Below are 57671 nucleotides of genomic sequence, written 5' to 3' on the forward strand. Positions count from 1 at the left end.
CACCTGGCGCGACACCGAGACCGAGCGCGGGTTCTCCATGGCCCTGGACCGGCTCGGCGACCCCGCCGACGGGGACTGCCTGCTCGTCGAGGCCTTCGACGCGCAGGGCGAGCTGATCGCCCTGCTCTCCTTCGTCCCGTGGGGCAAGGACGGCATCTCCCTGGACCTGATGCGACGCGACCGCACCGCCCCCAACGGGGTCATGGAGTTCATGGTCGCCGAGCTGTGCGCCGCCGCGCCCGGCCTGGGCGTGCGCCGCATCTCCCTGAACTTCGCCGTCTTCCGCTCCGCCTTCGAGGAGGGCGGGCGGATCGGCGCCGGGCCGGTGCTCAAGCTGTGGCGCAAGCTGCTGCTGTTCTTCTCCCGCTGGTGGCAGCTGGAGGCCCTGTACCGCTCGAACGTCAAGTACGGGCCCGAGTGGTACCCGCGGTTCCTCTGCTACCAGGACGCCGGCTCGCTCGCCCGGGTCAGCCTCGCCTCCGGTATCGCCGAGGGCTTCGTCTCCGTACCCAGCCTGCGCAAACTGTGGGGCAACGGGCATGCCAAGGGTCTCACCGCGCCCGTCAGCACCGAGGGGCTGCCGTCCATCGACTCCCTCGCCCTCGACCTCGTGGACGTGGAGGCCGAAACGGCGGCGCGGGCCGAGCGGCTGCCCGAACAGGTCCGTGTCCGCCACGACAAGATGGAGCGGATCCGGGCGGCCGGCACCGACCCGTACCCCGTGGGCATCCGGCAGCGCACCCACACCGTGGCCGAGCTGCGGGCCGCCCTCCCCGGGCATGCGCCCGGCGCCCGCTCCGGAGAACAGGCCACGCTCGCCGGGCGGGTGATGCTCGTACGCGACCTCGGCGGCGTGGTCTTCGCCGTCCTGCGCGACTGGTCCGGGGACATACAGCTGATGCTCACCCGCGACGAGAGCGGCGCCGGCGTACTGGACTCCTTCACCTCCCAGGTCGACTTCGGCGACCACGTGGTCGCGAGCGGCGAGACCGGCGCCAGCCGCAGCGGCGAGCCCTCCCTCGTGGTCTCCTCCTGGCAGCTCACCGGCAAATGCCTGCGCCCGCTGCCCGACAAGCGCAAGGGTCTCGCCGACCCCGAGGCGCGCGTGCGGCGCCGCTACCTCGACCTGGTCGCGAGTCCCGAGGCGCGGGACGTCGTACGGGCCCGGTCCGCGGCCGTCCAGGCCCTGCGCCAGGGGCTGCTGGACCGCGGCTACCTGGAGGTCGAGACCCCGATGCTCCAGCAGATCCACGGCGGGGCCAACGCCCGGCCCTTCCGGACCCACATCAACGCCTACGACCTCGACCTGTACCTGCGCATCGCGCCCGAGCTGTACCTGAAGCGGCTGTGCGTCGGCGGCCTGGAGAAGGTCTTCGAGATGGGCCGCACCTTCCGCAACGAGGGCGTCTCCTACAAGCACAATCCCGAGTTCACCATGCTGGAGGCCTACCAGGCCTTCGCCGACTACGACGTCATGCTCGACCTCACGCGCGAGCTGATCCAGGGCGCCGCGACCGCCGCCTTCGGCTCGCCGGTCGCCCACAAGGCGGGCCCGGACGGCAAGCTCGTCGTCCACGACATCTCCGGGCCCTGGCCGGTCAAGACGATGTACGGGGCGATCAGCGAGGCGCTCGGGGAGGAGGTCGACGGCGACACCGAGGAGCACGTACTGCGTCGGCTCTGCGACCGGGCGGCCGTCCCGCACACGCCCGAGAACACCCGCGGCGATGTGGTGCTGGAGATGTACGAGCGGCTGGTGGAGGAGAAGACCGAGCTGCCCACCTTCTACAAGGACTTCCCCACCGACGTCTCCCCGCTGACCCGGCAGCACAGGGGGGACCCGCGGCTCGCCGAGCGCTGGGACCTCGTCGCCTTCGGGACCGAACTGGGCACCGCCTACTCGGAGCTGACGGATCCGGTGGAGCAGCGGCGCAGGCTCACCGCCCAGTCGCTGCTCGCGGCGGGCGGCGACCCGGAGGCGATGGAGCTCGACAACGAATTCCTGGACGCGCTGGAGTACGCGATGCCGCCGACGGGCGGCCTGGGCATCGGCGTCGACCGGCTCGTCATGTTCCTCACGGGCCTCACGATCCGCGAGACGCTGCCGTTCCCGCTGGTGCGGCGCGGCTGATCGGGTGAGGGGGAGCCCGCGCGTTCGCGCCTCTCGACATCTGCGGGGATGTCGTTGATACGTAGTAATAATGAAAAATGACGAGCCGACAGTAGGGCGACGCGTGCTCCTGCGCACCGCCGTCTTCCTCGGAGTCGCCGCGGCCTCCGGACTGCTCACCGGCGGCGAGACCGGCGCGCCCGGCCAGAACACGGCGGGCGGCGCACCCGGCGCCGGCCTCGGCGCCGCCCCCGGCAGCGGCCCGGCGGCCGGACAGCCCGGACCCGGCGGAGCCGCCGGACCGGGCGGAGTCCGCGCCCTGCGGCCGCAGGCGCCCGGCCAGGGCGCGTACCGGCTGAGCCCCATGACCGCCGAGATCCCGCTGCGCCCGCCCGCCGCGCGGCCCGCCGTCCGGACCCGGCCCATCCTGGAACTGCCGCCCGACGCGAGCACGGCGAGCGCCATGGTGCTCACCTTCGACGACGGGCCCGACCCGCGCTACACGCCCGCCATCCTCGACACCCTCGCCCGGTACGGCGTCCGCGCCATGTTCTTCGTGTGCGGGGAGATGGCCACCGACAACCGGGACCTGCTGCGCCGGATGGCCGCCGAGGGCCACGTCATCGGCAACCACACCTGGACCCATCCGCTCATCCCCACGCTGAGCCGGCCCGCCCTCGCCTCCGAGATCGCCCGCACGAGCGAGGTCGTACAGGAGGCCGTGGGGGAGGCGCCGCAGTGGTTCCGGGCACCGTACGGGGCGTGGAACCGGGCGGCGTTCGAGATCGGGGCCGAGCTGGGCATGGAGCCGCTCGCCTGGACGGTGGACACGCTGGACTGGAAGGAGCCGGGCACCACCACGATCGTATCGAACGTCCTCAAGGGCGCGGCGCCCGGCGTGATCGTGCTCAACCACGACGCGGGCGGCGACCGCTCGCAGAGCGTGCAGGCGGTGAGCACGTACCTGCCCCAACTCCTGGCCCGGGGCTACCGGATGACGCTGCCCACGCTGCCGCCCCGCTGAGGACCGTACTCCTCGGCGGGGCGGGTGCGCGTGTCCTGGCGCGGTGCGGCGGCGGTCCGCCGCCGCTCAACGGGTCTCCACCAGCCGGGCGAAGACGACGACGTTGCCGTCGTAGCCCCGGGCCTTGGAGTAGCCGCCGCCACACGTGATCACCCGGAGCTCCGCGTGGCCGTTGTCCCCGTACACCCGGGCTCCGGGGAACGTCTCCTTCGAGAAGACCTCCACCCCGTACACCTCGAACACCGCCGTGCGCCCGTCGTACCGCTCCACCTCGATGTGGTTGCCCTTGCGCAGCGAACCCAGGCCGTAGAAGACCGCCGGGCCGTTCGCGTTGTCGACATGGCCCACGACCACCGCCGAGCCGCGCTGGCCCGGCGAGATCCCGTTGAGGTACCAGCCGGCCAGATTCGGGTCCTGCGGCGGCGGGGCCTCGATCCAGCCCTGCGCGTCCAGCCCGACCGTCATCACCGGCGCGTCCACCTTGATGTTGGGGATGCGGATGCGCTGGACCGACGAGTGCTCCAGCGGCTGCACCTCCGGGCGTGGCTCGGCCTGCTGATGCATCGGCTGCTCACCCTGCACCGGCGGAGCCGCCGGCAGCTGCTGGGCCGGCACCCCGACCGCCGCCGCGGCGGTCGGCTGCGGCGGCCCGTCGCCGATGTCCGCTCCGTTGCGCATCATGGCGAGGCCGCTGAGCATGACCAGTGCGAGCACGCCCCAGGGGGATCGTCTTCTCGGTGGCTGCTCGCTCTCGTCCTCGGTCATGGCTCTCCCTTCCCGACGCGGGGGTCCCGACCCGCGTTCTTGTCCCACCCCTGTACGCCCTTCCTCACGCACGCTAAGGCTGCGTGCGCAAGACGGCGATCGGTGAAGGGCGAACGGGTGGCGGCGCGGCCGGAAGGGGTGCGCCCATCCAGGTATTCGTCACATAAATGCCTGACGGGTCGTGACCTGCGGCTCCGTCAGGCGAGCCGCGCGCGCCTCGGCGTGTCGCTCAACCTTGCGGCCCAAAGCCGGAAATGCGCTGGTTGCGAGCCGCCCCGAGGGTTCGTCGTGGGAGGCGTTCTCGTCGATCTTCCCGGGCGACCGCTCCGGGGCGCTTCCCGCTGGAGGTTCCACCATGCGTGTTCTCCGCGCCCTCACCGTGGCCGCGGCGGCCGTCGTCGCCGTCGGGCTCAGTACCCCGTTCGCCGCCGCGAACCCGTCGGACCCACTGGGCGGATCTCCGTCGGGTCAGGGCGGCAACGGCGGCATCGGGGGCAACAACGGCAACAACGGCAACAACGGCAACAACGGCAACGGTCCGAGCAATGTCACCGTCAACCCGTACTCCGTGCACCAGGGCTCGACGATGCAGGTCAGCGCGGCCGGGTGCCGTCACGGCGGCACGGTCTGGTCGGCCGGCAACTTTCCCCAGACGAACCTGTCGGCCGGCTCCATCGGGTTCGCCACCGTCCGGATCTTCAACCACGCCTCGCCGGGCAACCACACGCTGTCGGTCAAGTGCCACGACAACAGCCTGGTCGCCACGCACCGGTTCACCATCCTCCGGGGCAACGGCGCACAGGGCGGTATCGGCGGCTCGTTCGGCCCGTCCACCGCCGAGACCGCCATCGGGTCGAGCCTGGTCGGCGCCGCTGCCCTGGGCGCGGGCGCGCACGTGCTGCGCCGGCGCCGTCCGCTGCGCGGGCGGGCCTGACGGCCGGGCCCTCCCCGGTCGGGCCCTGCGCAGCCCGCAGTAGCCCGGGAACCGCCGGTCGCCCCGAATCCTGGCCAGGACTCGGGGCGACCGGCGGTCGGTGCTCCGGGGGTGTGCGCGGAGCGTTGCCGTGGACGGACTGACGGACTAGTGGCCGCGGGTGGATGCGCGGCGGCGCAGGACGTACGCCGTACCGCCGGCGGCCGCGAGGAAGAGCGCGGCGCCCGCGGCGAGCTCCCGGGGGTCCATGCCGGCCACGCTGCCGCCCAGACCTCCGCGGACGCCGAGGGAGGCACCCCGGCTGGCCGTGGAGTTGGCCGTCGACGTGGAGGTGGAGCTGGTGGTGGGCTTGGTGGTGCCGCCGGTGATGGTGAGGTCCGCCGAACCATTCTCGCCGTTGCAGGTGAAGGTGACGGAATACACGGCTCCGCGCCGGGCGTCGCGGTCCACGGTCACCCGGGCGGTTTGGCCGCGGGCGATGCTCACGGTGTCGAAGACGCCGGAGGAGACGGTGGCGTAGGCGGCGTTGCAGCCGGTGACGGAGAGCACCGTCTGGCCGCCGGGGGCGACCGTCGACGGGGTGATGGCGAAGCCGAACGAGGTGATGGGCTGGGCCTCGGCCGCGGCCGCGGAGGAAGCGCCGAGGGCGCCGAGCGCGAGTACGGCGCCCGTGGCGCCGGCGCTCAGCAGGGCGGTGGCGTTGCTGCGTATCGCACCCATGGTTGATCTCCGGATCTCCGAGGAGCAGCCGCGGAACGGTTTCCGCACGTGGGGGGGTCGTGCGCCTCGATGTCCGACACGCTAGGTCCGGTCGCGGTGACCCGCGATCAGGAACGGGCGAATGGGGCACAGGGGTGGGCCGAACCGGGGACGGCGGGCCCGTACCCGGTTTGCGGCGCGTCGGCGTGACCCGGTTCCCGGGATCCGGTCTCCGGGAACCGGTCCCCGATATCCGGTCCCGAGCCTCAGCCGCCGAGCGGCAGATGCGGGAACTGCGCCAGGAAGGGTTCGGCGGTCGCCGCGATGCCCCGGCCGAACGGCGCGTCGAAGTCCCAGATCAAGAACAGCAGGAAGGCGATCAGAGCGCTGAACAGTCCTGCCAGCAGCAGTTCCCGGAACGAGCGGCGGATCTGCAGGGTGAAGACCAGGCCCACCGTCACCAGCGCCCCGGCGATCAGCCCGAACCACACCACCCCCGGCATCGTCGCCCCGGCGCCCTGGCCACGGGCGCTGCGGGCGTCGTCCACCAGCGCGACCTGGTCCACCAGCGGCTGGTACGCCTGCCCCTCGTGGTCGGTCTGCGGTTCGTAGTCCGTTACGTCCCGGCGGATGCGCTCCAGCAGTTCCGCGCTGCGGTCGGTGAGATCGCCGTGGTCGGCCATCTGCTTCCACTCGGTGTCCACCACGTACGTCACGTACGCGTCGACGTCGGACCGGATCTTCTTGCGCACGTCGGCCGGGTAGACCTCCGAGCGGACGCTGATCTCGTGCAGGGCCTGCGCCTCCTGGCGCACGTACTCCTGGGCGGCCCCGCGGCCCTCCCAGACACCGGCGATCGCCAGGCCCAGCACGATCGCGTAGATCACCCCGATCATCATCGTCATGTACTCGATGACGTCCGGGGTCTCGTTGGGATCGTCGTCGTCGCCGATCCGCCGGTGGTTGAAGAAGGCGATGGACAGCACCACGGCGCAGGCCGCGGCCATCGCGAGGGTCAGGACGAGCCATTCCGACAAGATGACTCCCAATCGGTCACGAAAGGTGGTGTGCGGGCGGCGGGTCTGCGGACTAGCGAGGCCGCAGTGCGACGATCGCGAGCACCGCGGGGGCCGCGGTCATCAAGGTGAAGGTCACCGGTGAGATGTGGTGCTCGGGCCGCTTGGCGGCCGCCGTGCGGTAGGCCGGCCTGGCCACCGGCTTCTTCGGGGGCGGGGGCGGCGGCGTCACCACGGGGGCGGGCGCCTTCGCTTGGAGCGGTGGCGCCGGCACCGGCTTCGGCGGGGCCGGCGCGGGAGGCTTCGGCCGGGGCTTCGCCTGCGGAGCGCGCGGGGGCGGCGGCGTGGGCTTCGGCGCGGGCGGAGGCGGCGGCGCGGGTGGGGGAGTCGGCTTCGGTGGCGGCTTGGGCGTCGGGGTCGGCAACGGGGTCGGCGTAGGGGTGGGGGTCGGCTTCGGCGGGCACGGCGGGGGAGGCGGCGGGCAGTGGTGTCCACCGTGTCCGTGGTGGCCTCCGTGGCCGTTCCCGTGCCCCGAGCCGTGGCCGTTTCCATGGCCGTTGCCCCGGCCGTCGGGAGGGCCTTCGCCGTGATGTCCGCCACCCCGGACGCTCGCGGCCGCGCCGCTTCCGGCGGTCGCGACCAGCCCGACGGCGCTCGCGCCGTCCCCGGCGTCGATCGTCGCGTAGGCGCAGCTATCAGCCACGGCCGGCGTGGCGGACAGCGCCGCCCACAGCAGGACCGGGACCACCAGCAGGCGTCTGGTAGAGGCTCTGTTCACCCGGGGAGCATGGGCTCACGTGCGCCCGCGCACGCCGAGCTCGGCCGTGGTTCGCCTGAACGGGTGGTGTGAAGACCGTAGAGGTTTGAGCCACGGAACGAAGAATTCCGATCACCTACCTGCGCATTCCCAAAAGCGACTTGTCGGTTTCGGTCATTCGCTGCGGGAGGGGCCGTGGAGGCCTTTGGTGTGTGATGAAGAACGGATCACCAATTTCCGCTTTTGCTCGCTCCGTTGGGCAATGATCAGTACATTCGGCTCGGACAGGCGTCCGATCCCGGACGACCGCGCAGGACTACGGCTTGGAGACCCCGATGGAGCGCCCCGCCTGGGCCCCGCCAGGTATCGACATATCGGTGCCGAGCGTGTCCCGCATCTACGACTACTACCTGGGCGGCTCCCACAACTTCGAGGTCGACCGCCAGGCCGCCCGCCGCGCCATGGAGTTCCTGCCGGGCCTGCCCAAAATCATGCAGGCCAACCGGGCCTTCATGCGCCGCGCCGTCCGCTACGCCGTGGCCCAGGGCGTCACCCAGTTCCTCGACATCGGCTCCGGCATCCCCACCTTCGGCAACGTCCACGAGATCGCCCAGGCCGCCAGTCCCGAGGCCCGCGTGGTCTACGTGGACCACGACCCGGTGGCCGTCGCGCACAGCCGGGCCGTCCTCGCCGGCGACGAGCGCACCGGAATCATCTCCGCCGACCTGCGCAAGCCGCAGGACATCCTCGCCGCCCCCGAGGTCTCGCAGCTGCTCGACCTCGAACGCCCGGTCGCCCTGCTGCTCGTCGCCGTCCTGCACTTCCTGGAGGACTCGGACGACCCGTACGCCGCCGTCTCCGAGCTGCGCGACGTGCTGGCCCCCGGCAGCCTCCTGGTGCTCACGCACGCCTCCTACGAGGGGATCCCGCTCTCCCCGGAGGTCGCGGCCGGAACGGTCGGCGTCTACCGCGACATCCGCAACCCGCTCGTGATGCGCAGCGGCGAGCAGATCGGCCGCTTCTTCGAAGGCTTCGACCTCGTCGAACCCGGCGTCGTGTCCATGCCGCTGTGGCAGCCCGAGGGCACCGAGGACCCGGAGGGCGGCGAGACGCCCGAGGACCCGTACGCGTTCTCGGGCTTTGGCGGAGTGGGACGCAAGGCGTGAGATCCACGGCCGCGGTGCCCTCCGGCACACCGACCCCGAAGGACGAGGGGCCCGCGCAGGCAGCGGAGCCCACCGCCCCGCCCACAGGCCCGCCGGCTCCGGCGGGCCTGTCGGCGGGCGCGGGCCCGGCCGCGCTGCGGAGCGGGCTGGAGGACCGGATCGGGCGCTTCGCGACCATCTGGGGACGGGCGATCTTCCCCGTCACCGCGACCTCGCTGACCCGCGTCGAGTTCGAACAGCACCTCATACCGCTCGCCCGGACCCTCGCCGAAGCCCTGCACGCCCGGCCCTTCGACGCGGGCGTCGCCCAGCGGGTGGGAGCCGAACTCGTCGCCGTGCACTGCACCGACCCGGAGGCACTGGCCGGCACGCTCGGCGTGGTCGAGTCGTACCTCGTGCTCTACTGCGGCCCCGACGGCGTCGGCGTCGAGGGCACCGAGGAGTACCGCTCGCGCTGCGCCCGGCTCCAGCACGGCATCGCGGCCGGATTCGCCCGCGCCCTGCGCGAACGCACCCTCAAGGAGCAGGAGGCCATCGCCCGCTCCGCGCTGACCGCCCGCATCGACGCCCAGCAGGCCCTGCACGCCAGCGAGGAGCGCTTCAAGGCGGTCTTCGAGGGCGCGGCCGTCGGCATCGGCATCGCCGACCTCGAAGGGAACATCCTCGAGGTCAACGACGCGCTGCTGCAGATGTTCGGCGGGATGAACGGGCACATGCGGGGCCGCAACGTCAGCGAGTGGGGCCACCCCGACGATGCCCCGCACGTCTGGCGGATGTACGGCGAACTCGTACGTGGCGAACGCGAGAGCTACCGCGTGGAGAAGCCGTACTACCGGCACGACGGGACCGTGCTGTGGACCAACCTGACGGTGTCGCTGCTGCGCGACGCCGAGGGCGTTCCCCAGTACCAGCTGGCGCTGATGGAGGACACCACCGAGCGCCGGCTGCTGAACCTGCGCCTCCGCTACGAGGCCACCCATGACGCCCTGACCGGGCTGCCGAACCGGACCCTGTTCTTCGAACGCCTGGAGAAGGCTCTGAGCGGGGCCGGCGGCAGCCGTTTCGGCCTCTGCTACCTGGACCTCGACGGGTTCAAGGCGGTCAACGACAGCCTCGGCCACTCTGCGGGCGACCGGCTCCTGGTGGAGGTCGCCGACCGGCTGCAGAGCTGCGCGACGGGCCCCGGCGAGGTCGTCGCACGTCTCGGCGGCGACGAGTTCGTGGCGCTGACCACCGGTTCGGACACCGAGGAGAAGGTGACCGAACTCGCCGTCCGGATCCTGTCCGCCCTGTCGGTGCCCATCCGCATCGAGGGCCGAGAGCTGTCGGTCCGCGGCAGCATCGGCATCGTGGAGGGCCCGGCTCGCGAGCGCACCGCGGCGGAGGTGCTGCGCAGCGCCGACATCACCATGTACCGGGCCAAGGCGGCCGGCGGCAACCGCTTCGAGTTCGCCGACGCCGAGGCCGACGCCCGCGCCATCACCCGGCACGGCCTGACCAACGCCCTCCCGGCGGCGCTGGAACGCGGCGAGTTCTTCATCGAGTACCAGCCGCTGGTCCACCTGCACGACGGCAGCGTCCACGGCGCCGAGGCCCTCGTCCGCTGGTCCCACCCGCAGTACGGGGTACTCGGCCCGGACCGCTTCATCCCGCTCGCCGAACGGACCGGGCTGATCGTGCCGCTCGGCCGCTGGGTCCTGGAGGAGGCCGTTCGCCAGGCCCGCAACTGGCAGCGCCAGCACGGCGGCTCGGCCCTGCGGATCAACGTCAACCTCTCGCCGACCCAGCTGCACCACCCCGGCCTGGTCGCCGACACCGTCGCGGTGCTGGAGAACTCCGGCCTCGCCCCCGGCGCCCTGTGCCTGGAGGTCACCGAATCGGCTCTGATCGGTGCCGACGACGAACTTCTGGAGCCCCTGCGACGGCTCGCGGCCCTCGGCGTGGACATCGCGCTCGACGACTTCGGCACGGGTTACTCGAACCTGGCGAACCTGCGCCGCCTCCCGGTCAGCGTCCTGAAGCTGGACCGCTCCTTCACCAAGGGGATGCAGCAGCAGCCCGCCAACCCGGTCGACGTCAAGATCGTGGAAGGCATCGTGGCCCTGGCCCACAGTCTCGAACTCGCCGTCACGGTCGAGGGCGTGGAGACCGGCGCCCAGGCCGCCCAGCTCCGCGACCTCGGCTGCGACACCGCCCAGGGCTGGTACTACGCCCGCCCCGGCGCCCCCGACCGCATCCACACCCTCTCGCTGTCGGACGCCGTGCCCACGCCCTCCTGACGCCCGGCCCGACACCGGCCCGGCGGCCCGGTCAGTCCAGGCCGGCCTCCGTCCCCCGGCCGGGTGTCCGGACGGCCGCCAGAACCCGCTCGTACCGCCGCGCCGTGTCGGCCGCGACCTCGGTGGCCACCGGCAACCGCTCCGCCTCGTACACGTCGAGCACCTCCTCCCCGCCCGGCCCGGTGAGGGCGGCGGCCAGGGTCCGGCCCAGGGCGGCCGCGTCGTCGATGCCGGTGTTCATGCCCAGCCCGCCGGCTATGGGGTGGACGTGCGCGGCGTCCCCGGCGAGGAAGACCCGGCCCTCGCGCATCCGGGTGACCACGCGGACGCTGACCCGCCAGGTGGAGAGCCAGGTGGGATCCGTGAGCCGGATCCCGGGTATCCGGGCGTGCCGGTCGAACAGGCGCTGGAAGGTCTCCAGCGAGGGCGGCACCGGCTGCCCGTGCTCGTCCTGCTCGGGTGAAGCCTGTAGCTGGAAGGTGTCCGTCCCCGGCATCGGGCAGAGCATGATCCCGCTGCCGTCCGAGCTGAACCACTGGTGCCAGAAGTCCCGGCTGAGCCCGGGGGCCCGGACGTCCCCGATGACCATCGCGGGCTCCTCCTCCGTGCTCCCTTCAAAGGGGATGCCGAGGAGCTTGCGGGTGGTGCTGTGCCCGCCGTCGCACCCGGCGAGATAACGGGCCCCGATCACGGTGCCGTCCGCCAGCTCCGCCCGGACCCCGGCCGCGTCCTGGCCGATTCCGGCCAGCCGGGCCCCGTACTCGACCGTCACCCCCAGTCCGGCGAGCCGCTCGCGCAGCGCCTCCTCGATCTGCCACTGCCCTATCAGCAGCCCGGTGCCGGAGACGAGGGTGTCGTTGACGTGTGCTCCGTCGAAGTACTTGCGCAGGACCACCTCCTCCTTGCCGATGGCGGTCAGGGACCGGGCCACGCCGAGCTCCTCGAAGATCTCCACACTGCTCGGGCGGAGCCCCTTGCCGCGGGACTCGCGGTGAGGCTCCGAGCGCTCGTCGATGACGCGGACGGCGGCTCCCCGCAGGGCGAGGGCGCAGGCCAGGGTCAGTCCCGTGGGGCCGGAGCCCGCGATCAGTACCTCAGTCATCGGATGTCCTCTCAGGTCGATCCCTGTCTCGTCGATGTCTCAAGGAAAGCGGTTTCCGCCAGAAAAAGCAACCCGGTAAAGAAATTAACTGAGTCACGATTCTGTGCTACGCTCGCGGTATGGAGAAGACGGGTCTGCGCGAGAACAAGAAGCTCCGTACGCGTCGCCAGCTGGCGGCCACGGCGCTGGAACTCTTCCTGGAGCGGGGCTTCGATGCCGTGTCGGTGGCCGATGTCGCCGCCGCGGCCGAGGTCTCCAAACCCACCCTGTTCCGGTACTTCCCGAGCAAGGAGGACCTGCTGCTCGACCGGTTCGCCGACCACCAGGACGAGGCGGCGCGCATCGTGCGCGACCGGCCCGCAGGCCGGACTCCGGTGGCCGCGGTGCACGCGCACTTCCTGGCGGCCCTCGCCGAACGGGACCCGATCACCGGGCTCTGTGACCACCCCGGGGTGGTCGCGTTCCAGCGGCTGCTCTACTCCACCGCCAGCCTGGAGAGCCGGATGGCCCACTACGCCGACCGCGAGGTGGAGCTGCTCGCCGCCGTGCTCGAATCGGAGTCGGTCCGGCCGCTCGCCGCCCGGCTGGCCGCGATGCACCTGGTGGCGGTCCGCCATGAGCTGGGCCGGGAGAACTATCTCCGCATGGCCGCCGGCCAGAGCGCCGAGGAGGCCCACCCGGCGGCCGTGGCCGACGCCGACCAGGCCTTCGCGATGCTGGCCGACGGGCTCGACGAGGCCCTTCCCATAGCCGCGGCCTGACGGACCCGCCGCCCCACGAGAGGCGCGGCGCGCTCAGCCCAGCAGCATGCGCTTCAGCTCACGCGCCGCGCGCGGGGGAGCGACGTCCGTGCGGTGCGCCAGGGCGATGGTGCGGCGCAGCGGGGAGCCTGCCAGCGGGGTGGCGCGCAGCCCCGGGCCGCCGTGGTCGACGACCATCGCCGGGACCACCGCCACGCCGAGTCCCGCGCGTACGAAGCCCAGGACCGCGTCCATCTCCCCGCCCTCCACCGTGAACACCGGCTCGAAGCCCTCCGCCCGGCAGGCGGCCACCGTCAGGTCCCGCAGGTCGTAGCCGTGGCGGAACATCACCATCGGCTCGTCGCGCAGCGCGGACACCGTCAGCGGCCCGCCGCCCGCCGGCGGCGGCAGCTCCGCCGAGGAGACCACCACCAGGTCCTCCGTCAGCAGCTCCACCGTGGTCAGCGACGGAGCCGAGGGCGGGAGCGGCAGCGCGATGAGTGCCAGGTCCAGGGCCCCGCGCGCGAGTTCCCGTACGAGGTCCAGCGAACCGCTCTCCTCGATCAGCAGCTCGATCCCCGGATGGGCGGTGTGGAAAGCGCGAAGAACCCCGGGCAGCAGCCCCGTGCACACGCTCGGCGTCGCGCCCAGCCGCACCCGCCCCCGCCGCAGCTGCGCCAGCTCCTGCACCTCCAGCCGCGCGGTGTCCGCGTCCGCCAGGATCCGCCGGGCCAGCGGCAGCAGCGCCTCGCCCGCGTCGGTCAGCGCGATGTTCCCCCTCGCCCGGCTGAACAGCTCCGCCCCCAGCTCCCGTTCGAGCGCCTTGATCTGCTGCGAGAGCGACGGCTGGGCGACGTGCACCCGCTCCGCGGCCCGGGTGAAGTGACGGGTTTCGGCGACGGCCACGAAGTACAGGAGCTGCTGGAACTGCATCGCCCCAGCATACGCCGTATATAGGCAAGCCCTATCGAGATGAGCACCAGCATGTCTTGGACCTCTCGGGACTTTGGTCCTTACCGTCGGTGGCATGGCTCTGGCAACGCGGACGGGCCGACGGCCGTCCACCACGCGAACGCTCTGGGACTCCACCGTCGGCAAGAAGTCCGTGATGGCGATGTCCGGGCTGATCATGCTCGGATACCTGGTCGTCCACATGCTCGGCAACCTCAAGATCTTCTTCGGGGCGGGCGAGTTCAACGGCTATGCCCACTGGCTGCGGACCCTCGGCTCGCCCTTCCTCCACCACGAGTGGGCCCTGTGGATCGTGCGCGTGGTGCTCCTCGCCGCGGTCGTCGGCCACGCCGTGTCCGCGTACCAGCTCAGCCGCCGGGACATCAAGGCCCGCCCGGTCAAGTACGCCCACAAGCGCCGCCGCGCGAGCTACGCCACCCGCACCATGCGCTGGGGCGGCATCATCCTCGCCCTGTTCATCGTCTGGCACCTGCTCGACCTGACCACGCTCACCGTCAACGAGCGCGCATGGGCCGGCCACCCCTACGAGAACGTCCTCGCCACCTTCTCCACCTGGTACGGCAACACGATCTACATCGTTGCGATGTCCGCCCTCGGCCTGCACGTCCGGCACGGCTTCTGGAGCGCCGCCCAGACTCTCGGCGCGGGCAACGCCCGCCGCGACCGGGCGCTGAAGTTCCTCGCCGACGCCCTCGCCCTCGTCCTCTTCGCGGGCTTCGTTTCCGTCCCCGTCGCCGTCATGACCGGAGTGGTGAGCTGACATGAGCACCGACTACGCCCACTACGCCACCGGCGAGCCGATCGCCGACACCAAGGCCCCCGAAGGCCCCATCGCCGAACGCTGGGACCGGCGCCGCTTCGAGGCCAAGCTCGTCAACCCGGCCAACCGCCGCAAGCACACCGTCATCGTCGTCGGCACCGGCCTGGCCGGCGGGGCGGCCGGCGCCACCCTGGCCGAACAGGGCTACCACGTGGTCCAGTTCTGTTTCTCCGACTCCCCGCGCCGGGCTCACTCCATCGCCGCGCAGGGCGGTATCAACGCCGCCAAGAACTACCGCAACGACGGCGACTCGGTGCACCGCCTCTTCTACGACACCGTCAAGGGCGGCGACTTCCGCGCCCGCGAGTCCAACGTCCACCGCCTCGCCCAGATCTCCGTCGAGATCATCGACCAGTGCGTGGCCCAGGGCGTCCCCTTCGCCCGCGAGTACGGCGGCCTCCTCGACACCCGCTCCTTCGGCGGCGTCCAGGTCTCCCGCACCTTCTACGCCCGCGGCCAGACGGGCCAGCAGCTCCTCCTCGGCGCCTACCAGGCGCTGTCCCGGCAGATCGCCGCCGGCAACGTGGAGATGCACGCCCGCACCGAGATGCTCGACCTGATCACCGTCGACGGCGTGGCCCGCGGCATCGTCGCCCGCGACCTGATCACCGGAAGGATCTCCACCCACTACGCCGACGCCGTCGTCCTGGCCTCCGGCGGCTACGGCAACGTCTTCTACCTCTCCACCAACGCCATGAACTCCAACGCGACCGCCGTCTGGCGGGCGCACCGGCGCGGCGCGTACTTCGCCAACCCCTGCTTCACCCAGATCCACCCCACCTGCATCCCGCGCACCGGCGACCACCAGTCCAAGCTCACCCTGATGAGCGAGTCCCTGCGCAACGACGGCCGCATCTGGGTCCCCAGGGCCAAGGGCGACACCCGCCCCGCCGCACAGATCCCCGAGGCGGAGCGCGACTACTACCTGGAGCGGATCTACCCCTCCTTCGGCAACCTCGTGCCCCGCGACATCGCCTCCCGCGCCGCCAAGAACGTCTGCGACGAGGGCCGCGGCGTCGGCCCCGGCGGCCAGGGCGTCTACCTCGACTTCGCCGACGCCATCCGCCGCATGGGCCGGGACAAGGTCGCCGAGAAGTACGGCAACCTCTTCGACATGTACGAGCGGATCACCGCCGAGAACCCGTACGAGGTCCCCATGCGGATCTATCCGGCCGTGCACTACACGATGGGCGGGCTCTGGGTCGACTACGACCTCCAGACCACAGTCCCCGGCCTCTTCGCGATCGGCGAGGCCAACTTCTCCGACCACGGGGCCAACCGCCTCGGCGCCTCCGCCCTGATGCAGGGCCTCGGCGACGGCTACTTCGTCCTGCCCTCCACCATCAACGACTACCTGGCCCGCCACCCGCACCAGGACGCCGTCGACGACGGCCACCCCGAGGCCGCGGCCGCCGTACGGGAGGTCCGCGACTGCCTCGCCAAGCTGCTCGCCGTGGACGGCGACCGCACCCCGGACTCCTTCCACCGCGAGATCGGCGAGCTCATGTGGGAGTACTGCGGCATGTCCCGCACCGAGGAAGGACTGCGCAAGGCCCTCGCCCGGATCCCGGAGATCCGCGAGGAGTTCTGGCAGCGCATCAAGGTCCCCGGCAGCGGCGAAGAGTTCAACCAGTCGCTGGAGAAGGCCAACCGCATCGTCGACTACCTCGAACTCGCCGAGCTGATGTGCCTCGACGCCCTCCACCGCGCCGAGTCCTGCGGCGGCCACTTCCGCGAGGAGTCCCAGACCCCGGACGGCGAGGCCGCCCGCCGCGACGAGGAGTTCGGCTACGCCGCCGCCTGGGAGTACCAGGGCACCGGCGCGGCCCCCGTCCTGCACAGGGAAGACCTCGTCTTCGAGTACGTCCACCCCACCCAGCGGAGCTACGCATGAAGCTCAACCTGCGCGTCTGGCGCCAGCAGAACCCCGACACCCCCGGCGCCATGATCACGTACGAGGTCGACGGCATCTCCCGCGACATGTCGTTCCTGGAGATGCTCGACACCCTCAACGAGGACCTCATCCTGCGCGGCGAGGACCCGGTCGCCTTCGACCACGACTGCCGCGAGGGCATATGCGGCGCGTGCAGCCTCGTGATCAACGGCGACGCCCACGGCCCCGAGCGCACGACCACCTGCCAGCTGCACATGCGCTCCTTCGACGACGGCGCCACCATCGACGTCGAGCCCTGGCGCGCCGCCGCCTTCCCGGTGGTCAAGGACCTCGTCGTGGACCGCGGTGCCTTCGACCGGATCATCCAGGCCGGCGGTTACGTCACCGCCCCGACCGGATCCGCCCCCGAGGCGCACGCCACCGCCGTGCCCAAGGCCGACGCCGACTCCGCCTTCGAGCACGCCGAATGCATCGGCTGCGGGGCCTGCGTGGCGGCCTGCCCCAACGGTTCCGCGATGCTCTTCACCTCCGCCAAGGTCAACCACCTCAACGTGCTGCCGCAGGGCTCGCCGGAGCGCGAGACCCGCGTCCTCGACATGGTGGCCCGCATGGACGAGGAGGGCTTCGGCGGCTGCACCCTCACCGGCGAATGCGCCACGGCCTGCCCCAAGGGCATCCCGCTGCCGTCCATCTCCGCCATGAACCGTGAATGGCTGCGGGCGGTCCGCAAACACGGAGCCTGAGGAATCTGAGAACTCCCTGTGAGACGGGAACAAGGGACTCCAGGCACTTGCGTGAAAAATGAACGAAGGGAAAGGTGGAGGTGAACGAGGCATCCGCCCCTGCCTGCCGCACGGCACCGCACCCCCTCACGCCGGGTGCCGTCCGCATCCTCGGGTGCCGCACACCGGCGCCGTCTCGCGAGGTCGTATATGCAGGGCCGTTCCCGTCTCCCCCTTCCCTTCGGCCTGCGCCGGATCGTACGGACGCTGCGCCGGCCCGGCGGCGTACCGAAACAGCCGGACGCCGCCATGCGGGAGAGCACCGGCAGCGGGAGCCCGGCGCCGCCCCCGCCCGGCCGGGCCCGTGAGGACGAGCTGCTGGGGAAACTGCCCGGCCTGGTCCGCCACCGCGGCCGGCTCTCCCGGGTCCGCGACGACCTGCTGCCCGCCGGCGCCCGGGACGCCAACCTGAGCGCGGTCGCCGAGGCACTGGAAACGGCCGCCGTCCCGTACGGGCTGGTCCCCGACGGGGAGCTCCGACACCGGGTGGCCATCGCCCCGGGCGACCGCGCGAGCGCCCTGAAAGCATGCGCCGCGGCCTTCGCAGGGCTCCCGGTGTACGCCAGGCTCCTCGGCGATGGCGATGGCGATGGCGATGGCGATGGCGACGGCGGCGGCGAAGCCGGGGAGGTCCTCGCCGAAACACTCCCCGAAGCCGTCGCGGCCCAGGAGGGCCCGCCTGCCGACGCCCACCCCCCGAAGATCAAGGGGATCCGGCTCTTCCAGCCGGTCGTCACCTCCGGCCGGACCGTGGCCTACGGCCCCGAAACCGGCTGTGACCTGGAGTTCTGGGAGGCCGCGGAGTCGGGCATCGGGGCGATCGCCGGGTTGCGCGAGACCCCGTACGGCTGGTGGGTGCCCACCCTCGAAGCCACGTCCACCACCCGCGTCGGCGACCGCGATCACCCCGTCGTCGACGCCTTCGCGGGCCGTTTCCCCGACGACATCGACTTCCCCGTCGACGCCGTGATCACCTGGGTCGACGCCGCCGACCCCGCCTGGCGCCGCCGCCGGGACCGCGCCGCCGCGGCCGCCGCGGGGTCCGGCCCCGCCGGGCGCGCCCCCGTCGACCACGCCGAGAACCGCTACCGCGACCGCGGGGAGCTCCGCTACTGCCTGCGCTCCATCGCCGCCCACGCGCCCTGGATCCGCCGCGTCTTCATCGTCACCGACGACCAGACCCCGCCCTGGCTGGCCACCGACCACCCCCAGGTAACCGTCGTCGACCACCGCGAGCTGTTCGCCGACCCCGTCGGCCTCCCCGTCTTCAACTCCCACGCCATCGAGAGCCAGCTCCACCGCATCCCCGGCCTCGCCGAGCACTTCCTCTACTTCAACGACGACATCTTCCTCGGCCGCCCCCAGCGCCCCCAGAACTACTTCCTCTCCTCCGGTCTGCCCAAGGTCTTCCACGACCAGCGGGCCGTGGCCCCCAGCGCCCCCGGCGCCGATGACGACGACGTCTTCACCGCCTCCCAGAAGGCCACCCGCCACGCGGTGGAACAGGCAGCCGGCCGCACCTATCCGCACATCCTGGCCCACACCCCGTACCCGCTCAGCCGCTCCCTCTTCGCCCACGTCGAGGAGCGGCTGCCCGGCCGGCTGACCACCACCAGCCGCTCGGCCTTCCGCAGCGCCGACGACCTCGCCCCCGTCACCCTCGCCTCCCACCTGGCCCTCGCCGACGGCCGCGCCGTGGAGGGCGAACTGCACCACGCGTACGTCAGCACCGGCCGGGCGGAGGAGATCGACCGGCTGCCCGGCCTGGCGGCCGACCGCTGGGCCGACGCGTTCTGCCTCGCCGATGACGACACCGGACCCGGGCTCTCGCCCCAGGAGCAGCAGCGCGCGGTCACCGCCTTCCTGGAGGCCTACTTCCCGGTGCCCTCGCCTTACGAGAACTGAGGGTCTTACGCGAGGTGCGGGCCTGACGAGCGGCCTCGGCCGATCGGCTGATCCGATCGGCCGACCGGGCGCTCGTGCCGGCCCTACGCCGCGCCGCGCCACGGAGGCGTCCGGCCGGTGGGGGACAGTGGGCCCCATGCCAGAAGCCCCCGCCGGGTCCGGACCGCGCCGCCGCACCCTCCTGGCGGCCGCCGCCCTCGCCCCGCTCGCGATGGCCGGCTGCTCCGCGGAGGATCCGTCCACCGCCGCCCACGGCCCGAAAGCCGCGCCGAAGGACGCCCTGGTCATGCTGATCCGGCACGCGGAGAAGCCGTACGCGGGGGACCTGGGCGAGGACGAGGACGGCAACGAGGACCCCGGATCCCTCGCCGGGCGCGGCCGGCGCCGGGCCGAGGAACTGCACCGCCTGTTCCCGCCGGCCGGTGGTTCGACGCTGCCGCGCCCGGCCGTCGTCTTCGCGGCAGGCGGCCCGTCCGGTCCCGGAGGCCGACCCCCCGCCCGCTGCCGCCAGACGGTCGAGCCGCTGACCACCGCCCTCCGTGCGCCGCTGCGCGCCGAGTTCGCCGTCGGCGCCGAGGAGGCCCTGGCGCGCGCCGCGCTGGCCGCCCCGATGCCCGTACTCGTCTGCTGGGAACACACCGGCGTCCCCCGCCTGATCCACGCCCTCGGCGCCCACCAGGTCCTCGGCGTCCCCGCCGCCTGGCCCGACCGCTACGACCTGGTGTGGACGTTCACCCGTCGGCAGGGCCGGTGGAGCTTCCGCGAACTCGCGCAGCACTTGCTCCCGGGCGATGCGTAGGCACTAGCGCAGCGCCCGCGCGAGGTAGCCCGCCGTACGGCCCGCGCCCGCGGCGGCGACCTGTGCCGGCGTGCCCGCCGCGACGATCCGGCCGCCGTCCGTGCCGCCGCCCGGACCCAGGTCGATCACCCAGTCCGCGCCCGCCACCACCTCCATGTCGTGCTCCACGACCACCACCGAGTGCCCGGCGTCCACCAGCCCGTGCAACTGCCGCAGCAGCACCCGCACATCCGCCGGGTGCAGCCCGGTCGTCGGCTCGTCCAGCACGTACAGGGTGTGGTCGCGGCGCAGGCGCTGGAGCTCCGTCGCCAGCTTGATCCGCTGCGCCTCGCCGCCCGAGAGCTCCGTGGCCGGCTGCCCGAGCCGCAGATAGCCGAGCCCGATGTCCTCCAGCGCCCGCAGACTGCGCGCCGCCGCCGGGACCCGCGCGAAGAAGGCCGCCGCGGACTCCACCGTCAGGCCCAGCACCTCCGCGATGTTCAGCCCCTCGTACCGCACGTCCAGGGTCTCGGTGTTGTACCGGGCCCCGGCGCACTGGGGGCACGGGGCGTACGTACTCGGCAGGAACAGCAGCTCCACCGAGACGAACCCCTCGCCCTGGCAGGTCTCGCACCGGCCGCCCGGCACGTTGAAGGAGAACCGGCCCGCCTTCCAGCCGCGCGCCCGCGCCTGCGGAGCCTGCGTGAACAGCTTGCGCACCACGTCGAACAGGCCCGTGTACGTGGCCAGGTTGGACCGCGGGGTCCGGCCGATCGGCTTCTGGTCCACCTCCACCAGCCGTCGCACCGGGAACCCCGGATCCGCGATCCGCTCCCCGACCTCCCGGGCGAGCACCTGGCCCACCAGCGTGGACTTGCCCGACCCCGACACGCCGGTGACCGCCGTGAACACCCCGAGCGGGAACTCGGCGTCCACGCCCCGCAGGTTGTGCCGCTCGACGGCGGTGAGCCGGACCGAACCGCTCGCCGCCCGCACCGGCCGCCGTCCCGCCTCCGCCTCCGCCCCGACCGACCCGAACAGGTGCCGCGCCGTCGCCGACTCCGCCACGCCCGCGAGCTCCCGCGGCGGCCCGCTGTACAGCACCCGCCCGCCGTGCTCCCCGGCCAGCGGACCCACGTCCACCAGCCAGTCCGCATGCCGCACCACGTCGAGGTGGTGCTCGACCACGAACACCGTGTTCCCCGCCGCCTTGAGCCGGTCCAGTACGCCGAGCAGCGCCTCGGTGTCGGCCGGATGCAGTCCCGCCGACGGCTCGTCCAGCACGTACACCACCCCGAACAGCCCGGACCGCAGCTGCGTCGCCAGCCTCAGCCGCTGCAGCTCGCCCGCCGACAGGGTCGGCGCCGTGCGGTCCAGGCTCAGATAGCCGAGCCCGAGCTCCACGACCGGCCCGATCCGGGACCGCAGGTCCTCGGCGAGCACCCGGGCCGCCTCCCCGCCCGCGGGCGCGTTCTCCCGTACCGAGGCCAGTACGGTGTCCAGGGCGGTCAGCGGCAGCGCCGCGAGCTCCGCGATCGTACGGCCCGCGAACGTCACGGCCAGCGCCGCAGGTCCCAGCCGCCGGCCCGCGCACACCGGGCACGGTGAATCGGTCAGGAACCGCTCCGCACGGGCCCGCAGCGTGGCGCTCTTGCTGTCGGAGAACGTCCGCATCACGTAGCGGTGGGCGCTCATGTAGGTGCCCTGGTAGGGCCGTTGGATCCGGTCCGCGTCCCGCACCGGATGCACGGTGACCACCGGCTGTTCCTCGGTGAACAGGATCCACTCGCGGTCCTTCGCCGCCAACTCCCGCCAGGGCGCGTCCACGTCGTACCCGAGGACCTCCAGGATGTCCCGGAGGTTCTTGCCCTGCCAGGCCCCGGGCCAGGCGGCGATGGCCCCCTGACGGATCGACAGCCCCGGATCCGGCACCAGGAGTTCCTCGCTGGTGCGGTGGATGCTGCCAAGTCCGTGGCAGGAAGGGCAGGCCCCGGCGGCGGTGTTGGGGGAGAAGGCGTCCGAGTCGAGCCGCTCGGCGCCCGGCGGGTAGGTCCCGGCGCGCGAGTACAGCATCCGCAGGGAGTTGGACAGCAGGGTCACCGTCCCGACCGAGGACCGCGAGCCGGGGGAGGAGCGCCGCTGCTCCAGGGAGACCGCGGGCGGCAGCCCGGTGACGGAGTCCACCTTCGGGGCGCCGATCTGGTGGATGAGGCGGCGGGCGTACGGGGCCACCGACTCGAAGTACCGGCGCTGGGCCTCGGCGTAGAGCGTGCCGAAAGCCAGGGAGCTCTTCCCGGAGCCGGAGACCCCGGTGAACACGGTCAGGGCGTCGCGCGGGATGTCCACGTCGACGCCGCGCAGATTGTGCTCCCGGGCACCCCTTACCCGTACGAAGGGGTCGTGGTGGGTCTCGGGCGCGGTGGAGCGGTGCATTCGCCCCAGTTTACGGGCCGCTTTGCAGGCCGCTTCCCAGGGCTGCCCGCAGTCAGAGCCCGCCCGGCTCGGCCGGCCCGGCCGTCCCCGCCAGCCCTGCCACCCGGGCCAGCCGCTCGAAGGAGTCCAGCAGCGCCGTGCGGTCGTACGTGGAGGTGGTGACCAGCAGCTCGTCCGCGCCCGTCAGCGCGGCCACCTCGGCCAGCTGCTCCGCGACCTGCTCCTCGGTGCCGTGGATGTGCCCGGCGAGCCCGCCCTCGTACAACTCCCGCTCCTTCGGGGTCATGGACAGCGCCTCCACCTCCTGCGCCGGGCGCAGCGGAGGGAAGGTGCCGTGGGTGCGGGAGTACGCGAGGGACCAGGCCTCCGGGACGAGGATGCGCCGGGCGGCCTCCGGGGTCCGCGCCACGGCGACCGTCCCGGAGACCACCACGTACGGCTCCGATCCGGCGGCCGAGGGGCGGAACTCCGCGCGGTAGCGCTCGATGACCTCCGTGACCCGGCCCCGGGTCCGCAGGTCGCCCACCACCAGCGGCAGCCCGGCCCGGGCCGCGATCCCGGCGCCCTCGCCGGTGGCCAGCACGTAGGCCGGTATCCGCAGCCCCTCCGCCGGGCGGGCGTGCACCTCGGGATGCGCCCGCTGGCTGCCGTCCAGCCAGCCCAGCAGCTCCGCCAGCTGCTCCTCGAAGCGGTCGGCGTCCCCGGTGTCGCGGCCCAGCGCCCGCCGGATCCCGCCGGTGAAGCCGACCGAGCGGCCGAGCCCCATGTCGATCCGGCCGGGGAACAGCGACTCCAGGACCCCGAACTGCTCCGCGATCACCAGCGGTTGGTGGTTGGGCAGCATCACCCCGCCCGTGCCGACCCGGATCCGCCGGGTGGCCCCGGCGACGGCCGCGGCCAGTACGGCGGGTGCGGAGCCCGCGACTCCGGGGACGCTGTGGTGCTCCGACACCCAGAACCGGTGGTAGCCGAGCAGCTCCGCCGCGCGGGCGAGCTCCACGGTGTCGCGCAGGGCCTGCGGGGCCGGATGCCCCTCGCGGGTGCGCGACCGGTCGAGGATGGAGAGTTTGCGGATCACACAAGGCTGTAACGCACACGCGCCGAAAGGATTCCCCGCCAGGATTCCCTGCCTAATCTGACCCGTATGAGTGACAGCAACGACCGCCGGCCGCTGGCCGTCTTCGACATCGACAACACGCTGGCCGACACCGACCACCGCCAGCACTTCCTGGAGGGCCGGCCCCGGGACTGGGACGGCTTCTTCGGCGCGGCCCCGGCCGATCCGCCGCTGGCGCGCGGGGTGGCGCTGGCGGTGGAGCAGGGGGCCGACTGCGAGGTCGTGTACCTGACCGGGCGCCCGGAGCGGTGCCGCGCCGACACGGAGGAGTGGCTGACCCGGCACGGACTGCCCGAGGGCCGGCTGTGGATGCGCGGGAACCAGGACCGCAGGCCGGCCCGGACCACCAAGCTGGAGGTGCTGCGGCGGATCGCCCGGGGCCGGGAGGTGCGGTTGCTCGTGGACGACGACGAGCTCGTCTGCCAGGCGGCGCGCGCCGCGGGCTTCAAGGTGGTCCAGGCGGACTGGGCGGCGGACGCGCCGGAGCTCAAGTCGGCACAGGAGGGGGAGGGTCGCACCTGACGGGCCGCGTCTGACGGGCCGCACCTGATCCGTGGCGGACCCCGGCTCAGTCCTCGCCGTCGAGGCGGAACCCGACCTTGAGCCCCACCTGGTAGTGCGCCACCGCGCCGTTCTCGATGTGCCCGCGCACCTGCGTGACCTCGAACCAGTCCAGGTTGCGCAGCGTCTGGCCGGCCCGGGTGATGCCGTTGCGGATGGCCTGATCGATGCTCTCGGGGGAGGTGCCGACGATCTCGGTCACCCGGTAGGTGTGGTTCGACATGGGTTCTCCCGACGGTGGGGGGCTTTTGCCTCGTTCCACGGTGCCCCAGTAAGTGCGTCTCCGCGAACTTTGTGTGAACAGTCCCGAGCGGCAGGGCCTTGACCCACCCATTGGTCTATGCCAATTTCAAGCCATCTCCGAGACCGGACTCCAGAAGGTGACCTTCGTGAAGATGCGCTTCCTCGCCGTGTGCACGGCCCTCGCGGCCGCGACCGCCCTCACGGGCTGCAGTCAGCTGGCGGGATCGGCCGGAGGGGCGCAGAAGGTGACCCTCTGGCTGATGAAGGGAAGCGCCTCGGAGGACTTCATCGCGAAGTTCACCTCCTCGTTCGAGAGGGAGCACCCCGGCGTCGACCTGGACGTCAAGATCCAGGAGTGGACGGGCATCGGCGAGAAGGTCAACGCCGTGCTCGCGGGCAAGAGCGCCGAGAGCGCCGACGTCATCGAGGTCGGCAACACACAGGTCGCCCAGTACATCGAGACCGGCGGCCTGTCCGAACTCACCCTGGAGGGCCTGCGCGAGTGGGGCAGCAAGGACTGGCTCAAGGGCCTCTCCGACCCGGGAAGCATCGACGGGGCCCAGTACGGCGTCCCGTGGTACGCCGCCAACCGCGTGGTGATCTACAACAAGGACCTCTTCGCGAACGCCGGCATCAAGACCCCGCCCAGGAACCGGCAGGAATGGATCCAGGCCACCCAGAAGCTCGACAAGGGCGACCGGGAGGGCATCTACCTGCCCGGCCAGAACTGGTACGTCCTCTCCGGGTTCATCTGGGACGAGGGCGGCGAGCTCGCCGTCGAGACGGGCGGAGAGTGGGTCGGCACCCTCGACGACGACAAGGCCCTGGCCGGCATGGAGTTCTACAAGCAGCTCCAGGCCCTCGGTGACGGCCCCAAGAACGCCGACGAGGAGACGCCCCCGCAGTCCGAGGTCTTCGCCGGCGGCGAGGTCGCCCAGATCATCGCCCCGCCCGGCCAGGCCGCCGCCATCGAGGCCGCCAACCCGGCCCTCAAGGGCAAGCTCGGCTTCTTCCCGGTCCCCGGCAAGACCTCCGACAAGCCCGGCGCCGTCTTCACCGGCGGCTCGGACCTGATCATCCCCGAACGGACGAAGCACCGGCGCCAGGCCGTCGACGTGATCACCGCGCTCGTCAGCGAGACCTGGCAGACCGAACTCGCCCGCACGATGAGCTACGTACCCAACAAGGCCACCCTCGCGCACGTGGTCGACGGCAACGAGGGCGCGGCGAGCATGGCGCCCGGAGCCGCCCAGGGGCGCGCCACCCCGAAGTCCGCCCGCTGGGCCGAGGTCGAGGGCAACAACCCGATCAAGCCCTACATGACGGCCGTACTCACCGGAGAGGACCCGAAGCAGGCCGCCAAGGCGGCCTCTGACATGATCAGCAAGGTCCTCAGCTCCGACCGCTGAGCCCGGCCGAGGGGCGCTCCCAGCTCCCGAGTGCCCATCGTGCGCCCGTCGAGCGCCCCGCGAGCCCCCTTCGAGCGCCGCCCAGGTACCTGTCCAGCGCCTTTCGAGCGGGTGTCGAGCCCCCTTCGAGCACGTGCCGAGTCCCGGCGCGCCCGCCGAGTTCAGCGTTCGCACATCCAAGTGCCGCTGAGCAGTCATGTCGAATCCAGCCAGTCACGGAAGAAGTAAAGGAGCCAGGCCACACCACCTGCCGGCCTGGCTCCCGTGCCCGGATCAGGAGCCGCCATGACCATCGCCCCCCTGTCCCCGTCCACCCTTCCCCCCACCGTGACCTCGGCCGTCACTCCCCTCCTCACCCCCGCAGCCGTCCCCGCGGCCGCACCCGTCGCGGTACCCGCGGCCCTCCCCGCCACCCCCCACTACACCGTCCGCCTCGCCCGTGACGAGGACGAGGTACGCGCCGCCCAGCGGCTACGCCACCTGGTCTTCGCCGGAGAGCTCGGCGCCCGCCTGGACGGACCCGAGCCGGGCCTCGACTCCGACGCCTTCGACGCGTACTGCGACCACCTCCTCGTCGTCGAGGAGGAGACCGAGCAGGTCGTCGGCACCTACCGGCTGCTGCCCCCGGAGCGCGCCGCCGTCGCAGGCCGCCTCTACTCCGAGGGCGAGTTCGACCTCTCGGCCCTCGCCCCGATCCGCCCGGACCTCGTCGAGGTCGGCCGCTCCTGCGTCCACCCCGACCACCGCAACGGCGCCGTCATCGCGCTGATCTGGGCCGGCCTCGCCCGCTACATGGACCGCTCCGGCCACAACTGGCTCGCCGGCTGCTGCTCGATACCGCTCGCCGACGGCGGGGTCCTGGCCGCCGCCACCCGCGAGAGCGTCCTCAACCGCAACCTCGCCCCCGAGGAGTACCGGGTCACCCCGCACCTGCCCTGGAACCCCGAGGGCATCACCTTCCCGGGCCGCATGGAGCTGCCCCCGCTGCTCCGCGGCTACCTGCGCCTGGGCGCCTGGGTCTGTGGCGAGCCCGCCCTCGACGCCGAGTTCGGCTGCGCCGACCTGTACGTCCTGCTCTCCCTGCGGCGCACCAACCCGCGCTACCTCAAGCACTTCCTCTCGCTCGTCCCTGCCGCATGAGCGTCTGGCTGCCCACCTCGCCCTGCACCCCCGAGGCCTGCGCCGGCCACGAGGGGGAGCGGGCGAGCCTCGCCCGCGCGGTGCTCCGGCTCACCGCCGCCGTCGCCCTGATCCTGCTCGGGATCGTGGGCTTCCAGCCGGTCCGGCTGCTCCCCACCCGCCCCCGCCGGACGCTGGTACGGGCCTGGGCGACCGCCCTCGTCCGGGCCTTCGGCATACGGATCACCGTGCACGGAAGCCCCGGGCCGGGCGGCGGCCGCCTGATCGTGGCCAACCACATCTCCTGGCTGGACATCCCGCTCGTCGCCGCCGCCATGCCCTGCCGGATGCTGGCCAAGAGCGACATCGGCCACTGGCCGGTACTGGGCCCGCTCTCCCGGCAGAACGGAACCCTGTTCATCGAACGGGACCGGATCCGCGCCCTCCCCGGCACCGTCGAGACCATCACCCGCGCCCTGCTGGCCGGCGACCGCGTCACCGTCTTCCCCGAGGGCAGTACCTGGTGCGGGCGCGCCCAGGGGCCCTTCCGGCGGGCCGCCTTCCAGTCCGCCCTGGACGCCCGGGTGCCCGTACAGCCAGTCCAGCTCGCGTACCGGCTGCCGGACGGGAGCCTCGCCGGGGCGCCCGCCTTCGTCGGGGACGATCCGCTGACCGCCTCCCTGTGGCGGATCGCACGGGCCCGCGGGGTGCGGGCCGAGGTCCGGCTGCTGCCGCGGATCCCGCCGGGCCGGTACGCGGACCGGCGGGAGCTCGCGGCCGCGGCTCAGGCGGCCGTCGCCGTGGAATCAGTCTCCGTCGTCCCTGCCGTCTCCGTCCCCGCTTCCTCCGTCCCCGCCCCTTCCTCACTTCTCGCGGGCGTGCCGGCCCAGCCGAACTCGCCGTCGGCCACCGACAGGGACAGGGCGAAGCGGCCCTCCGTATCCGTCCACCACTGAGTCAATTCCAGTCCCGCCGCTGCGAGTTCCTTCCGTACGCCCTCCTGGCGGAACTTCGCGGAGACCTCCGTCAGGATCTCCTCGCCCGCCGCGAACGGCACCACCAGATCCAGGGCCCGGACCTTCACCACCACCTCCGACCGGGCCCGCAGCCGCATCTCGATCCATTCCTGCTCCCGGTTCCACACGGCGACGTGCTCGAAGTCCTCGGTGTGGAAATCCGCGCCCAACTCCCGGTTGACGACGGCCAGTACGTTCTTGTTGAACTCGGCCGTCACCCCTTGCGCGTCGTCGTACGCGGCCACCAGCACGGCCTCGTCCTTCACCAGGTCCGTCCCCATCAGCAGGGCGTCCCCGGGCGACAGCATCGCCCGTACGGAGGCCAGGAACACGGCGCGCTCCGGCGGCAGCAGATTGCCGACGGTGCCCCCGAGGAACACCACCAGCCGGGGCCCGGGCGCGTCCGGCAGCCGCAGCGGCTTCGTGAAGTCGGCCACCAGCGCGTGCACCCGCAGCCCCGGGTGCTCCGCCAGCAGCGTCCGCGCCGCCCCCTCCAGGGCGCTCCCGCTCACGTCCACCGGGATGTACGTGTCGAGCGCGGGCATCGCCTCGATCAGGTGCCGGGTCTTCTCGGAGGAGCCGGAACCCAGCTCCACCAGCGTGCGTGCCCCGCTCGCCGAGGCGATCTCCCCGGCCCGCGCCAGCAGGATCTCCCGCTCGGCGCGCGTCGGGTAGTACTCGGGCAACCGGGTGATCTCCTCGAAGAGTTCGCTGCCCCGCGCGTCGTAGAACCACTTGGGCGGCAGCACCTTGGGGGACACCGTCAGTCCGTGCAGGACGTCCGCGCGCAGCGCGGTGTCGGCGGAGTGCTCGTCGAGGGTGCGGGTCAACTGGAAGTCGCTCACTGGGAGGTCTCCTTCAGCGGGGTCAGGTCGACCCGTGTGCCACGGGCGGTCAGCAGGGTCCTGTCGGGTACTTCGCACCAGCGGGAATCGTCGTCGTACGGCTCGGAGGCCACCACCGTGCGCCCGGCCGCCGTGTCGGCCAGGTACCAGAGCGAATCGCCCCAGGCCGTGGCGGCGATGCCGGTGCCGTCGGTCAGCAGCAGGTTCAGCCGGGAGCCGGGCGCGGCCGCCGCGAGCTCCCGCACGGGCTCGGCGAGTGCCGAGCCGAGGTCGTCCCCCCGCTGCAGCCGGTGCAGCACCAGCGCCCAGACCAGCGCCGAGTCCGTGCTCGCGGCCAGGGACAGCAGCTCCGCGGGTGGCAGGGCGGCCGCGAGCGGCGCCGCCGCGTCCGGCCAGTCCCGTACCGCGCCGTTGTGGCTGAACAGCCACGGCCCGGAGCCGAAGGGCGCCGCCGCGGCCTCCCCGTCCGCCCCGAACACGGTGGCGTCCCGTACGGCGGCCAGCGCGGCCCGCGTACGGACGACCCGGGCCAGATCGGCGAAGTTGGGGTCCCCCCAGATCGGCCCGGCCCGCCGGTAGCGCGCGGGGGCCGGGTCGCCCTCCGCATACCAGCCGACGCCGAAGCCGTCGGCGTTGACCGTGCCGTGGCCCTGCCGGCGCGGCTCCCAGGACTGCCGCACGAGGGAGTGCTCGGGCTCGGTCAGCAGTCGGGCCAGGGGTATCTCGGGCCCCACAAAGGCGATATGGCGACACATCAGGCATCCCTCGCGGTCCGGAACCCGGAGAAGATCTGCCGGCGCACCGGCAGGTCCCAGTTGCGGAAGGTGCCCCGGCAGGCCACCGGGTCCACGGCGAACGAGCCGCCGCGCAGCACCTTGTGCTCCGGCCCGAAGAACACCTCCGAGTACTCGCGGTACGGGAAGGCTCGGAACCCCGGGTACGGCAGGAAATCGGAGGCGGTCCACTCCCAGACGTCGCCGATCAGCTGGCGCACCCCGAGCGGGGACGCCCCGGCCGGGTAGCTGCCCGCCGGGGCCGGACGCAGATGGCGCTGGCCCAGGTTGGCGTGCGCCGGGGTCGGGTCCTCGTCGCCCCAGGGGTAGCGGGTGGAGCGGCCGGTGGCCGGGTCGTGCCGGGCGGCCTTCTCCCACTCCGCCTCCGTGGGCAGCCGGCGTCCCGCCCAGCGGGCGTACGCGTCCGCCTCGTACCAGCTGACGTGCAGCACGGGCTCGTCGGCGGGCACCGGCTCGGTCACGCCGAAGCGGCGGCGCAGCCACTGGCCGGCCTCCCGGCGCCAGAACAGCGGTGCCTCGATCCCGTGCCGGTGTATCTGGTCCCAGCCCTCGGGGGCCCACCAGCGGTCGTCCCGGTAGCCGCCTTCGGCGATGAACGCCTGGTACGCGGAGTTGGTCACCGGCGCCGTGTCGATCCAGAACGCCCCGGTGTCCCGGGTGTGCGCGGGCCGTTCGTTGTCCAGCGACCACGGCTCGGCCGAGGTGCCCATCGTGAACGGGCCGCCGGGGACCAGGACTTCGGCGGCCGCGGGCGGCGGGCCCTGGGGGGGATCCGGATCGGGTGCGGTGAGCACCGGATCGCCCCGGCGCAGCTGATGGGTGATCAGCATGGTCTCGTCGTGCTGCTGTTCGTGCTGGGCGATCATCCCGAACGCGAAACCGTCGTCCAGCAGGGCGGAACCCTCCAGCGCGGTGCGCTCCAGCAGGTCGAAGACCCGGCCGCGCACCTCGGCCGTGTAGCGCCGGGCCTCCGCCGGCCCCAGCAGGGGCAGCTTCGGCCGCTCGGAGCGGGGGTGCTGGAACGCGTCGTAGAGCGGGTCGATCTCGGGGTGCAGGGAGTCGTGCCCGGCCACGTTGCGCAGCAGCCACAGCTCCTCCTGGTTCCCGATGTGGGCCAGGTCCCAGACGAGCGGGGACATCAGCGGGGAGTGCTGGGCGGTCAGATCGCGGTCGCTCACGGCATCGGTGAGCAGGACCGTACGGGTGCGGGCAGCGGTCAGGGCGGCGAAGGCCCGCTCGCGCAGGTCGGCGGGTGTCCAGCGGGTGGGCGCCAGGTCCGTCGGCGTTCGGTCGGCTGAAGGCGATGCGGTCATGAGCGGGCCCCCGTCCCGGTGAGCTGCAGGTATCCGTCGTCGGCCGGGCAGCGGCCGCGCAGTGTGAAGCGTTCGGCGAACGTGCCGACCACGTCTTGGACGTGCCGGCTCGCGCCGAGCCGCGGCAGCGCCTCGGCGGCGGCCCGGAAGCAGGTGGCCGCTGCCGTCCGCAGTTCCGGATCGGCCAGGCCGTGCCGGGCGGCGGACTGCCACAGCGGATTGCGCGGCGAGGGCCGCGGCCCGTGGGTGTCGGCCAGCGCCTTCGCCACCCGGTACGCGCTCTCGGCGGCCTCCGGGTCGTCGAACAGCGCGTGGACGACTGCCACCGGCACCAGCCAGCCGTCGTCGCCGGGTTGGGCGTCGATCATCCGGAACTCCAGGTGGCCGCGCGGGCGCACCGGCGGGAACAGCGTGGTCAGGTGGTACTCCAGGTCCTCGGCGGTGGGCGGCCGCAGGCCGTCCGGGCCCGGGGTGCCGTTGCCGGCGGCCCCGGCCTCGCTTGCGCGCAGCCAGTCGCGGAAGGTCATGCCGTAGGGGGCCGGCCACGGCCCGTCGCCGGTCGACCGTACGCACATCACCTCGGTGTCGAGCGCGTGCCGGGTCCAGCCGCTGCGGGGTTCGGTGTCCAGCGGCGGGGCGAGCGAGCGCCGGGCGTCGAGATCGTTCCAGATCCCCTGGCGGGAGCACCGCCAGCCGGCGTACGGGCCCTCGTGTGCGGGGGAGTTGGCGAAGGCCGCCACGAACACGGCGCCCAGCAGATGCGCCAGCCGCCAGCGCCGGCCGTACCCGAGCGGACCCGGTTCCTCGTACCCGGCGTCCACGCAGACCTGCACGGAGGCGGAGGAGCACATCATGGCGCGCCCGGCCGGGCCGGTGCGGTCGAAGTAGCTCTCCATCGCGTCGTAGCGCGGGCTGTACAGCAGGCGGCGCAGCGGCCGGCGCGGATCGCGGCCGGTGCCGCGCAGGGCCAGGCCCTGGGACCGCAGGGCGGCCCGTACGGCGGTGAGATCGGCCTGCAGGCCGTCCACGCAGTCGGAGAGGGAGGGGGCGGGCGCGGAGCTGAGCTCCAGCTGGCCGCCGGGCTCGACGGTGAACCGGGAGTGCAGGGGCAGGGCGCGGGCCGCTTCGTGCGCCGCGGTCAGCCGGTCGGGCGGCAGTATCTCGCCGGGCCGCTCGGCGTCCAGTACGAGCCATTCGAGCTCGGCGCCGAGGGTGCGGGGCGGGCCCGTCTTGAAACAGATGCCGTGGACCAGGTCCTCGGCGGCGGTTTCGCTGAGAGCGGGTGGGTCGCCCTGGGCCTGCGGGTCTGGTGGGGCGTACGAGTCCTGTGGCATGGCAGGGTCTCCTGTCCACGGGTGTGACTTGACCATGCCTACCTACCCGTCCTTGTCGGCCTGAAAAGGGGGGAGCGGCCACCGCGCGGAAAATCTCTGGCCGCGGGTGGTTCCTGCTGCCGATGATGGCGACGTGAGCAGCAGATTGCGCGAGATCGCGCGGGAGAACGCGACCATGGTGGCGGCCGGTTGGTACCGGACGCGGTCGGGACGGCAGGTCTCCCTCGCCGCCGCCCTGGCGGAATCCAGGGCCGGAACCAGAATATATGGGCCAAACCAGGTCATTCCAGACGAGAAACTTCCCGCCGGGCGGTGCAAGACGGCCGTCGAGGTCACGGGGGAGAGCAGTACGGTCGCAGCCCGTAGGCTCGCCGAAGGCGGTCCGGGGCCGGTCTCAGGGGCCTCGGTGGCCGTCCTGAACTTCGCCTCGGCCCGTAATCCCGGGGGTGGATACGTCCGCGGGGCCAAGGCCCAGGAGGAGGCGCTGTGCCGCGCCTCGGCCCTGTACGTGACCCTGCTGGAGGCCCCGGAGTACTACGAGGTCCACCGCGCGGGACGCAGCACCTTCTACACCGACCGGGTGATTCACTCGCCCGGGGTGCCCGTCTTCCGCGACGACCGGGGCGAGCTGCTGGACACCCCCTTCCGGGCGGGTTTCCTGACCTCCCCGGCTCCGAACGCGGGCACGATCCGCCGCCAGGAGCCGGAGCGCGCCGCCGAGATCCCGGCGGCGCTGGCGCGGCGCGCGGAGCGCGTCCTGGAGACGGCGGCGCTGCACGGGTATCCGCGGCTGGTGCTGGGGGCGTGGGGGTGCGGGGTGTTCCGGAACGACCCGGCGCAGGTCTCGGAGGCCTTCCGGGCGCTGCTGGCCGGGCGTTTCGCGGGGGTCTTCGAGCGGGTGGTGTTCGGGGTGCTGGACCGCGACCCGGGACCGCGGCAGGCATTCGAACGGGCTTTCGCGGGATTCGGGGCGTAGGGGGCCCGGGCCGACCCGGCAGGGCTTTGCGGATACGCCCTAGCGCCAGCCGTAGCGCTCGCGGAGCCGGTTCACGACCAGCTGGAACCGGCTCCGGTCCAGGGCGCACGCCTCGCGCCGCATGCCGTCCTCGTGCACCCGCAGCACCCGGTCCACGTCCACCCAGGACTCCCGCCCGGCGCCGTCCCACGGCCCGGTCCCGATCGGCACCCACTCCCGGTCGTTGTCGTGCCGCTTGCTGGACAGCTGTACGGCGAGGAGCGTCCGCCCGCCCGCCTCCCGGGCGACGACCAGCACCGGGCGGTCCTTGCCGCGGCCGTCGTTCTCCTCGTACGGGACCCAGGTCCACACGATCTCGCCGGGGTCCGGATCGCCGTCCTTGTCGGGCGCGTACTCGGTGCGCACGGGCCCGATGGCGTGCGGATCGGCCTCGGTGGTGGCGGTGGCCCCGCCGCGGCCGGGCTGCTCGATGGGGTCGGAGCTGTGGTGGGAAAGTGCCGTCATGCGGCCGAGGTTAGTGGTTCGGGCGGCCGTCGCGGTGCGGTTCGGCCGGCCCGGGACGGCGGCGTCAGGCCGCGCAAGCCCCGGACCGGGTACGGGCCGACAAGGCCTACGACTCCCGAAGGGTCGGGGCGCGGCGGCCAAGTGCGAGGAGGGGAGGGCGACTTCGTCGCTGCCGCTCTCGATGCTGTGCGCCGCCGACGAGCGAGGTGCACAGGGGCGGTGCGGTAAGATCACGTATGGCGCGACGGAAGATCAGCGCCTGTGCAGCACCGCGCGGAGGATCCGGGTCTGCCGTGCCTTCGCCGCCGATTCGGCCGCGCGTGCGAGCACTGCTCCGCCGGGTGCGCCCGCTCTGAGGATCTTCAGAGCGTCTTCTTCCGATGGTGCGCTACCGGTCGGTATCGATCCGCACTGCCCGTACGAGCCTCGCCGATCCGTCGTCGATCGGTGCGCAGGCTCCTTGCTGGAGACAATGTGAAAATCCTCCCCGAGATTTCTCGTACGCTGAGCGAGTACCTCCTCATCCCGGGCCTGACCACAGAAGACTGCACGCCGGACAATGTGGATCTCGGGGCGCCGCTGGTGCGTCACCGGGTCGGCGAGGAGCCGGGAATTCGGGTCGCCACGCCCATGGTGAGCGCCATCATGCAGGCGGTGTCTTCACCGACGCTGGCGGTGGCACTGGCGCAGGTCGGCGGGTTGTCGTTCATCCACCAGAACCAGCAGATCGAGGACCAGGCCGCGGACGTGGTGGCGGTGAAGCGGCACAAGGCCGGCTTCCGGACCAGCGAGATCACCGTGGCGCCTCAGACGCTTCTTGGTGAGGTCGCCCGGCAGCTGTCCGAGGCCGAGCAGGGCGTGGCTGTGGTCACGCAGAGCGGGGAGCCGGACGGCGAGTTCCTGGGGATCATCAGCCTCGACGACTTCCATCTGGAGCGTCACGGGGCTTCCGAGACCGCCGGCAACCGGATGCGGGGCCGTGCCGGCCTGGTCACCGCGCCGGCCTCGGTCTCCCTGTCCGAGGCGAATGAGCTGATCTGGCAGCACCATCTGGACGTTCTGCCGGTGCTCGAGGACGGTCGGGTCTTCTCCTTGGTCCTCAAGAAGGACTATCAGGCCCACAAGACGTATCACCGCGCGACGGTGGACAGCGAGAAGCGTCTGCGTGTGGGTGCCGGTATCAATTCCCGTGACTTCAAGGACCGCATTCCCGCTCTGATGGAGGCCGGCGCGGACGTGCTGTGTCTGGACTCCTCCGACGGCTATTCCGTATACCAGGCGAGGACCCTCGAATTCGCGCGGGAGACGTACGGGGACGATGTTTTCGTCGGCGCGGGGAACGTCGTCGACGGCAGGGCCTTTCGCTACCTGGCCGATGCGGGCGCGGCGTTTGTGAAGGTCGGGATCGGCGGCGGGGCCATCTGCACCACACGGGCGCAGAAGGGCATCGGCCGCGGGCAGGCCTCGGCGCTGCTCGACGTGGTCCAGGCGCGCGACGCCTACGCCCAGGAGACCGGTGTGTACGTGCCGCTGTGCTGCGACGGCGGCTTGCTCAGCGACTCGCACATGGCGATGGCGCTGGCGATGGGGGCGGACTTCATCATGCTGGGCCGCTACTTCGCCCGGCTCGACGAGAGCCCGTCGCGGAAGCTGCAGATCGGCAGCCAGTGGTACAAGGAGTACTGGGGTGAGGGCTCGCGGCGCGCGCAGAACGCAGCCCGGTACGGCCAGCGCGGCCAGATGGTCTTCGAAGAGGGCGTCGACGGCTACGTGCCCTACGCCGGCAGCTTGTACGACAACGTGGAGCGGACCCGGACGAAGCTCACGTCGACGATGATCAGCTGCGGGTCGACCAACCTGCGGGATTTCCACCGCGATGCGCTGCTCGTACCGGTGTCCGCAGAGTCGTTCAAGCAGACAGGTGCCGAGGTACAGCTGCGCCAGCCCACCATCGACGCCGGAGAGTGATCTGACCGGCGGTCGGCCGGAACGGGGCCGCCCGCCGTCAGAGGGTGGGGGAGCCGGCCGGAACTGCGCGCAGGGTTTCCCGGTGTGCCCGGGCCGTGGCCATCAGCCCGTCGAGCGCGTCCCGGGTGCGGATGAGGTCGGCGATGTGGCCGGAGAGCCGGTCACGCTCCTGCGCCATCCGCGCCAGCGCGGCGTCGGAGGTCTCCTCGCTGGGCGCATCGACGCACGGCAGCAGTTCGGCGATGGTGCGGCTGGACAGTCCAGCGGCATACAGCCGCTGGATGAACGTGACCCGCTCCACCTCGCCGTCCGTGTAGTGCCGCTGCCCGCTGGTGCTGCGCGTGCTGGTGAGCAGCCCCTGCTCCTCGTAGTAGCGCACCGACCGGACGCTGACTCCGGCCCGCGTCGCGAGCTCGCCGATACGCATTTCGCCCTCCCGGTCCGCTGTGATCCGCGGCACACAGCTTGCCTCTGACGTCAATGTCAGGTTTTAGCGTATCCGCAGTGCCCGACATCCGGGCGCTGCGGATACGAAGGAGCCCTACGGTGACGACGCTTTTCGACAGCCGTCGACTCGGTGACCTGACCCTGCCGAACCGGGTGGTGATGGCCCCGATGTCGCGGGTCCGGGCCACCGCCGACGGTCTGGCGACCCCGTCCATGGCGACGTACTACGCCCAGCGGGCGACTGCCGGGCTGATCGTGACCGAGGGGGTGCAGCCGAGCCTGATAGGGCAGTCCAATCCGGGGACCCCGGGACTGCACACCGATGAGCAGGTCGACGCGTGGCGCCCGGTGACCGCCGCGGTACACGCCAACGGCGGACGGATCTTCGCCCAGATCATGCACGGCGGCCGCGTCTCGCACCCCGACACCACCGGTATGCAGCCGGTCGGTCCCTCGGCCGTCCCCGCCGTCGGCGAGGTGTTCACCCCGGCCGGGCCCCGGCCCGCGCCCGTACCGCGCGCCCTGGACACCGCCGAGGTGCCCGCGCACGCCCGGTCGTACGCCGAGGCCGCCCGTCGCGCCGTCGACGCCGGCTTCGACGGGGTGGAGCTGCACGGCGCCAACGGCTACCTGATCTCGCAGTTCCTCTCCTCGAACGCCAACCTGCGCACGGACCGCTACGGAGGCTCGACGGCCAACCGGATCCGGTTCGCCGTCGAGGCGACGGCCGCCACCGTCGACGCCGTCGGCGCGGCCAGGACCGGCATCCGCCTCTCCCCGGGCGGGACGTTCTGGGGCGTCGCGGAAACCGATGTCCCCGAGCTCTACACCGCGCTGCTCGCCGAGCTCGCCCGCCTCGAAGTGGCCTACGTCCACCTCGAAGCGACCATCGACGAGGACGCGCTCCTCGGCCTGCGCCGGGCCTGGCCGGGCACCCTCATCGTGAACCCGACCCTCCCGATGGGACCGAAGCAGACCGGCCGGACCGAAGCGGACCACTGGCTCGGGCTCGGCGCCGATCTCATCAGCTTCGGCCGCGCCTACATCGCCAACCCCGACCTGGTCGAGCGGCTGCGCCTCGGACTGCCCGTCGCCCCGGTGGACGAGGCCACGTTCTACCAGGGCGGCGACGCGGGTTACCTGACCTACCCGGCGTATCAGCACACGGACTGATCCCGCTCCGGGAGCAGACGGGCGAAAACGGGCGCGGAGAGGGTTTCCGTGCGGCCGGCAGGTCGTTACGGGGGAAGAGGAAGGGAGGTCCGCCATGTCGGCACAGGGACCCGCGAAGCACCCCACGATGACCGAGCTCGACGCCCGCTACAGCTCCGCCCTCAACCCCCGCCCGGGCGCCGAGGACGTGACCGCCACCGACTGGGCCGAGGCCCAGCGGCAATTGGAGTCCGCCGAGATCTTCTGGCTGTCCACGGCGCGAGCCGACGGCCGGCAGCACGTCACTCCCGTGATCGCCGCCTGGCACGACGGGGTGCTGTACTTCTCGACCGGCCCGAGCGAACAGAAGGCGAAGAACCTCGCCCACGACGGTCACTGCGCGCTGACCACCGGGGGCAACTCCCTCAACGAAGGGCTCGACCTCGTGGTCGAGGGCACGGCGGAGCAGATCGCCGATCCGGCGGTGCTGGAGCAGGTGATCACGGCGTACGAGACGAAGTACGGCGCCCACATCACCTCCCCCGAGGGCACCTTCCACGGTATCGGCGACGCGTTCCGCAAGGGCGACGTGGTCGTGTTCGCGGTCCCCCCGTCCACGGCCTACGGTTACGGCCGCGACGACGGGGTCTACACCCACACCCGCTGGACGTTCTGAGCAACGGGAATCACGAGGGCGCCGCTTCGTCGGCGCATGCGCCGGGCAGGGGAGAGCCGTCGCCGGGTTTCGCGGCGACGGCTCTCCGGGGAGGGGGCGGTCAGGGGCAGCTGGTGCGGGTGTCGCCCGGGTCCGTCGTGCAGGTGTCCGTGCCGGGGCCGCCGTTGGCGGTGTCGTTGGCGGAGACTCCGTCGGTGGTGGTCAGGCGGTCGTTGCCGTAGTCGCCCGTCAGGATGTCGTTGCCCGGGCCACCGTTCACGGTGTCGTCGCCGAAGCCGCCGTCGAGGTTGTCGTTGTCGTAGCCGCCGTACACGGTGTCGTTCCCGTAGCTCGCGCGGACGGTGTCGTTGCCGCCGAGGCCGCAGATCACGTCGTTGAAGTAGCCGCCGGTCAGCGTGTCCGCGCCGACGGTGCCGATGATCGTGCAGCCGTGGGCGTTGTTCGCCGCGGTGGTGGTCGTCGCCGTGTTGTTGGAGGTCGACGGGTCCTGCTGCGTCGCGCTCGCGACGGCCCTGTTCGCGACCATACCGGTGGTCCGGGGCTCGCCCGTCACCGTGACCGTGGCGCTCGCACCCGGGGCCAGGGAGCCGAGGGCGCAGGTGGCCCCCGTCGCCGTGGTCGTACACGTACCCTGCGAGGCGGCGGCCGAGGTGAGGCCCACGCCGGCTCCGGAGAGCGTGTCCGACAGGGTGACGCCGGTCGCGGTCGAGGTCGAGGCCGCGGAGTTGGAGACCGTCACCGTGTACGACGCGCGGTCGCCGATGCTCACGGTGGCCGTACCGCTCTGCGTCACCGACAGGTCCGCGCTCGGCGGCGGGGGCGGCGTCGTGCCGTCGCCGCCCTGGTAGCGGGCGAGGGCGAAGGCGAAGCCCGCCCCGACGCCCGCCGCGACGACCTTGCCGTCCGGCTGTACGAGCACCCCGCGGGCATCGTCCCAGTCCAGGAAGCCCGTGACCACGAAGCCGTCGCCGCCGAAGCCGGTGTCCACCGTGCCGTTGGTGTTGAAGCGGGCCAGGCCGAAGTCGTTGGCCTCCTGGCTGTTCGGGTCGTCGGCCTGCCCTGCGGTGACGATCTTGCCGTTCGGCTGGAGCGCCACGGCGTTCGCGCCTCCGCCGTCCCCGGGGAAGTGGACCGAGGTGCGCCCGCCGGTGCCGAAGCCGGCGTCGGGGCTGCCGTCGGCGTTGTAGCGCAGCAGGGCGACGCCGACACCGCCGGATCCCGCGGCGACGATCTTGCCGTCCGGCTGCACCGCCACGGCGTTGCCGAACTCGGTGCCGCCGAAGTCCGCGGTCACCATGCCGTCACCGCTGAAGGAGGGGTCGAGGCTGCCGTTGGGCAGGTAGCGGGCCACGCCGATGTCGAAGGCGGTGTTGCCCACGTACCCGATCGAGACGATCTTGCCGTCCGGCTGGAGGGCCATGCGGCGGGCGGTGCCGCCGGCGTCCTGGGGCGAGGCGGGCGTGAAACCGGCGACCACCGCGCCGTCGCCGCCCAGGCTCGGGTCCAGGTGTCCGCCGGTGTCGAGGCGGACCAGCGCGAAGCCTCCGCCGCCGCCCTTGCCCGCGGCGATGATCTTGCCGTCGGGCTGCACCGCCACGTCGGCGCCGTCCGCGGATCCACCGAACTCCTCGACCCGTACCAGGCCGCCGTCGCCGAAGCCCGCGTCCAGACTGCCGTCGGTGTTGTAGCGGGCCACCGAGAAGAAGCAGCAGCCGCCGCCCTCCTCCGCGATGACCTCGGTGGTGCCGGCCACGACGATCTTCCCGTCCGAGGGCTGGATCGCCACCGCGTTGGCCGCATGGGCGCCGCCGCCGAAGTCGCTGGTCACCGTGCCGTCCCCGGCGAAGCCGGAGTCGAGGCTGCCGTCGGCGTTGTACCGGGCGAGCGCGAAGCCGCCCTCGCTCATGCCCACCACGACCAGCTTACCGTCGGCCTGCTGCGCGATGTCGTGGCCTTCCGCGTACCCGGGGAACGGGGTGACCACCCAGCCGTCGGGCCCGAACGACGGATCCAGATCGCCGGGCGCGGCCAGGGCGGAGCCGGGCAGCGCGAGTACGAGCGCCAGGCCGAGCGCGGCGGCCAGTACCCCGGTGGTCCCGCCGGCTCCGCGGCGCCGCCGCCGCGCGGGTCTCAGGTGTGCGTGGGTCATGGGCGTACGAACCTCCGGCCTCGCGGGGTGCAGGGAGCAGCGCACAGCTTCGTACGGGAGCCCGCCCGCGCCCCGCGAGCCGTGCCGCACTGCGCCCACTGGGCCCCGGGAACCACCCCGGCGGGGGAGCGCGCGGGGGTGGTCGCCGGGTGACCGCGGGGTGATCGCGTGGGTGATCGCGTGGGTGGGCCGGCTGCTCAGCCGGCGGCGGCGCCGAACCACTTGGGCAGGTGGTCGAGCAGATCCTGCTGGTCCTCACCGACCCACGCCACATGGCCGTCCGGCCGCAGCAGTACCGCCGGCACGTCCAGTTCGTCACTGACGTCGACGACGTGGTCGACCCGGTCCGACCAGCCCGCCACCGAGAGCCGGCCGCTCTGGTCGAGGAGCAGGCCGCGGCCGCCGCGCATCAGCTCGTAGAGGCGGCCGTGCTTCAGCGCCACGTCCCGCATCCGTCGGCCGAGCAGTTCGTGGCTCTCGTGGCCCCCGCCGAAGTCGTAGCGGACGGAGACCGCGGTGATCTTCTCGATGAGGTACCGGTTCACCTCCTCGAAGTCCATCAGTTCCGCCAGCAGCCGGCGCACCGACTGGGGACCCGGCTCGGCGGACATCAGCTGGATCTGCGCGCGGGTGTTGTCCAGTACGGCGGCCGCCACCGGGTGCCGTTCGGCGTGGTAGCTGTCCAGCAGCCCCTCGGGTGCCCAGCCGGCGACCTCGGCGGCCAGTTTCCAGCCGAGGTTGAACGCGTCCTGGACGCCGAGGTTGAGCCCCTGCCCGCCGGTCGGCGGGTGGATGTGCGCCGCGTCGCCGGCCAGCAGCACGCGGTCCACCCGGTAGCGCTCGGCCAGCCGGGTGGCGTCGCCGAAGCGGGAGAGCCAGCGCGGCGAGTGCGCGCCGAAGTCGGTGCCGGCGAAGGCGTGCAGCTGCTGCTTGAACTCGTCGAGGGTCGGCGCGGTGGCACGGTCCTCGGCCACGCCCTCGGCGGGCACGATGACGCGGTAGACCCCGTCCCCCATGGGCATGGCGCCGAACCGCAGCTGGGTCTTGCGGACTTCGGCGATCACGGCGGCCACCGTCTCCTCCGGTTCGGCCAGCTCCATCACGCCCAGCAGCGTCTCGACCCGGGAGGGTTCGCCGGGGAAACCGATGCCGAGCAGCTTGCGCACCGTACTGCGACCGCCGTCGCAGCCGACGACGTAGCGGGCGCGCAGCCGCGTGGTGTCGGCCAGCTCGACGGTCACCCCGTCGTCGTCCTGGCTCAGCCCGACCAGCTCACAGTCGCGCCGGATCTCGACGCCGGCCTCGACGGCGTGCTCGGTCAGCAGCCGCTCGGTGATCTCCTGCGGGATGTGGAGGACGTACGAATGCGCCGTGTCCATCCGCTCCGGCCAGGAGGTGCCGAGGCCGGCGAAGAAGCCGCCCACCGTGAACTGCCGGCCGAGCGGGAGGAACCGCTCCAGCAGGCCGCGCTGGTCCATCACCTCGATGCTGCGTACGTGCAGACCTTGGGCGCGGGACTGACGGGTCGGCTCCGTTTCCTTCTCCAGTACGAGCACCCGCACACCGTGCAGCCGCAGCTCGCCGGCCAGCATCAGGCCGGTCGGTCCGCCGCCGACCACGATCACGTCAATCATCAAATCCCCCAGGTACGTTGAGAGAGGCGCGTGTACTGCGCGAATCCCTGATTTCGGCAGGTTCCGGCCTCGGTCGATGATTGTGCGGCACGACGGGGGCCTTGCGGCAAGCCCCCCAGTGCGCTATATGTTGAGAGTGGCAAGGAGTGGGAAACCTCCTTGCCTTTCTTTTTGTCCGCCGCTCGGCGGCGCAGGGCTGCGCGAGAGGCCGGGGCGGGAGAGGCCAGGGCGGGGCGGGAACATTCGGGCGGGCCGCCTCGTTGGTCCGGGGTCCGCCGCTCTGAACCGCGAACCGCAGGAGTACCGTGCCCGTGCCTGTGCCCGTACCCGAAACCTCCTCCAGCCCCGGCGTGCCCTCTCTCCCGCCGCTCGCCGCCCAGGCCGAGCGCCTGATCGAGCTCGGGGTGCACGAGCTCGCGGGGATTCCCGCCGACGCGCTGCGTGCGTTCGCCTCCGCGGAGGACACCGGCGGCGGGCACGGCGACGGCGCCCTGCTCGCCGTCCACCCGGACCGCGCCTCCGCCTCCGCCCTCGCGCCGCTGCTCCGCCGCGACGGCAAGCCCGGCTTCGTTGTCACCGACATGCCCGACGTCGACGGCTTCGCCCCGCTCGACGCCATCGAGCTGCCCGACGCCCCGCTCTACGTCGTCACCGGCCTCGATCGCGGCGACCACATGGCCAACTGGAGCCCGGAGGAGGCACTGCCGGCCCTCACGAAGGAGGAGCGCACTCCGCTGCTGCTCACCGAGGGCATCCACTGGGTGCTCCAGCAGCCGGCCGCCCTGGAACGCAACCGCTGCTTCATGACCATCGGCTCCCGGCTGCGCAAGGCGAACGGCGCCCTGGACGCCCGTACCCCGGCGATCTGGATCAGCAACGGCACGGGGCGCGACGGCCGCGAGCGGCGCAACGCCCCCAAGGTCGGCTGGTGCTGGTGGGGCAACCGCCACACCTGGCTCGGCTTCGCCTCGGCGGCGGGTCGCAGACCGTGACGGCCTAAGCAGTTGCTCCGGTCCGCTGCCGCCGGGGCAATTCGGCGCGCCGCACCGCGTCGGAAGCCAGGACGATGACCCCGCCCAGGCCGGCGAAGGCGGCGCAGCCGGCGAACACCGGCGCCGCGCCCCAGGCCCCGACGGCCGCGCCGACCAACGGGTAGCTCAGGGGCGCGAGGCCGACCATGGTGAGCATCACGACGGAGGTCACCCGGCCGAGACAGGCGGGATCCGCGGCAGCCTGGACAAGGGTGTTGTCCAGGCTGCCGAACACGCCCGCGCTCAGCCCGATGACCGCGGCCGGCACCACGGCGATCCAAAGGCTCGGCACCAGCGCGATGGTGGCCGCTCCCGCGCAGCACACCAGCAGCGTCCCGGCCAGCATCAGGCCGGCGCGGGGCAGCCAGCCGGCGATCGCGAGCAGCGCGGCGCTCGTCGCGGCCCCCGCACCGAAGCCGCTGACGATCCAGCCGTAGCCGGAAGGCCCCCAGCCGCGCTCGGCGTTGAGGAGCACCATGCCGACGCCGAGGGTGCCGGTGAGGCCGAGTTCGCAGACGGCGCCGGTGGCGACGAGCGGGCCGATGAGGCGGTGGCGGCGGATGTAGCGCAGGCCGTCGACCAGGTCCTTCCGTACGGTGCCGGGCGCCGGGCGCTCCTCGGCACGCGCTCCGGCGGTCCGCAGCCGCAGTGTCAGCAGGAGCGGCAGCGACAGCGCGAAGAGCAGGCCGGCGACGGTGAAGGCGGCCGCCACGCCTCCGAACCCCATGGCCAGGCCACCGATCGGCGGCCCCGCGATCTGGCTGAGGCGCATCGACAGGGACCGCATGCCGGTGACGCGGGCGAGTTGGTCGGGGCTGTTGATCCGTGGCGGGAGGGCTCCGACGGCGGGTACGAACAGCGCGTCCACGGCGCCGAACACGAGCGCCACAACGACCAGGATCCACAGGGCCGGCGCCGTCGACGCGATGGCAGCGGCGACCCCGAGGATGAGCAGACAGCGCACCGCGTCGCTGCCGAGGACCACCCGGCGCGGGTCGAAGCGGTCGGCCACCACTCCTCCGCCGAGCATGAGCAGCGCCCGTGGCAGCGCCCCGGCGGCCATGACGAGCCCGACTTCGGCGGGGCCGGCGGCCTTCTGCGCGGACCAGCCGAGGGCGACGAAGTACACGCTGTCGCCTACGAGGGAGGCGGTGTACGCGATGAGCCAGCGCAGCACGTTGCCGTCGCGGTATGCGGGCGGGGTGACGCGTTCGGGCAGAGCGGTCAACGGGGTGGCCAAGGCGGGCGGAATCGGCGGAGAGGGAGCCCGACTCCGGGCCGGGGGCGCGTACTTCGGCCGTCCGGCTCGACAGCCCGCGAGGACGCCGCACCGGCATCACGGCCGAGCCGGAAGCACGGCGGTCCCGCGCCGCAGTGCCGCAGGACGGCCCGAGGCCCCGGTCCCTCCTGAACCGGCTCTTCGGCCGCACTCGCTGAGCCGAGGGCGGCGGATCGCGCTCAGCCCCCGGTCGGCCAGTGGTTCGTCCAGGCTTCGGCTGCTTCCGCCTGGGCCGCCAGGGAGAGGAGGAGGGGTTCCGAATCGGCCGGGCCCAGGAGCTGGGCTCCCAGGGGGAGGCCCTCGGCGGTGAAGCCCGCCGGGATGTTCACTCCCGGCCAGCCGAGGACGTTCCACGTCCAGGCGTACGGGCACGCCGCGATCATCGCCCGGTCCGTGGCCATCGCCCCGAGTCCCGCCAGGGCTCCGATGCGCAGCGGGGGAGTGGCCGTCGTCGGGGTCAGGACCACGTCGAACCGGCCGAAGATCTCCCCGACCCGCCGCCGCAGCAGGGTCTCCGCCCGGCGGGACGCCCGTAGCGGCAGGCCGCCCAGGATCCGGCCCGTGCGCATGGCCTCGTGCGTGCGCGGGTCCAGTAGCCCGGGATCCGGCACCCGGGACGCCCAGTCCCGTACGCCCCCGGTCGCGCGGGGGACGAAGGTCAGGCCGATCTGCCCGTAGCGCGGGTCCTCCGGGACCACCTCGTGGCCCAGCGACTCCAGCCGGCCCGCCAGTCGCTCCACCGCCGAACGGACCTCCGGATCAAGGGACTTCGGCGTCGCCGTGAAGGCCATCCCGAACGACAGGGCGATGCGCAGCCTGCGCGGCGTACGACGGGTCGCCTCGACCGCCGAGACGGGGGCCGGGTGGTGCCGGTCCCCGGTGTGCGGGCCGCTCGCGGCGTCGAGCAGGAGCGCCGCGTCGCCGACGCTGCGGGCCAGCACGCCGTTGACGGTCAGCCCGTGGAACGACTCCGGCTCCGGCCAGGTGGAGATGCGTCCGCGCTGCGGCTTGACGCCCACCAGATGGGTCCAGGCCGCGGGGATCCGTACGGAACCCGCCCCGTCGGACCCCAGCGCCGCCGGGACCAGGCCCGCGGCCACGGCGGCCGCCGAACCGCCGGAGGAACCGCCGGGCGTGTAGGCCGGGTTCCACGGATTGCGGGTCTCGCCGAACGCCGGGCCCTCGGTGAACGGCCACTGCCCCAGCTCCGGCGTCTGGGTCTTGCCGATGACGACCGCGCCGGCCGCGCGCAGCCTGCGTACGGCCTCGCTGTCGGCGGTCTTCGGCGGGAACTCCCCGGCGCAGCCGAACGCGGTCGGCTCCCCGGCCACGTCCATGTCGTCCTTGACGGCGACCGGTACGCCGAGCAGCGGGAGCCGCTCACCGGCGGCCAGGCGCCGGTCGGCCGCGTCCGCCTCGGCGAGCGCGGCCTCGGTGCGTACGATCCGGAAGGCGTTGAGGACGGGCTGCGCGGCGGCGATCCGCTCCAGCGCCTCCTCGGTCAACCGGCGTGCGGAGACGCCTCCTTCGGCCAGCGCCCGTGCCGTTTCCACCAGCCCGGAAGACACAGCCGAAGCCTTCGTACCTGACGACGTCACCGACATCGGACCTCCCCGTTACCGCTCGGTAGGACCGAAGGTAACGGGGAGGGCCCGAGGGTGGCTAGAGCGGCTGGATCCAGCACTCCAGCGAGGCCATGAACCCCTCGAAGTCGTCCCGGTGGATGGTGTGTCCGGCGCCGGCCACGGACCGCACCTCGAAACCGCGCTCCTCCAGCAGCGCGGCCCGCTCCGGGGAGATGAGGAAGCTCGGGTCCGCGAGCTGTACGAGCGAGGGGACCACCGGCGCCGCCGGCAGCAGGTCCGTACCGAACAGCGGGGCCAGACTGAGCACCGTTCCCTCGTCCCACAGGGCCAGGGTCGCCAGCTCCACGTCGATGTCCGCCTCGTCCCAGCGCGGGTTCATCGCCCGGATCTGCTCCTTGGGCGCGGACTTGAACTGTGCGAACACCTCCGGGCCCATCCCCTCGGCCGGGGCGGCCAGATGCCAGGCCGGGTCGGAGAACACCGCCCGCTTCGGCTTCAGGCGGTCCACGGCCAGCGAGAGGGTCAGCCCGCCCAGCGAGTGGCCGATGGCGAGGTCGGCGCCGGCCGGCAGGGTCTCGACCACGTCCTGCGCGAACAGCTCCGGGGCGTACTCGCCCCGCCCGCTGGCGCCGTGGCCGCGCAGGTCCACGGCGATGACGCGGTAGCCGCGCTCGGCGAGCGCGGGACCCACGCGGCGCCAGGTCCGGTGGTCGGCCATCATGCCGTGGATCAGGAGCGCGACGCGGTCGCCCTCGCCCCAGGTGTGGGTGTGCAGCTGCACGGTGATGCCTTTCTCGGAAGTCTCGGAGTCCAGGAAGTTCTCGGAAGTTCTCGGAATTTCCGGGAAGTTCAGCGCACGCTGCGGATCGGCCTCACCGCCAGCGCGCCCGCCACCGCCAGGACCGCCGCGACGATGAACAGCGCGGTGTAACCGCCGCTCAGCGAGACGATCACCGAGGCGATGAACGGCGCGACGATCTGCGGCCCCGCGTTCGCGATGTTGAGCACGCCCATGTCGCGGGCCGCGTCCTCCGCCTTCGGGAGCACCATCGTCACGAGCGCCGTGTCCACGGCCATGTACGAGCCGAAGGCGAGCCCGTTGACGGCCGCGAAGGCCAGCATGGCCGTCCAGCCGTCCGACACGGCCGGGATCACGAGCGCGACGGCCGACAGCAGGGCGGAGGCGCCGACGAACAGCTTGCGGCGGTCGAGCCGGTCGGAGAGGTATCCGCCGAGGACCGTGGAGAGCACCATCGCGACGCTCGTCAGCGGCATCAGCACCGCCACCGCCGCCTCCGGCTCCATGCCGTCGGGCAGCACGGTGTGGTCCTGGAGGATGTACAGCTGGTACCCGCTGACCGCGAAGTACCCGAGCACGAGCAGCGCCCGCCCGATGAAGGCCCAGCGGAAGTCGTGGTCGCGCAGGGCGCCGGTGAACGCGGCGAGCTGCTCCTTGACCGGCAGCGGGGCGCGCGCCGGGAGCCGTTCCTCGCGGGTGCAGGCGGTGAACAGGACCGCGGCGCCCGCCACGACCGCGCCGAAGACGAGGTACCCGGTGCGGTAGTCCTCCGAGTACGCGGCGCCGATCAGCGCCCCGAGGGTGGAGCCGAACGGCAGGCCGAGTCCGACGGCCGCGGAGGCCCTGCCGCGGGCGGACTTCGGGACCCGGTCGGGGACCACGGAGGTGATGGCGGCCTGGTAGACGTTCATGACGGCCTGGCCGAGGCACCAGGCGATCGTGATCAGCAGGATCGTGTCGGCGGCGCCGAGCAGGAACATCGCCGGTACGGCGGCGAGTCCGCCGCCCAGGATCCAGGGATTGCGCCGTCCGCTGCGGTCGGACAGGGCGCCGGCGACCGGGTTGAAGATCGTGGCGAAGATCGCCGAGACCCCCGCGATCAGGCCGAAGTTGGAGACCTTGTTCGCCGGGTCGATGTCCTCGACCTGGAGGGCGAGCAGGACGCCGCCGACGCCGATGTACAGGGCGTACATCGCGCTGTTCCCGACGAGCAGCAACGGGAACAGACCGCGTCCGGGAGCGCGCGGGGCGCTGGTGGCGCCGGGTGCGGCGGACGCGGCGGACGCGTCGTCGGGGGTGGCTCCGGCGGTGCCGGTGCCGGAGGAGGAAAGGGCCACGGTGCCCTCCTGGGCGGGTTCTTCGTGCGGGTGAGGGTGGGGTGGAGCTGAGGTGAGGGGTACGGGAGGGGGTGTCGGGAGGTGTGGGGAAGCAGTGCAGGGAGGGGTACGGGGAGGGTGCGAGCCGCCCTGTCGCGGCGGCGGGGGTGCGTCGGAACACGACAAAGCGGCGGCACGGCGGGACACGGTCGGACACGTGCTGCGGTGCCCCCGGGGAACGGGATGTGACACCCGGGTTACACGTGTCAATGAATCGTGTAACCACTGTGTAGCATTCGTTTCCGGCCATCCGCTAGCCCCCGGGCGCAATCGGTCTGGAAAGATGCCACGGCAATGTCACAGTCATCGAAACCGCCGCAGCCGGCCCCCGTGCCGACCAGCGCCGACGTGGCCCGTCTCGCCGGCGTGTCGCGCGCGACCGTCAGTTACGTCCTCAACAACGCGGAAGCCGTACGCATCAGCGAGCCGACCCGCCGCAAGGTCCGCCGGGCCGCCGAGGAGCTCGGGTACGTGCCGCACGCCGCTGCCCGCAGCCTGCGCGCCGGCCACACCCGCATCGTGCTGCTGCCCAGCTCGCACGTGCCGATCGGACCGCTCTACAGCGCCTTCCTCAACGAGCTCCAGTGGTCGCTGCGCCGCCTCGACTACACCGTGGTCCAGTACGGCAGCCTCGGCCTCAGCGGCGACGAGGCGGCCCGTGCCTGGGCCGAGCTGCGCCCGGTCGCGGTGATCTCGCTGGGCGAGATCACCCTCTCCGCGCACAACGTGGCCACGCTCAAACGGGCCGGCGCCCGCGCGGTGATAACGATGGGCCCGGTCGGCGTCCCCGGGGCCCACGCCCTGGTCATGGACCAGAGCGAGGTCGGCGCCCGGGCCGCCGCCCACCTCGTCGAGCGGGGCCATCGACGGATCGGCGTGGTCGTCCCGCAGGAGGAGGGGATGGAGCTCTTCTCCGTACCCCGGCTGGAGGGCGCCCGCTCGGTGGCGGGCGCCGAGGTCGAGCCGCTGGCGATGGCCTACACGGAGGAATCGGCCGCCGCCCTCGCCGCCCGCTGGCGCTCGCTCGGCCTGGACGCGGTGTTCGCGTACAACGACGAGTACGCGATGCTGCTGATGCGCGCCCTGCTGGACGAGGGGTTGCGGGTCCCCGAGGACGTCGCGGTCATCGGCGCCGACGACCTGCTCATCGGCAGACTGCTGCGGCCCCGGCTGAGCACGGTGCAGATCGAGCTGCCGACCGGGCACCACCTGGCCGAGCTGGTGGACCGGGCGGTGCGCGAGCCGGGCGAGATCACGCAGCGGCACGACCTGATCTCCGCCGTGGCCATCCGGCGGGAGTCGACCTGACGACCGGCCCGTGACGACCGGCCCGTGACGACCGGCCCGTGACGACCGGCCGCCAACGACCGGCCGCCAACGACCGGCCCCGGCGGTCGGTCGTTGGCCGGCAGAGGGCCGTTGACAGCCGGTGACCTGCGGACGGAGACTTCGGGCGCGCCCCACCGGGCGTGCCCGGCGCCGCACCGGGTGCCGATCCCGGCACCGCCCCGGCGCCGCCCGTACGGATCCGCCCAGGAGAGCCCCCATGAGCATCCGCACCGCCCGCGACGGCCGCACCGTCCGCGACGTCTACGTCGTGGACGCCGTCCGCACCCCGATCGGCAAGTTCGGCGGAGCCTACGCCGGGGTCCGCCCCGACGACCTCGCCGCGCACGTCGTACGCGCGCTGGTGGACCGTACGCCCGACCTCGACCCCGCCCGCATCGACGACGTGGTCTTCGGCGATGCCAACGGCGCGGGCGAGGACAACCGGGACGTGGCCCGGATGGCCGTCCTGCTCGCCGGGCTCCCGGTGTCCGTCCCCGGGGTCACCGTCAACCGGCTCTGCGGTTCGGGCCTCGAAGCGGTGATCCAGGCCGCCCGGGCGATCGCGCTGGGTGACGCCTCCGTCGCCATCGCGGGCGGCGTGGAGTCGATGAGCCGCGCCCCCTGGGTGATGCAGAAGCCCGAGCGCGCCTTCCCGGCCGGCCACCAGCAGATGTGGTCCACCACCCTGGGCTGGCGGATGACCAACCCGCGCATGCCCGCGGAGTGGACGGGCTCGCTTGGCGAGGGCGCCGAACTCATCGCGGAGAAGCACGGCATCACCCGCGAGGCCCAGGACCTCTTCGCCCTGGAGAGCCACCGCAAGGCGGCGGCGGCCTGGGCCGCGGGACAGTACGGGGACGAGGTCGTCGCGTACCCCGGAGTGGACCTCGTACGCGACGAATGCATCCGGGAGGGCTCCACGCCCGAATCGCTGGCCCGCCTGAAGCCCGCCTTCCGGACGGACGGCACGGGTACGGTCACCGCCGCGAACGCCTCCCCGCTCAACGACGGCGCCGCGGCGCTGCTGCTGACCGACGAGGAGGGGCTGGCCGCCACCGGCCGGGAGCCGCTGGCCCGGATCAGCGCCTCCGCGGTCACGGGCATCGAGCCGCAGCTCTTCGGCCTGGGGCCGGTCGACGCCGTACAGCGCGCGCTCGCCAAGGCGGGCCGGAGCCTGGCCGAGCTGACCACGCTGGAGCTGAACGAGGCCTTCGCGGCGCAGGCGTTGGGCTGCCTCGCGGCCTGGCCGGAGCTGGACCCGGCGGTGCTGAACCCGCGCGGCGGTGCCATCGCGATCGGGCACCCGCTCGGCGCCTCCGGGGCGCGGCTGGCCGGTTCGGTGGCGCACCAGCTGGCCGCGGCCGGGTCGGGTACGGGCATGGCGACGCTGTGCATCGGGGTCGGGCAGGGCATCGCGCTCGTCCTGGAGCGCTGAACGCACCCGCTCCGCCGAGCCGTCGATCGTTTCCGGTCACGGTGGCCCGTCAACTGCCCAATAACTGAACAGATGTGGTGCCTCCGGTCTGGCACGATGGCGCGTGCTGCCGCCCCCCGCCCCGCCCATCCCCACCGGAGGCCCCGCGCCATGCCGCTCCTCGAACCGACGCTCTGGCAGGACGGACCGACCCTGACCGGGGGCGCCGCCCCGGTCGCCGAACCCGCCACCGGCCGCACCCTGGCCACCCTCGCCCTGGCCGCGCCCGCCGATGTCGCCGAGTCCGCCCTGCGGGCCCGGGCCGCCCAGGCGGACTGGGCGCGGGCCTCCCACATGGAGCGGGCCGCGGTCCTGCGCCGCGCCGGGGACCTGTTCGCCGCCCACGCGCAGGAGCTGCGGGACTGGCTGGTGCGGGAGTCCGGCTCCATACCCGGCAAGGCCGACTTCGAGCTGCACGTCGCCGCCCAGGAGTGCTACGAGGCCGCCGCGCTGGCCTCCCGCCCGGCCGGGCAGGTGCTGCCGAGCGAGGCGCCGCGGCTCTCCTTCACCCGCCGGGTCCCGGCCGGGGTGGTGGGCGTGGTGGCCCCGTTCAACGCGCCGCTGATCCTGGCGATCCGCTCGGTCGCCCCGGCCCTGGCCCTCGGCAACGCCGTGCTGCTCAAGCCGGACCGGCGGACCGCCGTGTGCGGCGGCCTCGCGCTCGCCGCCGTGTTCGCGGCCGCCGGGCTGCCGGACGGGCTGCTGCACGTGCTGCCCGGGGGAGCGGAGACCGGGGCGGCGGTGGTCGCCGATCCGCTGGTCCGGGTGGTGTCGTTCACCGGGTCCACGGCCGCCGGACGGCTCGTCGGGGAGCTGGCGGGTCGTCATCTCAAGCGGGTCCACCTGGAGTTGGGCGGGAACTCGGCCCTCGTCGTGCTCAAGGACGCCGATGTCGAGGCCGCCGTGGCGCAGGCCTCCTGGGGCTCGTTCTTCCACCAGGGCCAGATCTGCATGACGGCCGGCCGGCACCTCGTCCACGCCTCGCTGTACGACGAGTACGTAGAGCGGCTCGCCGCGCGGGCCGAGGCCCTGGCGGTGGGGGACCCGTACCGCGAGCGGGTGCACCTGGGGCCGCTGATCGACCGCGGCCAGTTGGAGCGGGTCCACGCCCTGGTCGAGGCGAGCAGGGAGCAGGGCGCCAAGCTCGTCGCCGGCGGCACGTACGAGGGGCTCCTCTACAGGCCGACCGTGCTGGCGGGCGTCGCCGACGACACCCCCGCCTACGCGGAGGAGGTCTTCGGCCCGGTGGCGCCCGTACGGTCCTTCGTGACGGAGGAGGAGGCGGTGGCCCTGGCTTCGGCCGGCCCGTACGGCCTTTCCCTCGGGATCGTGACCCGCGACGCGGCGCGCGGGATGGAGCTGGCCGGGCGGATCCCGACCGGGATCGCGCACGTCAACGACCAGACGGTGAACGACGAGGCCGTGGCCCCCTTCGGCGGGGTCGGCGCCTCGGGCACCGGGGCCCGGTTCGGCGGCGAGGCGAACCTGGACGCCTTCACGGAACTGCGCTGGACGACGGTCCGCTCGGCTCCGGCGGGGCACCCTTTCTGAGACGGCACGTACGTGCGGGCCGCCGACGCCGTGCGGCGGCCCGCACGTGCACCGCGGCGGAATGCTCGGGGCGAGTCGATCGTTCAACGTGCATACAAGGCAATCAGGAGGTCTGGAACCGTGGCTACTGTCGAGCTCACCAAGGAGAACTTCGACCAGACGGTCAGCGAGAACCCGTTCGTGCTGATCGATTTCTGGGCGGGCTGGTGCCGGCCCTGCCTGCAGTTCGCCCCGGTCTACGAGAAGGCCTCGGAGGCCCACTCCGACCTGGTCTTCGCCAAGGTGGACACGGAGGCGCAGCAGGAGCTGGCCGCCGCCTTCCAGATCACCTCGATCCCGACGCTGATGATCGTCCGGGACCAGGTGGCGATCTTCGCGCAGCCCGGCGCGCTGCCGGAGGCCGCGCTGACGGACCTGATCGGTCAGGCGCGGGCGCTGGACATGGACGAGGTGCGCGCGAAGATCGCCGCGTCGCAGCAGGACGGGCAGCCCGGCACGGCGGAGGCCTGAGCTCCGACCCGCCGACCGGCCGCGGGACCGCGCGCCGCGCGTCCGCGGCGCGGCCGGAGTGCGTCTCCGCGCGGCCGCCGCGCGTCTCCCGCGCGCCCCACGGTCCCCACGTAAGGTGACAGGGAACAAGAGCCCCTGGAACCACGGATGGTGACTGTGTCGGAAGCGGTGGAGTACGACGTCGTGGTGCTGGGCGGGGGACCGGCGGGCGAGAACATCGTGGACCGGACCCGCGCCGCCGGGCTGACGACCGCCCTGGTGGAGGCCGAACTCATCGGCGGTGAATGCTCGTACTGGGCCTGCGTCCCCAGCAAGGCACTGCTGCGCCCCGCGCTGGCCAGGGCCGACGCCCGCCGGGTGCCGGGGCTCGCGGGCTCCGTGGAGGGGCCGCTGGACGCGGCGGCCGTGTTCGCGCACCGCGACTACTGGACCTCCAGCTGGAAGGACGACGGCCAGGTCGACTGGATCGAGTCGATCGGCGTTCACCTCTACCGGGGCCACGGGCGCCTGTACGGGGTCCGCAAGGTCGCCGTCACCAGCCCCGAGGGCGAGCACCACGTGCTCGCGGCCCGGCACGCCGTGGTCGTCGCCACCGGCACCCGCGCCGTGATCCCGGACGTGCCCGGGCTCGCCGGGGCGCGCCCGTGGACCAGCCGGGAGGCCACGTCCGCGCAGCAGGCGCCGGGCCGGCTGCTGATCGTGGGCGGCTCGGTGGTGGCCGCCGAGATGGCCACGGCCTGGCAGGCCCTCGGCTCCCGGGTCACGGTCCTCGTACGCGGCTCCGGGCTGCTGCCGCGGATGGAGCCCTTCGCCGGAGAGCTGGTCGCCGAGGCGCTGCGCGAGGCCGGTGCGGTGGTCCGTACGGACGTCGCCGTCGAGACGGTCGTACGGGACGGCTCGACCGGGCCCGTCCAGGTCGTACTGGAGGGCGGCGAGATCCTGGAGGGCGACGAGCTGCTGATGGCGACCGGCCGCTCGCCGCACACCGAGGACATCGGGCTGGAGACCGTCGGGCTGACCCCGGGGGACTGGATCCCGGTCGACGAGAGCTGCCGCGTCCAGGGCCACGACTGGCTGTACGCCGTCGGCGATGTCAACCACCGCGCGCTGCTGACCCACCAGGGCAAGTACCAGGCCCGGATCGCCGGGGCCGCCATCGCCGCCCGCGCGGCGGGCAGCCCCCCGCTCGACACCGGCCGCTGGGGCGCGCACGCGGCGACCGCCGATACGCAGGCCATGCCGCAGGCGGTGTTCACCGACCCGGAGGCGGCGGCCGTGGGCCTCACCCTCGCGGAGGCCGAGCGGGCGGGCCACCGGGTCCGCGCCGTCGACTACGACCTCGGCAAGGTCTCGGGCGCCGGCCTGTACGCCGACGGGTACCGGGGCCGGGCCCGGATGGTCGTCGACCTGGACCGGGAGGTGCTCCTCGGGGCCACCTTCGTCGGCCCGGGCGCGGCGGAGCTGCTGCACGCGGCCACGATCGCGGTCGCGGGGGAGGTCCCGATCGACCGGCTGTGGCATGCCGTCCCGGCGTTCCCGACGATCAGCGAGATCTGGCTCAGGCTGCTGGAGACGTACCGGGGATAGCCGGGTCCACGACGTCGGCCCGCCGGTAGCTGCCGCCGTCGCGGGTGCGGGTCAGCAGGCCCGAGGTGATCAGGTAGCGCCGCAGCGCCGAGCAGTCCTCGTGCACGGTGCGCAGCGCGTCGTTCCCCTCGGGCTCGGTGTACGTCCGGCCCTCCTCGAAGAGGGTCTCGGTGAGGTGGGCGAGCAGCTGCTCGCGGCGTGCGGCCTTGCGCGGGATGGCGACGAGCCGCCCGCCGGAGAAGAGGTCGGCGACATGGCGCTCTTTCTGTGACATGGCAGCGAGCCTGTCCGACACCCCGCACGTCCGGCAACGGATTTATGCCGGACGCACTGTGGGCGACGCCAACTCCCCCGAAAAGTGACGGTCGTTCATCTTACTGAGCGGTAGACCCCGCCAGTACCCTCCCCCGTGACCGCTTCCTGCCCCACGGAGGAGCACGTATGCGACGTCCCACCGCCCGTGTGAGAACTGCCGTAGCCGCCGGGGTGATCGCCCTCGGCGCCGCCCTGCTCTCCCCGCTCGCGGCCGCGACCGCAGCCGCGGCGCCGCCCGCCGATCCCGTGCCGCTTCCCGTCGCCGACTACTGCGGCGGCCAGTGCGCGGACATCCTGCCGCCCGGCCAGAACGGCAACGCGACCCTCGCCCAGATCCTCCTGCACAAGGCGTTCGGCACGATGCCCGCCCACGCCTCCGACCAACTGGCCCGCTACGACTCACTGGTGGCCGGATATCCCGGGCTCACCGACGCCAAGGTCAACGACTTCTTCGACGACGCGTCCTTCGGGGTCCCCGCCGACCAGGTCGAGTCGACCACCAGCCCGCGTTCCGACGTCACCATCACCCGGGACAAGAAGACCGGTGTCCCCCACATCAAGGGCACCACTCGCTACGGGACTTCCTTCGGCGCGGGCTTCGCCGCCGCCCAGGACCGGCTCTGGCAGATGGACCTCTTCCGCCACGTCGGCCGCGGCGACCTGACCCCGTTCGCCGGCGGCGCCCTCGCCAACCAGGGCCTGGAGCAGCAGTTCTGGCCGCAGGCCCCGTACACCGAGGCCGACCTCCAGGCGCAGGTGGACCGGATCCGCACCACCGAGGGCGATCGCGGCCGCCTCGCGATGGAGGACGCGCAGGCGTACGTCGACGGCATCAACGCCTACCGCGTGCAGTCCAAGAACGGCCGGTACTTCCCCGGCGAGTACGTCCTCACCGGCCACATCGACTCGATCACCAACGCCGGCGAGATCCAGCCGTTCAAGACCACCGACCTGATCGCCCTCGCCTCCGTCGTCGGCGGGCTGTTCGGCGGCGGTGGCGGCGGCGAGGTGCAGGCCGCGCTCTCCCTGCTCTCCGCGCAGCAGAAGTACGGCCTGGAGGAGGGCACCCGGGTCTGGGAGTCCTTCCGCGAGCGCGACGACCCCGAGGCCGTGCTCACCGTCCACGACGGCACGAGCTTCCCGTACGCGCAGAAGCCCGCGAACCCGCAGGGCACCGCGCTCCCGGATCCGGGCTCGGTCACCGCCGAACAGCTCGTCTACGACCGCACGGGCGCGGCGGCCACCGCGGCCGCCGCCGATCCGCCGAAGCCGGTCAAGCAGAGCATGTCCAACGCCCTGCTCGTCTCGGGGGCGAAGACCGCGAGCGGCCACCCCGTCGCCGTCTTCGGCCCGCAGACCGGCTACCTGGCTCCCCAACTCCTCATGCTCCAGGAGCTCCAGGGCCCCGGCATCAGCGCCCGCGGCGCCTCCTTCGCCGGGGTGAGCATGTACGTCCAGCTCGGCCGCGGCCAGGACTACGCCTGGAGCGCCACCTCCGCCGGGCAGGACATCACCGACACCTTCGCCGTCGAGCTGTGCGAGCCGGGAGGCGGGGCCTCGACCACCGCGAGCGCCTCCTACCTCTACCGCGGCACCTGCACCCCCATGGAGAAGCTGGAGCGCACCAACACCTGGAAGTCCTCGGTGGCCGACCCGACGCCGAACGGCTCGTACCGGATGCAGGTCTGGCGGACGAACTACGGCGTCGTGACCCACCGCGCCACCGTCGGGGGCAAGCCCGTGGCCTACACCGCGCTGCGCTCCACGTACCGCCACGAGGCCGACTCGATCATCGGCTTCCAGATGCTCAACGACCCCTCGTACGTGACGGACGCCCGTACGTTCCAGCAGGCCGCCCAGCACATCGGCTACGCCTTCAACTGGTTCTACGCCGACGCGCGCGAAGCGGCGTACTACAACAGCGGGTCGAACCCGGTCCGGCCGGCCGGGGTCGACGCCGCGCTGCCGATCGCGGCGAAGCAGCAGTACGAGTGGCAGGGCTTCGACCCGGCGGCCAACACCGCCGCGTACACCCCGCCCGCCGAGCACCCGCAGTCCATCGGGCAGGACTACTACATCAGTTGGAACAACAAGCAGGCCAAGGAGTACGGCGCGGCGGGCTTCGGCATGGGCTCCGTTCACCGCGGCGACCTCCTCGACCAGCGCGTGAAACCGCTCGTCGCCGCCGGCGGGGTCACCCGCGCCAAGCTCACCCAGGCCATGGCGGACGCGGCCGTCACCGACCTGCGGGCCGAGAACCTGCTGCCCGAGCTGCTCGCGGTGCTGCGCAGCGGGCCGGTCACCGATCCGGCGGTGGCCGCCGCCGTCGACAAGCTGGCGGCGTGGCAGGCGGCGGGGACCGAGCGCAAGGAGACCGCTCAGGGCTCGAAGGCGTACGCGCACGCGGACGCCATCCGGATCATGGACGCCTGGTGGCCGCTGCTGATCGAGGCCGAGTTCAAGCCGGGGCTCGGGGCGCCGCTCTACGACGCCCTGCGGGCCTCCCTGACCGTCGACGAGGCGCCCAACGCGGGCCACGGGCCCACCGGTTCGCACGCCGGGTCGGCGTTCCAGTACGGCTGGTGGAGCTACGCGGACAAGGACCTGCGCACGGTGCTCGGGCGCCCGGTCGCCGGTCCGCTGGCCAGGGCGTACTGCGGCGGCGGCTCGCTGCCCGCGTGCCGCGACGCGATGGCGGCCACGCTCAAGCAGGCCGCCGCAGCCGCGCCGGCGACGGTGTACCCGGCCGACGGGACCTGCGCGGCCGGGAACCAGTGGTGCGCGGACTCGATCGTGCAGCGTCCGGTGGGCGGGCTGAGCCACCCGCAGATCAACTGGCAGAACCGGCCGACGTACCAGCAGGTGGTGGAGTTCCCGGCACACCGCTGAGGACCCGCCCGTACCGCTGACCCGCCCGTACCGCCGAGGAGGCCCGCCGGCCCCGGATCGCTCCGGGGTCGGCGGGCCTGCGCGGCTGCGGCCTTTTCGTACGGGGGTCGCCGCCGCCCGTCAGGGGCCGACGGTGATCTGCTGCGCCGGGTCGGTCGTGTCGGTGACCTTGTACACGGCGTTGAAGACGGACGAGGTCGCGCTGGTCGGGCAGCCGAACCCGCCGGTGACCGTGACCGGCACGGAGGCGTTGGTGAAGGTCAGGCTCGGCGGGGCGCCGTTCACCCAGGCCCCGCCGACGTTCGCCGGGGCGGTGGGGGCGGCGGTGACCGTACAGGTGGCCAGGCCGGTCGTGTGCACGACGAGCCCGCCGACGGGGACGGTCATGGTGGCGGTGATCGGAGAGCCGTTCTGCATCGACACCGACCAGGAACCGCTGGTGGTGACCGTCGGGGTCACACCCGGGATGCTGGACGTGCACGAGCTGTACGTCGGCGGGGTGATCGGCGACG

The 57671-nt window shown here is 72.8% G+C and carries 48 protein-coding genes and 1 pseudogene (2 of these 49 running past the window's edge); 26 read left to right on the forward strand and 23 right to left on the reverse strand.

The window, feature by feature from the left end; all coding sequences use genetic code 11:
- Together lysX and OG509_RS31785 are read left to right on the forward strand one after the other, a co-directional pair.
- Positions 1–2131 carry the 3' portion of a bifunctional lysylphosphatidylglycerol synthetase/lysine--tRNA ligase LysX gene (gene lysX, locus OG509_RS31780; protein ID WP_406186059.1) on the forward strand. It extends 1175 nt beyond the left edge of the window, so the window shows 2131 of its 3306 coding nt (coding positions 1176–3306); its start codon lies beyond the left edge, outside the window; its stop codon occupies positions 2129–2131.
- A gap of 70 nt (positions 2132–2201) precedes the next feature.
- On the forward strand, positions 2202–3134 hold the full coding sequence (locus OG509_RS31785; RefSeq protein ID WP_406186060.1) for a polysaccharide deacetylase family protein: 933 nt from the start codon (positions 2202–2204) through the stop codon (positions 3132–3134).
- A gap of 66 nt (positions 3135–3200) precedes the next feature.
- On the opposite strand, the gene OG509_RS31790 is transcribed toward OG509_RS31785, so the two are convergent.
- A complete protein-coding gene (locus OG509_RS31790) occupies positions 3201–3899 on the reverse strand; it encodes a class F sortase (RefSeq protein ID WP_406186061.1) in 699 nt (232 codons plus the stop codon).
- A 355-nt stretch (positions 3900–4254) separates the two neighbouring features.
- Here OG509_RS31790 and OG509_RS31795 point away from each other — a divergent pair, with 355 nt between their 5' ends.
- On the forward strand, positions 4255–4833 hold the full coding sequence (locus OG509_RS31795) for a hypothetical protein (RefSeq protein WP_406186062.1): 579 nt from the start codon (positions 4255–4257) through the stop codon (positions 4831–4833).
- 147 nt (positions 4834–4980) lie between these two features.
- Here OG509_RS31795 and OG509_RS31800 read toward each other — a convergent pair whose 3' ends face one another.
- From OG509_RS31800 to OG509_RS31810, 3 genes are all read right to left on the reverse strand, one after another.
- Entirely contained in the window at positions 4981–5553 is a 573-nt protein-coding gene (locus OG509_RS31800; protein WP_406186063.1) for a hypothetical protein, read from the reverse strand.
- Between the two features lie 245 nt (positions 5554–5798).
- The gene (locus tag OG509_RS31805) at positions 5799–6569 is read right to left on the reverse strand and encodes a hypothetical protein (protein ID WP_406186064.1); all 771 of its coding nucleotides are present in this window, start codon (positions 6567–6569) and stop codon (positions 5799–5801) included.
- 52 nt (positions 6570–6621) lie between these two features.
- A complete protein-coding gene (locus tag OG509_RS31810) occupies positions 6622–7326 on the reverse strand; it encodes a hypothetical protein (RefSeq protein ID WP_406186065.1) in 705 nt (234 codons plus the stop codon).
- Between the two features lie 314 nt (positions 7327–7640).
- Here OG509_RS31810 and OG509_RS31815 point away from each other — a divergent pair, with 314 nt between their 5' ends.
- Positions 7641–8471, forward strand: a complete 831-nt coding sequence (locus OG509_RS31815) for an SAM-dependent methyltransferase (RefSeq protein ID WP_406187740.1) — start codon at positions 7641–7643, stop codon at positions 8469–8471.
- A gap of 107 nt (positions 8472–8578) precedes the next feature.
- Positions 8579–10750 carry a putative bifunctional diguanylate cyclase/phosphodiesterase gene (locus OG509_RS31820; protein WP_406187741.1) on the forward strand — a complete coding sequence of 724 codons (2172 nt, stop codon included), beginning with the start codon at positions 8579–8581 and terminating at the stop codon, positions 10748–10750.
- Between the two features lie 31 nt (positions 10751–10781).
- Here the strand turns inward: OG509_RS31820 and OG509_RS31825 are convergent, their stop codons facing one another.
- Positions 10782–11852: an FAD-dependent monooxygenase gene (locus OG509_RS31825; RefSeq protein ID WP_406186066.1), complete on the reverse strand. Its 1071-nt coding sequence runs from the start codon at positions 11850–11852 to the stop codon at positions 10782–10784.
- A gap of 119 nt (positions 11853–11971) precedes the next feature.
- Between OG509_RS31825 and OG509_RS31830 the strand changes: the two genes are divergently transcribed.
- Complete coding sequence (locus OG509_RS31830) at positions 11972–12613, forward strand: TetR/AcrR family transcriptional regulator (protein WP_406186067.1); 642 nt, start codon at positions 11972–11974, stop codon at positions 12611–12613.
- Positions 12614–12646: 33 nt separating this feature from the next.
- Here the strand turns inward: OG509_RS31830 and OG509_RS31835 are convergent, their stop codons facing one another.
- The gene (locus OG509_RS31835; protein ID WP_406186068.1) at positions 12647–13525 is read right to left on the reverse strand and encodes a LysR family transcriptional regulator; all 879 of its coding nucleotides are present in this window, start codon (positions 13523–13525) and stop codon (positions 12647–12649) included.
- Between the two features lie 94 nt (positions 13526–13619).
- Here OG509_RS31835 and OG509_RS31840 point away from each other — a divergent pair, with 94 nt between their 5' ends.
- The 5 genes from OG509_RS31840 to OG509_RS31860 all read left to right on the forward strand — a co-directional run bounded on the left by OG509_RS31840 (position 13620) and on the right by OG509_RS31860 (position 19764).
- Complete coding sequence (locus tag OG509_RS31840; RefSeq protein ID WP_406186069.1) at positions 13620–14324, forward strand: succinate dehydrogenase; 705 nt, start codon at positions 13620–13622, stop codon at positions 14322–14324.
- Between the two features lies 1 nt (position 14325).
- The gene (locus OG509_RS31845; RefSeq protein ID WP_406186070.1) at positions 14326–16278 is read left to right on the forward strand and encodes a fumarate reductase/succinate dehydrogenase flavoprotein subunit; all 1953 of its coding nucleotides are present in this window, start codon (positions 14326–14328) and stop codon (positions 16276–16278) included.
- Complete coding sequence (locus tag OG509_RS31850) at positions 16275–17021, forward strand: succinate dehydrogenase/fumarate reductase iron-sulfur subunit (protein ID WP_406186071.1); 747 nt, start codon at positions 16275–16277, stop codon at positions 17019–17021. The genes OG509_RS31845 and OG509_RS31850 overlap by 4 nt, the downstream gene beginning before the upstream one ends.
- A gap of 189 nt (positions 17022–17210) precedes the next feature.
- Positions 17211–18965: a stealth conserved region 3 domain-containing protein gene (locus OG509_RS31855; RefSeq protein ID WP_406186072.1), complete on the forward strand. Its 1755-nt coding sequence runs from the start codon at positions 17211–17213 to the stop codon at positions 18963–18965.
- A gap of 136 nt (positions 18966–19101) precedes the next feature.
- Complete coding sequence (locus OG509_RS31860; protein WP_406186073.1) at positions 19102–19764, forward strand: hypothetical protein; 663 nt, start codon at positions 19102–19104, stop codon at positions 19762–19764.
- Between the two features lie 3 nt (positions 19765–19767).
- On the opposite strand, the gene OG509_RS31865 is transcribed toward OG509_RS31860, so the two are convergent.
- Together OG509_RS31865 and OG509_RS31870 are read right to left on the reverse strand one after the other, a co-directional pair.
- Positions 19768–22176 carry an ABC transporter gene (locus OG509_RS31865; protein WP_406186074.1) on the reverse strand — a complete coding sequence of 803 codons (2409 nt, stop codon included), beginning with the start codon at positions 22174–22176 and terminating at the stop codon, positions 19768–19770.
- A 52-nt stretch (positions 22177–22228) separates the two neighbouring features.
- Positions 22229–23254 (reverse strand): LLM class flavin-dependent oxidoreductase, encoded by a 1026-nt coding sequence (locus OG509_RS31870; protein WP_406186075.1) that lies wholly within the window; start codon positions 23252–23254, stop codon positions 22229–22231.
- A gap of 66 nt (positions 23255–23320) precedes the next feature.
- On the opposite strand from OG509_RS31870, the gene OG509_RS31875 reads away from it, so the two are divergent.
- Positions 23321–23815, forward strand: coding sequence for an HAD family acid phosphatase (locus tag OG509_RS31875; protein ID WP_406186076.1), 495 nt, complete (start codon positions 23321–23323; stop codon positions 23813–23815).
- Positions 23816–23861: 46 nt separating this feature from the next.
- Here OG509_RS31875 and OG509_RS31880 read toward each other — a convergent pair whose 3' ends face one another.
- Positions 23862–24077 carry a dodecin gene (locus OG509_RS31880; protein ID WP_030159985.1) on the reverse strand — a complete coding sequence of 72 codons (216 nt, stop codon included), beginning with the start codon at positions 24075–24077 and terminating at the stop codon, positions 23862–23864.
- A gap of 166 nt (positions 24078–24243) precedes the next feature.
- Between OG509_RS31880 and OG509_RS31885 the strand changes: the two genes are divergently transcribed.
- From OG509_RS31885 to OG509_RS31895, 3 genes and pseudogenes are all read left to right on the forward strand, one after another.
- Complete coding sequence (locus OG509_RS31885) at positions 24244–25506, forward strand: extracellular solute-binding protein (RefSeq protein WP_406186077.1); 1263 nt, start codon at positions 24244–24246, stop codon at positions 25504–25506.
- A 285-nt stretch (positions 25507–25791) separates the two neighbouring features.
- A complete protein-coding gene (locus tag OG509_RS31890; RefSeq protein ID WP_406186078.1) occupies positions 25792–26646 on the forward strand; it encodes a GNAT family N-acetyltransferase in 855 nt (284 codons plus the stop codon).
- Positions 26643–27170, forward strand: a pseudogene (locus OG509_RS31895) (lysophospholipid acyltransferase family protein); the annotation flags it as partial. The gene OG509_RS31890 and the pseudogene OG509_RS31895, both read left to right, overlap by 4 nt.
- A gap of 239 nt (positions 27171–27409) precedes the next feature.
- Here OG509_RS31895 and egtD read toward each other — a convergent pair.
- From egtD to egtA, 4 genes are read right to left on the reverse strand one after another with little or no spacing between them, the layout of a single operon-like run.
- Positions 27410–28486, reverse strand: a complete 1077-nt coding sequence (gene egtD / locus OG509_RS31900) for an L-histidine N(alpha)-methyltransferase (RefSeq protein WP_406186079.1) — start codon at positions 28484–28486, stop codon at positions 27410–27412.
- Entirely contained in the window at positions 28483–29241 is a 759-nt protein-coding gene (gene egtC, locus OG509_RS31905) for an ergothioneine biosynthesis protein EgtC (protein WP_406186080.1), read from the reverse strand. Before egtC ends, egtD begins: the two co-directional genes overlap by 4 nt.
- Positions 29241–30593, reverse strand: coding sequence for an ergothioneine biosynthesis protein EgtB (gene egtB, locus OG509_RS31910; RefSeq protein WP_406186081.1), 1353 nt, complete (start codon positions 30591–30593; stop codon positions 29241–29243). The genes egtC and egtB overlap by 1 nt, the downstream gene beginning before the upstream one ends.
- Positions 30590–31927 carry an ergothioneine biosynthesis glutamate--cysteine ligase EgtA gene (egtA, locus tag OG509_RS31915; protein WP_406186082.1) on the reverse strand — a complete coding sequence of 446 codons (1338 nt, stop codon included), beginning with the start codon at positions 31925–31927 and terminating at the stop codon, positions 30590–30592. The genes egtB and egtA overlap by 4 nt, the downstream gene beginning before the upstream one ends.
- Positions 31928–32060: 133 nt before the next feature.
- Between egtA and OG509_RS31920 the strand changes: the two genes are divergently transcribed.
- Positions 32061–32903, forward strand: a complete 843-nt coding sequence (locus OG509_RS31920; protein WP_406186083.1) for a TIGR02452 family protein — start codon at positions 32061–32063, stop codon at positions 32901–32903.
- A 39-nt stretch (positions 32904–32942) separates the two neighbouring features.
- On the opposite strand, the gene OG509_RS31925 is transcribed toward OG509_RS31920, so the two are convergent.
- Positions 32943–33407: a type II toxin-antitoxin system PemK/MazF family toxin gene (locus tag OG509_RS31925; protein WP_406186084.1), complete on the reverse strand. Its 465-nt coding sequence runs from the start codon at positions 33405–33407 to the stop codon at positions 32943–32945.
- Between the two features lie 474 nt (positions 33408–33881).
- Between OG509_RS31925 and OG509_RS31930 the strand changes: the two genes are divergently transcribed.
- Complete coding sequence (locus tag OG509_RS31930; RefSeq protein ID WP_406186085.1) at positions 33882–35375, forward strand: IMP dehydrogenase; 1494 nt, start codon at positions 33882–33884, stop codon at positions 35373–35375.
- Positions 35376–35412: 37 nt separating this feature from the next.
- Here OG509_RS31930 and OG509_RS31935 read toward each other — a convergent pair whose 3' ends face one another.
- Positions 35413–35802, reverse strand: coding sequence for a MerR family transcriptional regulator (locus OG509_RS31935; protein WP_406186086.1), 390 nt, complete (start codon positions 35800–35802; stop codon positions 35413–35415).
- Between the two features lie 119 nt (positions 35803–35921).
- Between OG509_RS31935 and OG509_RS31940 the strand changes: the two genes are divergently transcribed.
- Both OG509_RS31940 and OG509_RS31945 read left to right on the forward strand, forming a co-directional pair.
- The gene (locus OG509_RS31940) at positions 35922–36995 is read left to right on the forward strand and encodes an alkene reductase (RefSeq protein ID WP_406186087.1); all 1074 of its coding nucleotides are present in this window, start codon (positions 35922–35924) and stop codon (positions 36993–36995) included.
- 94 nt (positions 36996–37089) lie between these two features.
- The gene (locus OG509_RS31945; protein WP_406186088.1) at positions 37090–37650 is read left to right on the forward strand and encodes a pyridoxamine 5'-phosphate oxidase family protein; all 561 of its coding nucleotides are present in this window, start codon (positions 37090–37092) and stop codon (positions 37648–37650) included.
- Between the two features lie 100 nt (positions 37651–37750).
- Here OG509_RS31945 and OG509_RS31950 read toward each other — a convergent pair whose 3' ends face one another.
- Both OG509_RS31950 and rox read right to left on the reverse strand, forming a co-directional pair.
- Positions 37751–39799, reverse strand: coding sequence for a calcium-binding protein (locus OG509_RS31950; RefSeq protein ID WP_406186089.1), 2049 nt, complete (start codon positions 39797–39799; stop codon positions 37751–37753).
- Positions 39800–39996: 197 nt separating this feature from the next.
- Positions 39997–41433: a rifampin monooxygenase gene (rox, locus tag OG509_RS31955; RefSeq protein ID WP_406186090.1), complete on the reverse strand. Its 1437-nt coding sequence runs from the start codon at positions 41431–41433 to the stop codon at positions 39997–39999.
- 311 nt (positions 41434–41744) lie between these two features.
- On the opposite strand from rox, the gene OG509_RS31960 reads away from it, so the two are divergent.
- A complete protein-coding gene (locus OG509_RS31960) occupies positions 41745–42425 on the forward strand; it encodes a DUF5701 family protein (RefSeq protein WP_406186091.1) in 681 nt (226 codons plus the stop codon).
- A 4-nt stretch (positions 42426–42429) separates the two neighbouring features.
- On the opposite strand, the gene OG509_RS31965 is transcribed toward OG509_RS31960, so the two are convergent.
- From OG509_RS31965 to OG509_RS31980, 4 genes are all read right to left on the reverse strand, one after another.
- Positions 42430–43704, reverse strand: coding sequence for an MFS transporter (locus tag OG509_RS31965; RefSeq protein WP_406186092.1), 1275 nt, complete (start codon positions 43702–43704; stop codon positions 42430–42432).
- Positions 43705–43922: 218 nt separating this feature from the next.
- On the reverse strand, positions 43923–45347 hold the full coding sequence (locus OG509_RS31970) for an amidase (RefSeq protein ID WP_406186093.1): 1425 nt from the start codon (positions 45345–45347) through the stop codon (positions 43923–43925).
- A gap of 58 nt (positions 45348–45405) precedes the next feature.
- Positions 45406–46110 carry an alpha/beta fold hydrolase gene (locus OG509_RS31975; RefSeq protein WP_406186094.1) on the reverse strand — a complete coding sequence of 235 codons (705 nt, stop codon included), beginning with the start codon at positions 46108–46110 and terminating at the stop codon, positions 45406–45408.
- 68 nt (positions 46111–46178) lie between these two features.
- Entirely contained in the window at positions 46179–47465 is a 1287-nt protein-coding gene (locus OG509_RS31980) for an MFS transporter (protein ID WP_406186095.1), read from the reverse strand.
- Positions 47466–47798: 333 nt separating this feature from the next.
- Between OG509_RS31980 and OG509_RS31985 the strand changes: the two genes are divergently transcribed.
- The 5 genes from OG509_RS31985 (at position 47799) to OG509_RS32005 (ending at position 53955) form a co-directional block, all read left to right on the forward strand.
- Positions 47799–48812 (forward strand): LacI family DNA-binding transcriptional regulator, encoded by a 1014-nt coding sequence (locus OG509_RS31985; protein WP_406186096.1) that lies wholly within the window; start codon positions 47799–47801, stop codon positions 48810–48812.
- A 238-nt stretch (positions 48813–49050) separates the two neighbouring features.
- Positions 49051–50268, forward strand: a complete 1218-nt coding sequence (locus OG509_RS31990) for a thiolase family protein (RefSeq protein ID WP_406186097.1) — start codon at positions 49051–49053, stop codon at positions 50266–50268.
- A gap of 150 nt (positions 50269–50418) precedes the next feature.
- Positions 50419–51858: an aldehyde dehydrogenase family protein gene (locus OG509_RS31995; protein WP_406186098.1), complete on the forward strand. Its 1440-nt coding sequence runs from the start codon at positions 50419–50421 to the stop codon at positions 51856–51858.
- Positions 51859–51978: 120 nt separating this feature from the next.
- The gene (locus OG509_RS32000) at positions 51979–52368 is read left to right on the forward strand and encodes a thioredoxin family protein (protein ID WP_406186099.1); all 390 of its coding nucleotides are present in this window, start codon (positions 51979–51981) and stop codon (positions 52366–52368) included.
- 147 nt (positions 52369–52515) lie between these two features.
- Positions 52516–53955: a dihydrolipoyl dehydrogenase family protein gene (locus OG509_RS32005; protein ID WP_406186100.1), complete on the forward strand. Its 1440-nt coding sequence runs from the start codon at positions 52516–52518 to the stop codon at positions 53953–53955.
- Here OG509_RS32005 and OG509_RS32010 read toward each other — a convergent pair.
- Positions 53927–54229, reverse strand: coding sequence for a DUF2087 domain-containing protein (locus tag OG509_RS32010; RefSeq protein WP_406186101.1), 303 nt, complete (start codon positions 54227–54229; stop codon positions 53927–53929). The genes OG509_RS32005 and OG509_RS32010 overlap by 29 nt on opposite strands.
- Positions 54230–54396: 167 nt before the next feature.
- Here OG509_RS32010 and OG509_RS32015 point away from each other — a divergent pair, with 167 nt between their 5' ends.
- On the forward strand, positions 54397–57159 hold the full coding sequence (locus tag OG509_RS32015; RefSeq protein WP_406186102.1) for a penicillin acylase family protein: 2763 nt from the start codon (positions 54397–54399) through the stop codon (positions 57157–57159).
- 120 nt (positions 57160–57279) lie between these two features.
- Here OG509_RS32015 and OG509_RS32020 read toward each other — a convergent pair whose 3' ends face one another.
- Positions 57280–57671: the 3' portion of a hypothetical protein gene (locus OG509_RS32020; protein ID WP_406186103.1), read on the reverse strand. Its footprint extends 259 nt past the window's final position; only the last 392 of its 651 coding nucleotides appear in the window; its start codon lies off the right edge, out of view; its stop codon occupies positions 57280–57282.

The organism is Streptomyces sp. NBC_01006 (assembly GCF_045162725.1).
GTDB lineage: Bacteria > Actinomycetota > Actinomycetes > Streptomycetales > Streptomycetaceae > Streptomyces.

Coding starts and splice junctions, on each gene's coding strand:
- OG509_RS31785 (WP_406186060.1), top strand. CDS start 2,202: ATGAAAAATGACGAGCCGACAGTAGGGCGACGCGTGCTCCTGCGCACC.
- OG509_RS31790 (WP_406186061.1), bottom strand. CDS start 3,899: ATGACCGAGGACGAGAGCGAGCAGCCACCGAGAAGACGATCCCCCTGG.
- OG509_RS31795 (WP_406186062.1), top strand. CDS start 4,255: ATGCGTGTTCTCCGCGCCCTCACCGTGGCCGCGGCGGCCGTCGTCGCC.
- OG509_RS31800 (WP_406186063.1), bottom strand. CDS start 5,553: ATGGGTGCGATACGCAGCAACGCCACCGCCCTGCTGAGCGCCGGCGCC.
- OG509_RS31815 (WP_406187740.1), top strand. CDS start 7,641: ATGGAGCGCCCCGCCTGGGCCCCGCCAGGTATCGACATATCGGTGCCG.
- OG509_RS31825 (WP_406186066.1), bottom strand. CDS start 11,852: ATGACTGAGGTACTGATCGCGGGCTCCGGCCCCACGGGACTGACCCTG.
- OG509_RS31830 (WP_406186067.1), top strand. CDS start 11,972: ATGGAGAAGACGGGTCTGCGCGAGAACAAGAAGCTCCGTACGCGTCGC.
- OG509_RS31835 (WP_406186068.1), bottom strand. CDS start 13,525: ATGCAGTTCCAGCAGCTCCTGTACTTCGTGGCCGTCGCCGAAACCCGT.
- OG509_RS31840 (WP_406186069.1), top strand. CDS start 13,620: ATGGCTCTGGCAACGCGGACGGGCCGACGGCCGTCCACCACGCGAACG.
- OG509_RS31845 (WP_406186070.1), top strand. CDS start 14,326: ATGAGCACCGACTACGCCCACTACGCCACCGGCGAGCCGATCGCCGAC.
- OG509_RS31850 (WP_406186071.1), top strand. CDS start 16,275: ATGAAGCTCAACCTGCGCGTCTGGCGCCAGCAGAACCCCGACACCCCC.
- OG509_RS31855 (WP_406186072.1), top strand. CDS start 17,211: ATGCAGGGCCGTTCCCGTCTCCCCCTTCCCTTCGGCCTGCGCCGGATC.
- OG509_RS31860 (WP_406186073.1), top strand. CDS start 19,102: ATGCCAGAAGCCCCCGCCGGGTCCGGACCGCGCCGCCGCACCCTCCTG.
- OG509_RS31865 (WP_406186074.1), bottom strand. CDS start 22,176: ATGCACCGCTCCACCGCGCCCGAGACCCACCACGACCCCTTCGTACGG.
- OG509_RS31875 (WP_406186076.1), top strand. CDS start 23,321: ATGAGTGACAGCAACGACCGCCGGCCGCTGGCCGTCTTCGACATCGAC.
- OG509_RS31880 (WP_030159985.1), bottom strand. CDS start 24,077: ATGTCGAACCACACCTACCGGGTGACCGAGATCGTCGGCACCTCCCCC.
- OG509_RS31890 (WP_406186078.1), top strand. CDS start 25,792: ATGACCATCGCCCCCCTGTCCCCGTCCACCCTTCCCCCCACCGTGACC.
- egtC (WP_406186080.1), bottom strand. CDS start 29,241: ATGTGTCGCCATATCGCCTTTGTGGGGCCCGAGATACCCCTGGCCCGA.
- egtB (WP_406186081.1), bottom strand. CDS start 30,593: ATGACCGCATCGCCTTCAGCCGACCGAACGCCGACGGACCTGGCGCCC.
- egtA (WP_406186082.1), bottom strand. CDS start 31,927: ATGCCACAGGACTCGTACGCCCCACCAGACCCGCAGGCCCAGGGCGAC.
- OG509_RS31925 (WP_406186084.1), bottom strand. CDS start 33,407: ATGACGGCACTTTCCCACCACAGCTCCGACCCCATCGAGCAGCCCGGC.
- OG509_RS31935 (WP_406186086.1), bottom strand. CDS start 35,802: ATGCGTATCGGCGAGCTCGCGACGCGGGCCGGAGTCAGCGTCCGGTCG.
- OG509_RS31945 (WP_406186088.1), top strand. CDS start 37,090: ATGTCGGCACAGGGACCCGCGAAGCACCCCACGATGACCGAGCTCGAC.
- OG509_RS31950 (WP_406186089.1), bottom strand. CDS start 39,799: ATGACCCACGCACACCTGAGACCCGCGCGGCGGCGGCGCCGCGGAGCC.
- rox (WP_406186090.1), bottom strand. CDS start 41,433: ATGATTGACGTGATCGTGGTCGGCGGCGGACCGACCGGCCTGATGCTG.
- OG509_RS31970 (WP_406186093.1), bottom strand. CDS start 45,347: ATGTCGGTGACGTCGTCAGGTACGAAGGCTTCGGCTGTGTCTTCCGGG.
- OG509_RS31985 (WP_406186096.1), top strand. CDS start 47,799: ATGTCACAGTCATCGAAACCGCCGCAGCCGGCCCCCGTGCCGACCAGC.
- OG509_RS31990 (WP_406186097.1), top strand. CDS start 49,051: ATGAGCATCCGCACCGCCCGCGACGGCCGCACCGTCCGCGACGTCTAC.
- OG509_RS31995 (WP_406186098.1), top strand. CDS start 50,419: ATGCCGCTCCTCGAACCGACGCTCTGGCAGGACGGACCGACCCTGACC.
- OG509_RS32005 (WP_406186100.1), top strand. CDS start 52,516: ATGGTGACTGTGTCGGAAGCGGTGGAGTACGACGTCGTGGTGCTGGGC.
- OG509_RS32010 (WP_406186101.1), bottom strand. CDS start 54,229: ATGTCACAGAAAGAGCGCCATGTCGCCGACCTCTTCTCCGGCGGGCGG.
- OG509_RS32015 (WP_406186102.1), top strand. CDS start 54,397: ATGCGACGTCCCACCGCCCGTGTGAGAACTGCCGTAGCCGCCGGGGTG.